Here is a 53,958-nt window from a genome sequence, read left to right as displayed (position 1 = left end):
GGTGTGGGTGCGGGCGGCACAGGCGTAGGGGCCATCACCGGCGGCGGGCCGAACTCCCCGACCGTCGACCGGCCGGACGACTCACCCCCGGCCGTCGCGTCCACGACCCCGACCGAAGGCAGACTGAAGCGCACCGGCCCCGACGAGACGTCCTCCCCCGCCTCCAGGTTCAGCAGCCGCACAGCTCCCCGGCTGACCTGCTCCACCAGCGCCCCCGGCAGCCAGCCGCCCGCGACCAGCCGGGCCGCGCCCTGCGGAGCGAGCCGCCGGGCGACGTCCCCCGGAGTGGGCCGCGCGCCGGGCTCCTTGGCCAGGCAGGCCGCCGCCAGCTCCCGCAACTCACCGTCCAGCGCGTCGAGTTCGGGCTCCTCGTGGACGACCTTGTAGAGCAGCGCCGCCGACGAGTCCCCGGTGAACGGCGGCTCCCCGGTCGCCGCGTACGCCAGCACGGCGCCCAGCGAGAAGACGTCCGCCGCGCCCGTGGCCCCCTTGCCGAGGATCTGCTCGGGCGACATGTAGCCGGGGGAGCCGATCGAGACGCCGGTCGACGTCAGGGACGCCGTGCCGTCCATGGCCCTCGCGATGCCGAAGTCGATCAGCAGCGGGCCGTCCAGCGTCAGCAGGACGTTCGACGGCTTCACGTCCCGGTGCACAAGGCCCAGTTCGTGCACCGCCGCCAGCGCCTCCGCCAGCCCCGCCCCCAGCGCTCGTACCGAATGCGCGGGCAGCGCGCCCGAGTCCGCGACCGCGGACGTCAGGGACGGTCCCGCCGCGTAGGCGGTGGCCACCCAGGGCACCGCTGCCTCCGGGTCGGCGTCGAGGACGGGCGCCGTCCACGCGCCGCCCACCCGGCGTGCCGCGTCCACCTCGCGGCGGAAGCGGGCGCGGAACTCCTCGTCGAGGGCGAAGTGCGGGTGCACGATCTTGACCGCGACCGTACGGCCGCCCGCGCTGCGCCCCAGGTACACCCGCCCCATGCCGCCGGACCCGAGCCGGCCGAGCAGCCGGTACGGCCCGACGACCGTGGGCTCGTCAACTCCGAGCGGCTGCATCGACGTCCACCCTCCCCCGTAGGAACCGTCAGCAGATTAGTGCGGAAACACCCCGTGTCACCCCGCGCTTTGCGGCTGAAGCAGATCCACCTTCACATCCGCCGGAAATCCGGTGGTCGGCCCCACCCTTCGGGCGAACTCGGCGACCGCCGCCAGCTGCGGGCCGCCGAACCGGAAATCGAGCGTGGTGAAGTACCGCTCCAGGACCTGCTCGTCGAAGGCCTCCCAGCGGGCCGCCTGCTCGGCGACCTTGCCGACCTCTTCCAGGGAGAGGTTGCGGGAGTCCAGGAACGCCTCGTGGACCCGGCGGGTGATGACCGGCTCGCGCTCCAGATAGTCCCGGCGCGCCGCCCAGACCGCGAACACGAAGGGCAGACCGGTCCACTCCTTCCAGAGGGCGCCGAGGTCGTGCACGTCGAGGCCGTAGCGCGGCCCGTCCAGCAGGTTCGCCCGCAGCGCCGCGTCTCCGATGAGTACGGCCGCGTCCGCCTCCTGCATCATCAGGCTGAGGTCGGGCGGGCAGGTGTAGTACTCGGGCTGGACGCCGTAGCGCTCGGCGAGCAGCAGCTGGGCCAGGCGGACCGAGGTGCGCGAGGTCGAGCCGAGGGCGACGCGGGCGCCGTCCAGCCGGTCCAGCGGGACCTGCGAGACGATCACGCAGGACATCACCGGACCGTCGCAGCCGACAGCGATGTCAGGGAAGGCGACCAGGTCATCGGCGTTGCGGAGGAACTCGACGAGGGTGATCGGCCCGATGTCGAGGTCACCCCGCACCAGCCGCTCGCTGAGCTTCTCCGGCGTGTCCTTGGTCAACTCGAAGTCGAGCAAGGTGCCTGTTCTCGCGAGCCCCCAGTACAGGGGCAGGCAGTTCAGGAACTGGATGTGGCCTACGCGCGGCCGGGTGCGAGAATTGTCCACATCGCGACAGTAGACCCCATGGGGTAGCGTGCATCCTTCAGGGGCGTGACACCAGCGTCACAACATCTCGTCACCCTGGTGTCGGATCCACTCCGTCGTCCCGACACATATGACTCCCCCGTCAACCCGAAACGGGCCCTTCAAACGTCCGAGTGGCGTGATCTTGACCTCTATTGCTTTCGGCTGCCCACGTGCTAGGCTCGCCGCAAGTTGCAGTTTGGTTTCCCTTGCAGTACAGAGCCTGCGGAGCATGTAACCGCGGGCTCTCGTCGTTTTCAGACGTATGCAGTTGTGCAGCACTTGTTTTCACACTTGCAGGGTTCTGGAGCAGGGCAACCCTTTGGGCCCAAGGAGGGCTTATGGCTACCGGAACCGTGAAGTGGTTCAACGCCGAAAAGGGCTTTGGCTTCATCGCCCAAGAAGGCGGCGGCCCCGACGTCTTCGTTCACTACTCCGCGATCAACGCGAGCGGCTTCCGCTCGCTGGAGGAGAACCAGCAGGTCTCCTTCGACGTGACCCAGGGCCCGAAGGGCCCGCAGGCGGAGAACGTCACCCCTGTCTGATCAGTCCGATCAGTCTGATCATTCGGTCTCGGAGCCTGGTGCTTTGATCCGGAACGAATAGCAGTACCCAAGGAGCCCCGTGCCGCAAGGCAACGGGGCTCCTGCCTTTCCTCCGCTCGCGAGGGCTAGATGTGCTGCATGACGAGCACGAACGTCGTCCCGGGCGCGAGCGCCTCGTACGAGTGCGGCACATCCCCGCGATACGTCATGTAGTCGCCCGGCCCCAGCTCGGCCTCCTCATCCCGGGGCCCCGCCTTCACCCGCCCCGTGCTGACGATCAGATGCTCCACGGATCCCGGAATGTGTGGCTCCGACTCCCTGGCCGGGCCCGGTTCCACGCTCAGGTGATAGAGGTCCCGGCGGGCGCCGGGCGGGCTCGCGGACAACAGAGTGGCCACGAAGTCCGCCCGCTCCGACGCGACCGTGGGCCCTTCGCCGGCCCTGATCACCTGAACCGTCGTGGTCGGCGGCTCCACCAGCGCGCTGAACGGCACACCGAGCGCGACACCCAGCGCCCACAGCGTCTCCACGCTGGGGTTCCCGCTGCCCGCCTCCAGCTGCGACAGCGTGGACTTCGCGATCCCGGCCCGCTTGGCCAGCTCCGACAGCGACAGCCCGGCCCGGGTGCGCTCGCGGCGCAGGGCGGCGGCGATCCACGCGAGCGGCTCGCTCATCCTGGTTCACTCCCGTCGTTCGCTCTACAGGTACGTTCGTCCGCCTTGACGAACGGCTGTCTCTTGTTCATTCTGGAAAACATGCGTTCGCTACTCCGAACACCGATGATGGCACCCCTGATCCGCGACAGCGCACTGGTCTGGCTGGCCAGCGGTGTCGTCGGCATCTCCTTCGGCGCGATCTCGGTGGCCGGCGGGCTGCCCGTCTGGGTGCCGGTGGTGATGTCGCTGATCGTGTACGCGGGCTCGGCGCAGTTCAGCGCGGTCGGCGTGCTGCTGGCCGGGGGCGGGCCGCTCGCCGCGGCGGCAACCGGGCTGCTCCTGAACACCCGGACGGCGGCGTTCAGCCTGGCCGTGGCCGACGTCATCGGTGGCCGGGGCCGATGGGCCCGCTTCCTCGGCGCCCACCTCGTCACCGACGAGACGGTCGCCTTCACCCTCGCCCAGCCGGATCTTCCCCAGCGACGCCGGACGGCGTTCTGGGTGAACGGACTCGGCCTGTTCGCCGCCTGGAACATCGGCGTCCTCGCGGGCGCGCTCGCCGGATCCGCGCTCGGCGACACCGCGACGTACGGGCTGGACGCCGCCTTCCCTGCCGTACTGATGGCACTGGTCCTGCCGACTCTGCGCACGGACGCCCGAGTACGGCGGTGCGCACTGCTCGGCGCCGCACTGGCCCTGGCGATGACACCGGCCGTCCCGGCAGGGGTGCCCGTGCTGCTGGCGCTGGCGGGCCTTGTCCTGTACGGCCGTAAGGAGGTCTCGGCGTGAATGCCACGGTCGCCCTGATTCTGGCGCTGGCGGTGGGGACGTATGCCTTCCGGCTGGTCGGCCCGGCGCTGCACGGGCGGGTCGCACTTCCCGCGCGCGTCCAGGAACTGCTGGCCGCCGCCGCGTTGGTGCTGCTGGTCGCGCTGCTGGCGACGGGCGGGCTCACGGAGGGCGGCGGCTTCGCGGGGTGGGCGCGGCCGGCCGGGGTGCTGGTCGGGGGCGCACTGGCGTGGCGCGGGGCGCCGTTCCCGGTGGTGGTGCTGGGGGCGGCCGGGGCCACCGCGCTGCTGCGGGCGGCAGGGGTGGCGTGAGCCGCCCCATGGGAGAATGCCCAGGTGACAAGCAGTGACGAGAACAGCCACGGGGCGGAGGGCGGGACTCCCGCCGACAACGGTTTGGCGATGGGCCTGTCGGTCGGCCTTTCCGTCGGCACGAGCATCGGGCTCGTCTTCGGGTTGATCATCTTCGACAATCTGGCGCTCGGGCTCGCCCTGGGCATGACGCTGGGCATCGCCGTCGGGACGGCGATCGGGGTCGGCCGGACGCGGACGGGTGAGCCGGAGCAGAGCGGCGAATAGTCGCCGGCTTCGCTAGGGTCCCCGGCCATGACCGAAGCCGACTTCCTCTCCACCACCCGCTCCTTCTACGACGCCATCGCCGAGGACTACGCGACCCTCTTCCAGGACGAGCTGAAGAGCAGGCCCGTGGAGCGGGCGATCCTGGCGGTGTTCGCCGAACTCGTCGACGGGGACGGCCCGGTGGCCGACCTGGGATGCGGTCCGGGTCGCACGACCGCCCGGCTCGCCGCGCTGGGGCTGCCCGTGTTCGGAGTCGATCTGTCGGAGTCGATGCTCGCGATCGCCCGGCGCGAGAACCCGGGGCTGCGTTTCGAGCGGGGCTCGATGCTGGAGCTGGACCTGCCCGACGGCACGCTGGCCGGCGCCCTGTCCTTCTACTCGTCCATCCACACGCCCGTGGACCGGCTCCCGGACCTCTTCGCCGAGTTCCACCGCGTGCTGGCCCCGGGCTCGCCGCTGCTCGTCGCCTTCCAGGCCGGCGACCAGCACCGGCACCACGACCGGCCCTTCGGCCACCCGGTCGCGCTCACCTTCCTGCGTCGCCGGCCGGACCACATCGCCGAGCTGCTGACGGCGGCCGGCTTCGCGCTCGTCTCCCGTACGGTCCGCGAACCGGACCCGGCGCTCGACGAGACGTCTCAGCAGGCCTTCCTGATCGCACGGAAACCGGCGGCCTAAAGGACCCCCGCCAGGTCCTTCGCCGCGATGTACCCGAACGTCATCGCAGGACCGATCGTCGAGCCCGCGCCCGCGTAGCTGTGCCCCATGACGGCCGCGCTCGCATTGCCGGCGGCGTACAGCCCCCGGATCACCGAGCCGTCCTCCCGCAGCACCCGGGCGCGGGCGTCCGTGAGCAGGCCGCCCTTGGTGCCGAGGTCGCCGGGGACGATGCGGAAGGCGTGGTACGGGGGCAGCCAGAGCGGGGCCAGGCAGGAGTTCGGCAGCACGTACGGGTCCGTGTAGTAGTGGTCGTAGGCGCTGTCGCCGCGATGGAAGTCGGGGTCCTTGCCTTTCAGCGCCTGGGAGTTGAAGCGGTCCACCGTGGTCCGCAGCGCTGCCGCCGGGACGCCGATCGAGGCGGCGAGCGCGTCCAGGGTCCAGGCCTTGTGCGCGGCGCCCGAGTCGTACCAGGCACCGGGCAGGGGCAGGGTCGGCAGGACGTCCTTGAAGAGGTAGCGGTTGCGGTAGTGCTGGTCGACGATCAGCCAGGACGGGATGGCCGGGCTGGTGTCGCCCACGTCGTACATCGTGTGGACGACGTCGCTGTAGGGGGCGGCCTCGTTGACGAAGCGGGCGCCGGCGGCGTTGACCAGCAGGCCGCCGGGGAGGGTGCGTTCGGCCAGGCAGAAGTAAGGCTGGCCGGGGAGCGGGATCGCCGGGCCCCACCAGGCGTCGTCCATGAGGCCGAGGGCGGCGCCGAGCCGCTGCCCGGCCCGGATGCCGTCGCCGGTGTTCTCCTTCGCGCCGACCGTCCAGTCCGTGCCGATCGGCGCACGCTGATAGTGCTCGCGCATGGCCGCGTTGTGCTCGAAGCCCCCCGAGCCGACGATCACCCCGCGGCGGGCGCGCACCAGGGCGGGAGCGCCGTCCCGGGTGACGACCGCCCCGCTCACGGCGCCGCCCTCGACGTACAGGTCGGTCAGCGGCGTGTCGAGCCACACGGGCACCCCCGCCGAGCGCAGCCCCAGCCGCAGCCCGGCCGCCAGCGACTGGCCCATGGTCAGGGGTTTCTCCCCGCGCAGGGTGGCCGCCGTACCGCGTGCGAGGCACTGCGCCGCGACGGCGGCCCCCTTGGCGTTCACCGCGGCCAGGGCCAGCCACTTGTAGTCCGCGCTGAAGACGACCATCCCCGCGGGCACGTCCATGTACGGCGGGTTCAGGTTGGCCAGCTCGGCGCCCAGGAGGTTGCCGTCGAGCTGGTCGGGTTCGACGGAACGGCCGTTCGGGAGGCCGCCGGGCAGCTCGGGGTAGTAGTCGCTGTACCCCTCCATCCAGCGCAGGCGCAGCGGGCTGTGGGCCATGACGAAGGAGAGCATCGCCGGGCCGTGGGCGAGGAAGGCCTGCTGCCGGTCCGGGGGCACGTCCGGGCCCACGACGGCGGACAGATAGGCGGCGGCCTTCGCGGGGGTGTCCGGCACGCCCGCCGCGAGGAGCACGGAGTTGTTGGGGATCCAGATCCCGGCACCGGACCGGGCCGCGGATCCGCCGAAGGTGGGCGCCTTCTCCAGCACCACACAGCTCAGGCCCTGCCGGGCGGCGGTGAGTGCGGCGGTCATGCCGGCGGCGCCCGAGCCGATCACCACGACGTCGTACGTGCCGAGCAGGGGCAGGTCGGCCGCCCGGGCGGCCGGTTGGGAGGCCGCGGTGAGCCCGAGGGCCGTGGTGGCCGTGCCCGCGGCGCCGGTGGCGAGGACGTGTCTCCTGGAAGGGTGCGCGCTGGTGGTCATGGAGGCAGCTCCCGCCTGGACGGCTCCACATTTCTGAGGGTGTGTCAGAAATGCGAATGTGACGCGGATGCCCTGTGAAGTCAAGCGCCGGGCAAGGGAGTTGTAGTCCGAGTGGTACGTGTTTGGGTCGGCACCCGCTCCCTCCCCGCCATGGTCCGGACTCCGGCGGGGGCGAGGAGCGGGTTGCCGCCCGGGCCCGTCCAGGATCGTCGTACATCGGGCAAAGCCCAGTCAATCCTTGGGATTTGTCGCTGTACCCAAGTGTTTACTTGGGTCTCATGACCCTGGATGACCTGCGCGTGTTCGTGGCCGTGTGCCGGGCCGGGAGTCTCAGCTCGGTGGCGCGGGAGCTGGGATGCACACAGTCGGCCGTGAGCCAGCACGTGAAGCGGCTGGAGCGGGAGACCGGCGTCGCGCTGCTGGAGCGCCAGCCCCGGGGCGTCGTGCCGACGCAGGCGGGACGGGTGCTGGAGGCCGCGGCCGCGGAGGGCATATCCGGGCTGGACCTGGCGGTACGGCGGCTGCGGGATCTCGTCGACGGCGAGAGCGGGTACGTGCGGGTGGCGACGGGCGCGACGACCGTACGGCACTTCATGTCCGAGGCCGTCGTCGCGTACCGGCGCCGGCATCCCCGGGTCAACCTGGAGTTCCGGACAGTGAGTTCGGGCCGGGGCAGCTTCGACGCGCTGGCCGACGGCACGCTCGACCTGGCCTGGATCACCCTCGGCCCGCCGGTGCGCGGCATCGAGCAGCGGCCGGTGGTGGAGCTGCCGTGGGTGCTGGCGCTGCGGGCCGACGATCCGCTCGCCGAGCGGCCGTACGTCGACGCCGGCGCCGACCTGGACGGCGTACGGCTGATCCGGCTGCCGCCGAACTCCGCCTCCGCTGCTCATCTGGACGCCGCCTGCGCCGAGTTGGGCGTGCGGTTCGCGCACGACACCAGCGTCGCCGACTGGGACACGGCGCTGCTGCTGGCCGAGCTGGGGGTCGGGCGGGCGGTCGTGCCCGCGCTGCCGGGGCTGGCGGTCCCCGGCGACGGCGGCCTGCGCCTGATCCCCCTGCCCGCGCTGCGTCCGCTGCCCGTGGGCTGGGCCGTCCGCCGCTGGGACGCGCTCAGCCCGCCGGCCCGGGCGTTCGCGGATCTGGTGGAGAGTCACCGCGCCCCGGGCCGCCGGGGCTGACTACTTCAGGCCGAGCTGCTCGCAGTCCGCCTTGTACGCGGCGGTGCAGATCTGGTCGGCGGTGTAGACGCCGTCCTTGATCACCGTCTCCTCGATGTTGGCCTTCGTCAGGGCGATCACCGCCACCAGGTGTGCCGGGATGTCGTCCTCGGTGGGGCTGTCGACCGACTCCTGGGTCAGCGAGTCGAACTCCAGGTCGCGGCCCTGCACCTTGTACACGGCCATCTTCGCGGCGTTGGTCGCCTCCTGGAGGAACGGCTTGTACACCGTCATGAACTGCTCGCCCGCGATGATCCGCTGCACCGCGTCCAGGTTCGCGTCCTGCCCGGTCACCGGCGGGATCTCGCTCGCGCCCGCCTCCTTGAGCGCGTCGATGACCGCGCCGGCCATGCCGTCGTTCGCCGAGTAGACGGCGCCGATGTCGCCGACGCCGACGGCGGCTATCGCCTTCGCCATGTTGGCCTTGGCGACGTCGGGCGACCACTTCGTGGTGTCGTACTTCTTGACGATGTTCACCGCGCCGTCGAGCTCCGCGAGGGCGCCCTTCTTGAACCGGTCCGTGTTCGGGTCGGCGGGGTCGCCGTTCATCATGACGACCTTGCTGCTCGCCGCCTTGGTGCCGAGTTCCTCGACGAGCGAGCGGCCCTGGACCTCGCCGACGAGTTCGTTGTCGTGGGAGACGTACGCGTCGATGGGCCCCTCGGCGAGGCGGTCGTAGGCGATGACCGGGATGCCCGCGTCCTTCGCCTTCTGCACGCCCGAGGCGATGGCCTTGGCGTCCACGGCGTCGACCAGGACGACGTCCACCTGGTCGTCGATCATCTGCTGGAACTGCTCGCTCTGCTTCTCGGGGCTCGCCTCGGCGTTGGCGTAGACGACCTTGCCCTTGCCGTCGGTGAGGGTGCCGACTTCCTTCTTGATGAGCGGGTAGTCGAACTTCTCGAAGCGCGCGGTGTCCTTGTCGGGCAGCAGCAGGCCCACCGTGATGTCGTCACCCTTCTCCGGCGACGCCGAGCTGTCACCGCCCCCGATGCCGTCGATGACGCCGCACGCGGTGAGCGACATCGCCGAGGCGGAGGCGAGCAGGGCTGTGCCGACACGGCGTACGGCCGCGATGCGGGGGGTGCGAGCGTTCACTACTGGGCCTTCCGAGCTGAGGAGCGGCGTTGCTACCCGGGTGGCGGTAGCCAACGCGGGGAGGGCATGTCACGTCAAGCGGTTGTCGTAACGAGACTGCAACCGTTTGCTCCGTTCGCGATTCCGGGTCCCGTCGGCGACGCCCGCCGCTACTTGGCGTACAGCTCCTCCACCTCGGTCGCGAAGTCCCGCATGACCGCCTCTCGCCGCAGCTTCATCGACGGCGTCAGATGTCCCGCCATCTCCGTGAAGTCCGTCGGCAGGATCGCGAAACGGCGGATCGACTCCGGCCGGGAAACCAGCTTGTTCGCCTCGTCCACCGCCCGTTGCAGGATCGCCCTCAACTCGGGGTCGTCCACGAGGAGTTCGGCGGGTACGGAGTGCTTTCCGTTCATCCGGCGCCAGTGGGTGACGCCGTCCATGTCCAGGGTGATCAGCGCGCAGACGTAGGGGCGGCGGTCGCCCAGGACCATGCACTGGGAGATCAGGGGGTGCGAGCGCAGCCAGTTCTCCAGGGGTGCCGGGGCCACGCTCTTGCCGCCCGCCGTGATGAGGAGTTCCTTCTTTCGGCCGGTGATCGTCAGATAGCCCTCGTCGTCCAGGGCGCCGATGTCCCCGGTCGGCAGCCAGCCGTCCGCCGCCGCCGGGACGACGCCGCCCGCGGACGGGTCCCAGTAGCCGCGCAGCACCTGGTCGCCGGCGATGAGGATCTCGCCGTCGGCGGCGATGCGGACGCGGGTGCCGGGCAGCGGCCAGCCGACCGTGCCCAGGCGGGGCTTGAGCGGGGGCGTGACGGTGGCCGCGGCGGTCGTCTCCGTGAGGCCGTAGCCCTCGTAGATCTCGATGCCCGCTCCGGCGTAGAACGCGGCGAGGCGCCGGCCGAGCGGGGAGCCGCCGCAGATCGCGTACCTCACGCGGCCGCCCATCGCGTTGCGGATACGGCGGTAGACCAGCGGGTCGTAGAAGGCGCGGGCCGTCTTGAGCGCCGTGTTCGGGCCGCCTCCCGTCCCCGCCACCCGGGCCTCCAGCGCCTCGCCGTAGCGCTCGGCCACCGATGCCGCCCGGTCGAAGGACGAGACACGGCCGCCCGCCTCGGCCTTGGCGCGCGCGGAGTTGAAGATCTTCTCCAGCATGTAGGGGATGGTCAGCAGGCACGTCGGGCGGAAGGCCGCGAGGTCCGGCAGCAGGTCCTGCGCCTGCAGGCTCGGTGCATGGCCCAGACGGAGCCTGGCCCGTACGCAGGCCACGGCCACCATGCGGCCGAAGACGTGCGACATGGGCAGGAAGAGCAGGACCGACGCCTCTTCGCTGGTCCGCGCCTTGAAGATCGGGTAGAGCAGCTCGATCGCGTTGTCCACCTCGGCGAAGAAGTTGGCGTGCGTCAGCGCGCAGCCCTTGGGGCGCCCGGTCGTGCCCGAGGTGTAGATGAGCGTCGCCAGCGTGTCCGGCACCAGCATGCCGCGCCGCACGCCGACCTCCCCGTCCGGCTGCTGCGCGCCGAACTCCTCCAGCCGCTCCACATGGCCCTTGTCCATCACCCACATGTGACGCAGGTCGGGCACCCGGTCCAGCTCGGGGCCGAGGGCGGCGGCCTGGGCGGCGGTCTCGGTGACCAGGGCCACCGCGCCGGAGTCCTGGAGGATCCAGCGGGTCTGGAAGACGGAGGAGGTCGGGTAGACGGGGACGGTCACCAGCCCGGCCGCCCACGCGGCGAAGTCGAGGAGCGTCCACTCGTAGCGCGTGCGCGCCATGACGGCGATCCGGTCCCCGGGCACCAGCCCCTCGGCGATCAGCCCCTTCGCCACCGACTGCACCTGGTCGGCGAACTCCGCCGCCGTGACGTCCGCCCAGTGCCCGTCCGCGCCCTTGCGGCTGAGGACCACGGCGTCGGGGGCCGCGTCCGCGTTGTCGAAGGGCAGGTCCGCGAGGGAGCCGTGGGTGACCGGCGGCGCGAAGGGCGGTACGTACGCCTCTCTGACGACGCCGTCCAGCCGCCGCGTCTCGGGCTGTACCAGGTGCGGTCCGGGAGCGTCGTCGTAGGCCGCCGAGGGGGCGAAGGAGGGAAGCGAGGTGGACACGGGCGGCTCCTGCGACGGGCGTGCAGCGAGGGAACGCTTGCTGCATGGGTACGTACCTCGCGCACCGTGGCGTTCACCTGCGGAGGCCGGCGGAAAGGGGTTACCGCTGGTTAGGCAGGCGATCGTACGGCTCGCGCGTGTGGGGGTTGTGCGGGTTCGGCGGCGGTAACGAGCCGGGTATGTGCAACGTCGAGGGTTATGTGAGGGGCACTCAGCTTCGTCTCACCCCCTCCTTACCTTCGCTCCACGATCGCCGTCACACCCTGCCCGCCGGCCGCGCAGACCGAGATCAGCCCGCGCCCCGAACCGCCGTTCTGAGCGAGCGACTTGGCCAGTGTCGCCACGATTCGCGCGCCGGTCGCCGCGAAGGGGTGACCGGTCGCCAGGGACGAGCCCGTGACGTTCAGCCGGGCGCGGTCCACGGGGCCGAGCCCGCGCTTCTCCCACGCCGCCAGCGTGGCCAGCACCTGGGACGCGAAGGCCTCGTGGATCTCGACGAAGTCGAAGTCGGTGAGGGCGAGTCCGGTCCGCTCCAGCATGCGCGGCACGGCGTACGCCGGTGCCATCAGCAGCCCGTCCTCGCCGTCCGCCACATCGCCCCGTACGAAGTCCACGGCGGCCGTCTCGTAGGCGGTGAGGTAGGCCAGCGGCTCCAGTCCCCTGCTCCGCGCCCACTCCTCGCTCGCCAGCAGCACGAGCGCCGCCCCATCCGTCAGCGGCGTCGAATTGCCCGCCGTCATCGTCGGTTCGGGCCGGTCCAGGCCGAACACCGGCTTCAGCGCGGCGAGTTTCTCCGGTGTCGAGCCGGGGCGCAGGTTCTGGTCCCGGTCCAGCCCCCGGAAGGGCACCACCAGGTCCTGGAAGAAGCCGCGTTCGTACGCCGCCGCCAGCCGCTGGTGACTCGTCGCCGCCAGCTCGTCCTGGGCCGCGCGCGTGACGCCCCACGCCCGTGCCGTGACGGCGGCGTGCTCGCCCATGGAGAGCTCGGTGCGCGGCTCGGCGTTGCGCGGGATGTCCGGGACGAAGTGGGAGGGCCGTACGCGGGTGAGCGCTTTGAGGCGGCCGCCGAGCGACTTGGCCCGCCGCGCCTCCAACAGGACGCGTCGCAGCTCGTCGTTGACGCCGAGAGGCGCGTCGCTCGCCGTGTCCGCGCCACCGGCGATCGCCGACTCGGTCTGACCGAGCGCGATCTTGTTGGCGGCGGCGATGACGGCCTGCAGGCCCGTGCCGCAGGCCTGCTGGATGTCGTACGCGGGCGTGCGCGCGTCCAGCTTCGAGCCGAGGACGGTTTCGCGGGCGAGGTTGAAGTCGCGGCTGTGCTTGAGGACGGCCCCGGCGACGAGCTCCCCGACCGCGCCCGGATCGCCCAGCTCGTACCGCTCGACGAGGCCGTCGACCACGGCCGTGAGCATGTCCTGGTTGGAGGCGGTGGCGTACGGGCCGTCGGAGCGCGCGAAGGGGACGCGGGTACCGCCGATGATCGCGACGCGCCGGACCGCCGGCGCCAACAGGGAGCTCATCTCCACCCACTCCTCACGTCCAGCATGGGATTACCTCCGGTAACCTTACTCCGGAGTCAGTACTGGATCGCACTGGGAGTGGGACATGGCCGACCGCTATCTCAGCTTCACCGGCACGGCGCCCGGCCGCTTCCTCACCCGCCGCCTCGGGCTGCCTCAGCCGGCGGCCCTCAGACGCTGGTCGCCGCAGCGCCCCACCCTGGAGGGCGACCGGCTCCTCCTCACCGCCGCCAAGTCGGACCTCGACCTCGCCGGCACGGGCCTGGACCTGACGTCCGCCGCCGAGCAGCCGGCCGCCGTCCTGCTGGACGCCACCGGGGTCCGGGACGTCGAGTCGCTGGCGGAGGTGCACGCCGCCCTGCACCCGGTCGTGCGGTCGGTCGCGGACAGCGGCCGCGTCGTCGTCCTCGGCGCGCCCCTCGACCCCGCCGACCACCACCAGGCGGCCGTCCAGCAGGCCCTGGAGGGCTTCACGCGCTCGCTCGGCAAGGAGATCGGCCGCGGCCGTACGGTGAATCTGGTCCGGCTGACGGACGCGCGCGCCGCCCGGTCGACGCTGGACTTCCTTCTCTCGCCCAAGTCGGCGTACGTCAGCGGACAGGTCGTCGAGGTGGGTCCGGCACCGGTCACCGACGCCGCGTCCGACGATCCCGACCGGCCCCTGACCGGCCGCACCGCCCTGGTCACCGGCGCCGCGCGCGGCATCGGTGCGGCGGTCGCCGAGACGCTGGCCAGGGACGGTGCCCGGGTCGTCGTCCTGGACGTGCCGCAGGCCGAGCAGGACGCACGGCGCCTGGCCGACCGGCTCGGCGGCGCCGCCCTCGCGCTCGACATCACCGCCCCCGACGCGGGCGAGCGCATCGCGGCCGCGCTGCCCGACGGGCTTGACGTGCTGGTCCACAACGCCGGGATCACCCGCGACCGGCGGCTGGTCAACATGCCCGCCGAGCGCTGGAGTTCGGTACTGGACGTCAACCTCGCGAGCGTGCTGCGCACGACGGACGCGCTGCTGGCGAGCGGGGCCCTGAGGCGGGGCGGCCGGATCGTGGCGACGGCGTCGATCGCGGGGCTTGCGGGGAACGCCGGTCAGACGAACTACGGCGCGAGCAAGGCGGGCGTGGTCGGCCTGATCCGCTCTCTCGCGCCGCGTGCGCTCGCCGAGCACGGGGTGACGGTCAACGCGGTCGCGCCCGGCTTCATCGAGACGAAGATGACCGCCGCGATCCCGCTGTTCATCCGCGAGGCGGGCCGCCGGATGAACTCCCTCGCCCAGGGAGGACTGCCGGCCGACGTCGCCGAGACGACGGCGTGGCTGGCGCATCCCGGGTCCGGCGCGGTCAACGGGCAGGTCGTCCGGGTGTGCGGCCAGAGCCTGCTGGGGGCCTGATGACGACGACCGTCCTGACCGGCACCCCCTCCCTCGCGGCCCCGCTCGCCCGGGGCGCGGTGCTCTCCGCGTTCAAACGGCCGCGTCCCGACGCGGAGTTCCCCCGCACCCGGCTCGTGCTGCCCGGCGCGGGCGTCGACCTGGCGCGGCTGGCGGCGTACGAGCGGGTGTGCGGCTTCGCGACCGGCGACGACGCGCTGCCCGTCACCTATCCGCACGTCCTGGGCTTCCCGCTGGCCATGCGGCTGATGAGCGAGCGGGAGTTCCCGCTGCCGCTGCTCGGACTCGTCCACACGTCCATCGAGATCACCCGGCACACGGCGATGCCCGCGACCGACGCGTACGAGATCGGCGTGCACGTCGACGGGCTGGTGCCGCACCGCCGGGGCACTCAGGCCGTCGTGGTCACCGAGGTGCGGTCGGGCGAGAACGTCGTGTGGGAGTCGACGAGCAGGTATCTCGCCCGGCACCGTACGAACACCCCGGACACCGGTGCGCCGGCGCGGCCGGACGAGGAGCCGAAGCCGCTCCCGCCGGTCGCCGAGTGGCGCATCGCCGGGGACGTCGGACGCCGCTACGGCGCCGCCTCCGGTGACCGCAACCCCATCCACCTGTACGCCCTCACCGCCCGCCTGTTCGGCTTCCCGCGCGCCATCGCGCACGGCATGTGGACCGTGGCCCGCTGCCTCGCCGCCCACGGCACACCGGCCGCGGTGCGGGTACGGGCGGACTTCCGGGCGCCGGTGCTGCTGCCGGGGGCGGTGACGTACGCCGCTGAGGGCGCGCGGTTCGAGCTGCGCGGGCGCGAGGACCGCGTCCACCTGACCGGGGAGGTCTATCCGCTCGCCTCGTGAGCGGCTTCCGGCGGCGTCCAGGCTCTGCCGTCCATCAGGTTGCCCAGACCGGCCCACGCGAAGTTCATGAGGGTGGCCGCCGCCTGCCGCGCGCTCACACCCGGCGTGGTGTTGGCCCAGTCGGCGAGCGACTCGGCGGCACCCACCAGGGCTTCGGCGAGACCGGCGACCTCGCTCTCGGGGAGGTCGGGGTCACGGTGGGCCTGACGTGCGGCCACGAGGATCAGCTGCGTCACGAACGCGACGATCTCCGCACGCATCGCGGCGACTTCGGACGCGAACGGCTCGCCATGAGTGCGGGCCTGGAGGTGCAGGACGGACCAGGCGTCCGGGTAGTGCGAGGTGTGGGTGAAGAACGCCCGCAGCCCGTCCCAGAGCTGGCGGTCGGCGGGCAGCTCGGTCCGCACGCCGGAGCGTACGGCTGCGACGAGCGCGGCGGCCTCGCGCCGGATGCAGGCGGTGAAGAGGTCTTCCTTCGAGTTCAGGTAGAGGTACACCAACGGCTTGGAGACGCCCGCAAGTTCGGCTATCTCGTCCATCGACGCGGCCATGTACCCGCGCCTGCCGAAGGTCCGCACGGCGGCATCCAGCATCTGCTGCTCACGGACGGCCCGCGGCATCCGTTTGGTCTTCACGGCACCCATGGCCGTTAGCGTACGGGCCGGGAGGGAGATCCCACCCGGCCCGCCGTGAACACCTGCCCTACTTGTCGTCGCTCAGCTCGTCGGCGAACCGTGCCATCCGGTCCGTCAGCACCTGCCCGTCCCCGGACGGCAGGGCCGTCAGCCGGGGCAGCAACTGCGCGGCGAGCAGGGTGGACAGGGCCGAGGTGTCGGCGTTCGTGCCGTCGGTCCGTACGACGACCGGCTGCGGGGCCCTGCCGGCGAGCTTCGCGCCCACCTCCAGGCGACGCCGGGCGAGTTCGTACTGCAGGACGGCGCGGTTGTCGCGGTAGGCCTTGGCGAGGGCACGCTGTGCGCGGGCCTCGTTCTCGGCGGCGATCAGGCCGCTGCGGCCCCGCGTCTCGATCTCGAACCGCACGCGCTGGGCGTTGGTCTCCTGCTCCTCCAGCAGCTGCGCGACCTCCTCACGGGCCCGGTTCAGCGCGGCCCTGACCTCGACGATCCGGGCGTCCCGCACCTTCTTGGCCCGCTCGATGTCCATGCCCAGCTGGTCGATCCGGCGCTTGCGGATCAGGCCCCACTCCTGCTCGTACGCCGTGCGCTCCTTGGCGACCCGCTCCCGGGTGGCCAGGTGCTGCTGGTACTGCGCCGGCAGCTGCACGTCCGGGATGTTGCTGCCGGTGATGCGCACGCCGTAGCCGGACAGCTGACGGTTGAGCAGTTCCTGCATGTCGGCCACGTCCGAGCCGCGCAGGTCGTACGCCCGCTCGGTGCGCATCTTCCGCGCCCGCTGCCGGATCGCGTCCTGTACGGCGCTGGAGAGCACCAGGTCGAAGTTGCCCGCGCCGATCGTGCGGACGAACAGCACGGCGTCGGTGATGCGGAACTTCAGGAAGAACTCGATGGAGCGCAGCGGCACGTTCTCCTGCGTCGGGCAGGCCATCACCGGTGCGGAGTACGGGATCTCGGTGGCGGTGTCGACGACGAAGTCGACCCGGGACCACGGGTGCCACAGATAGTGGCGGCCGGCGTCCAGGGTGCGGGTGACGGCGCCGTAGCGGGTCAGCACGCCGTTGGTGCCCTGCTCGATCTCGACGATCGAGGAGCGCCACCACCACAGCGCGCCGATCACCAGCAGGACCACGCCGCCGACGTAGGAGAGGGTGGCCAGGGTGCCGTAGGCGAGGTCCCCGGCGACCGACTCGGAGTCCACCGCGCCCAGCGTCAGCATCAGGCCCATCAGCAGGGCGTAGACGCCGAGCCACAGCGGCAGCATCCACCACAGGCGGCGCCGGTGGCGCGGGATGATGACCGGGATCAGGGTGTCGGCCTCGCCGCCGCGCAGCAGCCGCGCGATGTCGCTCCAGGGGGCGACCTTCTCCGAGATGACCGACCGGCGGTGGGAGGAACGGGCGGTGCTCACTGGTCGGCCCCCTCGGACACGTCAGAGCTGATGGAGCTGTCGGAGCTGTCGGTCGAGTCGGGCTGTTCGGGCACCTGCGGCACCGTCGGCCGATCCGCCGCCAGCAGCACACCGATCTCCGTCTCGCGCGCGGCGATCCGCTCGGACACCTCGGCGAGACGCTCCCGTACGGCGGCCATGTCCGCGTCGGTGAAGAGTTCCGTGCCGCGCTCGCCGACCAACTCGCGGGCCAGCTCCAGGAAGTCGATGCCGGCGCCGCCGGCGTCCGTCGCGCCGCCGATGCGCACCAGCCGCGGCAGGTGGTCGGCGACCTGCTCCAGCGTGTCCAGCACCTGCTGCTGGTAGCGGTATTCGAGGATCTCCGGCGCCTGGGCCGTGGTCACCGCGCGGATGTCGAGGGCCTGCGCCTCCAGCAGGGCCGCGTTGGCCTTCGCCTCCGACTCGGCCTGTACGTAGCGCTGGCGGGCGAGCGCCTCGGCGCGGTTGGTCTCGCGCTCCACGGCCGTGTCCATCTGCGCCTGGTACTGGGCGATGTCGGCCTGGATCGCGGACAGCGTCTCGTGGCTGGAGGCGAGTTCGCGGGTGAGGTCACCCTCGTCCTGCTCCTTGCGGAGCTGGAGCGCGTACTCGTGCGTGTACGCCTCCTTGGCCACGCGCACCATCTCGGGCGCCGCCAGGTCCATGCGGTAGCGCTGGTCGGAGGGCTCGGCGTGGGTGATGTTGGCGTTGGTGAGCTCGACCGCCGGGCGGAACTGCTGGTTGAGCAGGTCCAGCAGGCGGCCGGTGTCCTCGCCGACCATGTCGTAGATGCCGGCGGCTTCCTGCTCGTAGACGAGGGTGCGGATCGTCTCGCTCACCGCGTTGCTCAGCTTCTCCTCGAAGCCGCGCACCGCGCCCAGCGTGTAGACGAACTCGGTCGGGTCGCTGATCCGGAACTGGATGAACAGGTCGATCGACGCCTTCACGCCGCCCTTGGTCGGTGCCTCGCGCACCGGCGCGTTGAACGGGTACTCGATCGTGGTGTTGACGATGTACGACACCCGCTTCCACGGGCTCAGCAGCACGATGCGGCCGGGGCCGACGACCTTCTCCAGCTTGCCGAAGCGGGTGATCATCGCCTGGCAGCCGTCGGGGACCATGACCATGCCCTGGCGCCACCACACGAAGGCGACGGCGCACACCGCGATGACCCAGTAGTGCACGCCGAACAGCGGGTTGGTCAGCACGTCCGCACCGGACGCCGCCACGATCCCCGCGCCGACCGCGCCCAGCAGGAGCAGCGTCAGCACCGGCAGCATGGAGAAGATCGAGCGGCCCTTGGGGATCACCATCGGGCAGATGGCGTGCACCGTCCCGGTGCCCTCGCGCACCTGCTCGCTGCGGCCGAGCGCCTCCCCGGCCTCGTCCAGCGGCACGGTCTTCTGCCGCATGACGGTCGCCGTGGAGCCGCCCTGTTCCCGGGCGGCCGGGAAGTCGGCCGGGTCGATGCCCTGGCCCGGGAGGTCGTACTCCTCGCCGCCGTCTCCCCGTGTCCCCCGTCCGCCGATCTGCCGCCGCAGTTCGTCCTGCGCGGCCGACCGCGGATCGGTTCCGGTCACGACGGCCTCGGCAACGCGTCGTGCGCTCTTATGTGCCTGCGCGCGCGCTCGTGCCACGGTTCCCCCTTACGTCACGAATGCCGGTGCGAACAGCCGTTCCACCGACGTGGATCCGGACAAGCGTAAGGGGCTGGCCTGCGCGGTTACCGACGGGTCTGGTCGCCGGTACGCGCCGGGGCGGCTTGCGGTGCGCTAGGAGGTCTGACCCTGCGCGCGGGCCGTGTCGTCGGCCACGTCCTCCTGGTTGCGGCTGGCGTCCAGGTTGGCCTTCATCCGGTCGACGCGCTGGACGATCCCGGCGGAGGCGCGGTCGCGTTCTCCCCGCAGGACGACGAAGCTGATCGGGGCCGAGAGCACCAGGGAGAGCAGGACGATCCACATGCCGTTGGAGTCACCGAGGCCGCGCGGGGCGACGCCGGAGTAGACAAGGCCCCAGACGACCACGAGGCAGCCCACGAAGATCCCGAGGCGCATCAGTGTGTAGCGGAGCATCTCAATCCACTCTTCCGATTCCAAAAAGGGCCACTGCCCAGTGAAGCACGGGGGGCCGTCGATCCCACAAGGGGGTCAGGACAGGGTCCGGTGGAGCGGCAGCAGCATGATCACGTCGTCGCGGTCGTCGCCCGGCGCGACCCGGATGGCGTCCGGGATCCGGCCGACCTCCTTGTAGCCGCAGGAGCCGTAGAAGCGCTCCAGGCCGAGGCCGGCCCGGCAGGTGAGCCGGATCGCGTCGATGCCGTCGAAGGTGCGGGCCGACTGCTCGGCGGCGGCCAGCAGGTCGCGGCCGTAGCCCTTGCCCTGGTGCCGGGGGTGCACCTGCACCGTGTACAGCCACACCCAGTGCTTCATCAGCCGGTGCGTGTTGAAGGTGAAGAACGCCGTCGCGGCGACCTCGCCGGCCTCGTCGTGCCCGACCAGCAGCCGGCAGCGCCCTTCGGCCATCGCCACGAAGTGCCGCACCAGCTCCGGCCGGATCTCCTCGCGCGCCACCGGCGGCACGAACCCGACGGCTCCGCCCGCGTTGGAGACATCCGTCCACAGATCGAGGATGCCGTCACGAAGGGCCGGGGTGACGGCAGGGTCGAGAGTGAAAGTAAGGGACACGGGGCCATCGTATGCCTTACGAGCCCCGCGTCCTCGGGTCGATCGGATCACAGCCGCATGGGCTGCGGGGACTCGCGGCGCAGCGGGTCCGGGGCGTCGTACTCGCGGATGATCTCGTAGCGCGTGTTGCGCTCGACCGGGCGGAAGCCCGCGTCCCGGATCAGGTCCAGGAGGTCCTCGCGGGTCAGCTTGTTCGGGGTGCCGAAGTTGTCCGCGTCGTGGGTGATCTTGTACTCGACGACCGAGCCGTCCATGTCGTCGGCGCCGTGCTGGAGGGCCAGTTGGGCGGTCTGGACGCCGTGCATGACCCAGAAGACCTTGACGTGCGGGACGTTGTCGAAGAGCAGACGGGAGACCGCGAAGGTCTTCAGGGCCTCGGCGCCGGTCGCCATCTGGGTGCGGGCCTGGAGGCGGTTGCGTACCTTGCCGTCCTTCATGTCGACGAAGTCGTGCTGGTAGCGCAGGGGGATGAAGACCTGGAAGCCGTTCGTCTCGTCCTGGAGCTCACGCAGGCGCAGGACGTGGTCGACGCGGTGACGCGGCTCCTCGATGTGGCCGTACAGCATGGTGCTCGGGGTCTTCAGACCCTTCTCGTGCGCCAGGCGGTGGATGCGGGACCAGTCCTCCCAGTGGGTGCGGTGGTCCACGATGTGCTGACGCACTTCCCAGTCGAAGATCTCCGCGCCGCCGCCGGTGAGGGATTCGAGCCCCGCGTCGATGAGCTCGTCGAGGATCTCGCTCGCGCTCAGCCCGCTGATCGTCTCGAAGTGGTGGATCTCGGTGGCGGTGAAGGCCTTCAACGACACATGCGGCAGGGCCGCCTTCAGCTCCCGCAGCGAGCGCGGGTAGTAGCGCCACGGCAGGTTCGGGTGCAGGCCGTTGACGATGTGGAGTTCCGTGAGGTTCTCCGCCTCCATCGACTTGGCCAGCTTCACGGCCTCCTCGATGCGCATCGTGTACGCGTCCTTCTCGCCCGGCTTGCGCTGGAAGGAGCAGTACGCGCAGGAGGCCGTACAGACGTTGGTCATGTTGAGGTGACGGTTGACGTTGAAGTGGACCACGTCGCCGTTCTTGCGGGTGCGCACCTCGTGGGCGAGACCGCCGAGCCATGCCAGGTCGTCCGACTCGTACAGCGCGATGCCGTCCTCGCGGGTCAGCCGCTCACCGGCGCGGACCTTCTCCTCCAGCTCGCGCTTGAGCCCGACGTCCATGCGTACACCTCTCTCAGACAGCCTTCGTAAACCGTACTTCCCCCACCCTCCGGGCGGGCGGTGCCCCCCGGACGGCGCTGCGCGCCTAGTACTCCTCGGGCAGCTCGCCCACCCGGTTCTCCCACTTCGTGGAGAGCACGATGGTGGTACGGGTCCGGGACACGCCCGTCGTCCCGCTGAGCCGTCGGATGATCTTCTCCAGGCCGTCCACGTCCGCCGCCCGCACCTTGAGCATGTAGGAGTCGTCGCCCGCGATGAACCAGCAGTCCTCGATCTCGCCCAGGTCCCGCAGGCGGTTCGCCACGTCCTCGTGGTCGGTGGCGTCGGACAGCGAGATGCCGATCAGCGCGGTGACGCCGAGACCGAGCGAGGCGGCGTCGACGGTGGCGCGGTAGCCGGTGATGACGCCGGCCGCCTCCAGCCGGTTGATGCGGTCGGTGACGCTGGGACCCGACAGTCCGACAAGGCGTCCCAGCTCCGCGTAGGAGGCCCGGCCGTTCTCCCTCAGGGCCTGGATGAGCTGCCTGTCCACCGCGTCCATGCGATTCGAAGCCTTCCACTGAAGAGGTCTGACGTACTTGCTGAACTGAGCCTTGAAGTGATGGATTCTGCTGGTACCGCGTGATGCGGTGGCGTGCCGGTCAGGTGGAACGGGCGCCGCCGCCCAGTTCGCCCTTCCAGCGGCGGTAGAGCCGGTGCTCGACGCCCGCCGCGTCCAGGACGCGTCCGGCGACGAAGTCCACCAGGTCCTGGATGTGCGTGGCCCCCGCGTAGAAGGCGGGCGAGGCGGGCACGACGGTCGCACCCGCGTCGTCCAGTGTCACCAGGTGGCGCAGCGTCTGCCCGTTCAGGGGCGTCTCCCGGACGGCGACGACGAGCCCGCGCCCCTCCTTCAGGGTCACGCTCGCCGCCCGCTGCAACAGGTCCTTGGACAGCCCGAGCGCGACCCCGGCGACGCAGGCGGTGGAGGCGGGCACGATCAGCATGCCCTTCGTGGCGTACGACCCCGAGGACGGTCCGGCGGCGAGGTCCCCGGCGTTCCAGTACCGGACGCGCTCGATGTCCGCGTCGAAGGTCCCGGGCTTGCCGTCGGCGCCGCGCGCGAGCCACTCCCGCAGGTCGTCCTGCCAATGGGCGTCCCGGAACGAGATCCCCGTCTCGTCGAGCAGGGTGAGCCGCGACGCCCGGCTGACGACCAGATCGACGCTTTCCCCGGCGGCGAGGAGCGCGCGCAGGACGGCCGCGGCGTATGGGGTGCCGGAAGCGCCGGACACCCCTACGATCCAAGGCGTACGCGCCGTCTCTCCTGGCTTGACTGGGTTCACGACACCGAGCCTATCCGGCGTGGCGGGGTGGGAACCGACCAAGGGGGGCCAGGCGTTCCCGTTTGGGGACGAGTTGGTCGGTGGGGGTTGCCATGCCGGGTGTGTGGAGTGCTGAGCGCGAGTGGTCGCGAGGTGAGCGGGCGCTGACCGCGGCCAAGCTGATGCTGGGCTGGGTGGCGCTGCTGTGGCTGCTGGAAGTGGCCGACGTGATCAGCGGACACGCGCTGGACGGCTTCGGCATCGTCCCGCGCACCCCGTCCGAGCTGGTGGACGTGGTCCCGGCCGCCTTCCTCCACTTCGGCTTCGCCCATGTCGCCGCGAACAGCGTGCCGCTGCTGGTCCTGGGGTTCCTCGCGGCGCTCGGGGGCATACGCCGGTTCGCCGCGCTGTGTGCGCTGATCATCGTCGCGGACGGGCTGGGCGTGTGGCTGATATCCCCGTCCGGCACGAACACCGCGGGCGCCTCCGGCCTGATCTTCGGCCTCTTCGGCTTCCTGCTGGTCACCGGCTTCGTCGAGCGGCGCCCGCTCGGCGTGCTGGCCGGCGTGCTGGTGGCCGCGGTCTGGGGCGGCTCGATCCTGGCGGGCCTCGCCCCGACCCAGTCCGGCGTCAGCTGGCAGGGGCATCTGGTGGGGCTGGTCGCGGGGGTGGCGGCGGCGTTCGTCCTCCGCCGCCGCGAGGCCGGCCCGCGTGCGGAGCTGCCCGTCTAGACGGACAGTCCGCGCACCAGCAGATCGAGCAGCGCGCACACGAACAGGGCGATCCCGATGAACCCGTTGACGCTGAAGAACGCCCTGTTGAGGCGGGACAGGTCATGGGGGCGGACGATCGAGTGCTCGTACAGGAACGCGCCGGCGACGATCAGCAGACCCAGCCAGAAGAAGGCACCCGCGTCGGTGGCTACGGCGTACCAGGCGAACAGCGCCGTGGTGACGGCGTGGCAGACCCGGGCACCCCAGATGGCCGCCGGGATGCCGAAGCGTGCCGGGACCGACATGACGCCGATCTCGCGGTCGGTCTCGACGTCCTGGCAGGCGTAGATCAGGTCGAAGCCGCCGATCCAGACGCCGACGGCGAGGCCGAGGATCACCGCGTCCCAGGACCAGGTGCCGGTGACGGCAAGCCAGCCGCCGACCGGGCCCATCGCCTGGGCGAGACCCAGGATGGCCTGCGGGAAGTTCGTGAAGCGTTTGCCGTAGGGGTAGACCACCATCGGGATCACCGCGATGGGGGCGAGGGCCAGGCACAGCGGGTTCAGCAGGGCCGCCGAGCCCAGGAAGATCACCAGGGCGATCAGGGCGCCGGTCCAGGCGTGCCGTACGGACATCGCGCCCGTCACCAGCTCGCGGTGCGCGGTGCGCGGATTGCGGGCGTCGATCTCGCGGTCGATGATCCGGTTCACGGCCATCGCGAAGGTGCGCAGGCCGACCATGCAGATCGTCACCAGGAGCAGCCGCCCCCAGTGGATGTTCCTGTCCCACTGGAACATCGCGGTGAGCGCGGCGATGTACGCGAAGGGGAGCGCGAAGACCGAGTGCTCGATCATGACGAGGCGCAGGAACGCCTTCGTCCGTCCTGGCTGCGGGATCGCGGCGGAGGCGCTGCTCACAGTCCGTACTCCTTCCAGCGGCGGTCGACCTTCGCCGCCGTCTCCGGGTCGGACTCCACCATGTCGGGCCACCCGCCGTCGCGGGTGTAGCCCTCCTCGGGCCACTTCTTCGTCGCGTCGATCCCCGCCTTGCCGCCCCAGAACTGCTGGTAGGAGGCGTGGTCGAGATGGTCGACGGGACCTTCGACCATCGTCAGGTCGCGGGCGTAGTCGGTGTTGCCGAGTGCCCGCCAGGCGACCTCGTGCAGATCGTGCACGTCACAGTCGGAGTCGACGACCACGATCAGCTTGGTCAGGGACATCATGTGCGCGCCCCAGATCGCGTGCATCGTCTTCTGGGCGTGCTTGGGGTACTTCTTGTCGATCGAGACGATCGCGCAGTTGTGGAAGCCGCCCGCTTCCGGCAGGTGGTAGTCCACGATGTCCGGGACGATGATCTTCAGCAGGGGGAGGAAGAAGCGTTCCGTCGCACGACCCAGGGGCCCGTCCTCCGTCGGAGGCCGGCCTACGACGATCGACTGGAGCAGGGGTCGGCGCCGCATGGTCACGCAGTCGATCTTCAGGGCCGGGAACGGCTCCTGCGGCGTGTAGAAGCCGGTGTGGTCGCCGAAGGGGCCCTCCGGCAGCATCTCCCCCGGCTCCAGCCACCCCTCCAGCACGACCTCGGCCTGCGCCGGTACCTGGAGCGGGACAGTCTTGCAGTCGACCATCTCGATCCGCTTGCCGGCGACGAAGCCGGCGAACAGGTACTCGTCGATGTCACCGGGGAGCGGGGCGGTGGACGCGTAGCTCACGGCGGGCGGACATCCGAAGGCGATGGCGACCGGCAGCCGCTCACCCCTCCTCGCCGCGACCTGGTAGTGGTTGCGGCTGTCCTTGTGGATCTGCCAGTGCATGCCGATCGTGCGCTTGTCGTGGCGCTGGAGGCGGTACAGACCGAGATTCCGTACGCCGGACTCCGGGTCCTTGGTGTGGGTGAGGCCCAGGTTGAAGAAGGAGCCGCCGTCCTTGGGCCAGGTGAACAGGGCCGGCAGCCGGTCGAGGTCGACCTCGTCGCCCTGCAGCACGACCTCCTGCACCGGCGCGTCGGACGACTTCACCTTCTTCGGCGGCACGTGCGTCATCGAGCCGAGCTTCCCGAAGGCCTCGCGCACCCCGACGAACCCGTGCGGCAGCTCGGGCTTGAGCAGCCCGCCGATCTTGTCGGAGATGTCGCCGTAGGACTTGAGCCCCAGGGCCTTCAGCAGTCGCCGGTCGGTGCCGAAGACGTTCATCGCGAGGGGCATCGAGGAGCCCTTCACGTTCTCGAAGAGCAGCGCGGGACCGCCGGACTTCTGCACCCGGTCGACGATCTCCCCGACCTCCAGATACGGATCGACCTCAGCCTTGATGCGCTTGAGGTCGCCCTCGCGCTCCAGCGCCCTGAGCAGGGAACGAAGATCGTCGTAAGCCATGGGGTCAAGTATCCCCGAGCGGCTACCCTGGCCATTGACCCGGGGGCCGTGCCCCCGGCCCGACAACCGTTTCGCTGGAGAGGGCCCATGCTCCGGGTGCTGATGTTCCTCGTGCCACTGGCGCTGAGCGTGTACGCGTTCATCGACTGCATCAGCACGAAGGAGGACGACATCCGCCACATGCCCAAGCCGCTGTGGGCGATCCTCGTGCTGGTGTTCCCGCTGGTCGGCTCGATCTCCTGGCTGATCGCGGGCAAGAAGCGCAGCCCCGCCGCGGAGGGCTGGTCCGGCGTGCGGGACCGCCGTCAGCAGCAGTGGGTCGCGCCGGACGACAACCCGGAGTTCCTGAAGTCGCTGGACGAGGACGACGACAGGAAGAAGGACGACAAGAGGGACGACGGGCAGTAGCCCACGCCCGTTCAGCTGTCATCGTCGGCCCACGGGTCGATCTCCTTCAGGCACAGCGAGATCGACTTGTTCCCGTCGTCGTCCGACCAACTGCGCACCGAACCGCCGTAACACTCGGGATCGTCCAGCACCTGGTACGTGTCGTCCCACGGCACGGGCAGGTTGCACGGCTCGACGTACGCGCTGCCTTGTCCGGAGTCCTCGATACGGACGCAGTCACCGGCCTTCGCCTCGAAGATGTCCTGCGAGTAGAGCGTGAGGTAGAGGACGAGCGCGATGGCCCCCAATCCCCCGAGCCATCCGCCGAGATCGCTGTTGTTCTTCTTGGGCTTCGGCTTGGGCTTCGGCGCGGGCTTGGGCTTCGGCTTCGGCTTCGGTGCGGGCTTGGGCGCCGGCTTCGGTTTCGGTTTCGGCTGTACCCGCGGCTTCTCCGGAGCGCTCCCCTCCGCCTTCGGCGCGACCCACTGCTGCTGACGGCGGTCCCGCACGCCGGACCAGCCCTCCGCGGCGGGGCTGCGCTTCTTGCCCGCGATCGGCGGCGTGTGGGTGCTCCTGGATGAAGGCGAGGTAGGCGCGCACGAGGGCGCGGACGCCGTCCTTGGCGGTGTCGGCGCCCTGCAGGGCCGTGATCCCGTCGCCCAGCAGCCGGCTCAGCCAGCGGTGCGAGAGTGCGAGGGTGAGGCCGTCGATGCTGCCGAAGTGGTGGTACAGGCTGCCCATGCTGACGCCGCTGGCCTTGGTGACGGCGCTGACGGTGAGGCCCGCACCGCCATCGCCCGCACCGTCGACGAGGCCCTGCGGACCGCCGGGTTCCTCCTGGTCACCGGCCACGGCGTGGACCCGTCCCTGCGCTCCCGCATCCGCGTGGCCGCGCGCACCTTCTTCACGCTCCCCGCCGAGGCCAAGCAGGCGTACGCGGTGAAGGTCGGCGGACGCGGCTGGCTCGGGCCGGGCGCGGAGGCCAACGGGTACTCGGAGGGCACCGAGACCCCGCCGGATCTGAAGGAGTCGCTGAGCTTCGCGACGCACGAACCCTTCGACGACCCGGCGGTCAACGCCGAGTGGTACGCGCCGAACGTCTGGCCGGCCGAGGTGCCCGGACTGCGGCCACTGTGCGAGGAGTACCTCGCACGGATGGGCGAGCTGGAGAACCGGCTCCTCTCCCTGCTCGGCGAGGCGCTCGGCGTCGAACCCGACTTCTTCACCCGACACATGGACCACCCGACGTACGGCTTCAACATCAACTGGTATCCGGCGCGGGAGGTGCTCGGTGAGCCGGAGCCCGGCCAGTTCCGCATCGGCCCGCACACCGACTTCGGCACGGTCACGATCCTCGACCGACAGGCGGGCAGGGGCGGCCTGCAGGTCTACACCGACGACGGCGGCTGGGAGGACGCTCCGTTCGACCCGGAGGCGTTCACCATCAACATCGGCGACCTGATGGCCCGTTGGACGGGCGACCGGTGGCGGTCGGGCCGGCACCGGGTGCTGCCGCCGCCCGCGGACGCGCCCGCCGAGGAGCTGATGTCGCTCGTGTACTTCGGCGAGTGCACGCCCGGCACGCTCGTGGAGTCCGTGCCGGCTCCGGTGGGCCGGGTGGCGTACGAGCCGTTCGACTCGCATGTGTACCTGCGTCGGCAACTGGACTCGATCACCGTCGACTGAGCCCCCCGCCGATCACCGAACCGTTTCTGAGGAAGGGTTGCCTCGTTGGGCGGGATACCACCCTTTCGGGTGTGTCCCCCGCCGCGAATGGAGCCGCCCGTGCGAATGACTGACATCCAGCGCTGCGAGGTCCGGCCCGGACGACTCGTCGAATGGACGTTCAGTCCGGCGGCTGTCGCGACGGCGTCAGGCCTGCCGGAGGACGCACGGCCACCGGCGTACATCCAGGAGTCGCACATCAGGACCGCCCGGTCCGTGCGCGAGGACGGCCTGTTCGTACCGACCTGGCTCGGTACCGCCTTCGACCTCCCGGGCCGGGCCGACCTCGACGCGCTGGAGGTGGCCCTGCGCGGCTGGACGCTCAGGCACGAGACGCTGCGCAGCGGGTTCCGCTGGTCCGGCGAATCCGGCGACGAGATGCGCCGGTTCACGCTCGACGCCGACGCCGTGTCCCTGCACCGCACGGTGGTCGGCGACTTCACCGACCCGGCCGCCCTCGTCCGCCACCTCCAGGACCGCTTCGACGTCACGGCGGACGCGCTGCGCTGGCCCAACTTCATCTACACGGCCGTCGTCCGGGACGACTCCACCAGCGTGTACATGGCCTTCGACCACAGCAACGTCGACGCCCACTCCATCCACCGCATCGCCGCCGAGATCCACGAGCTCTACGCGGCGCAGCTCGCGGGCGAGGCCCTGGAACCGGCGCCGGCCAGCAGTTACGTCGACTTCTGCGAGATCGAGCGGACGGACGCCGACCGGATCGACGACGGCCACGAGATCGTCGCGCGCTGGCGGGAGTTCATCCGCCGCTGCGACGGCAGGCTGCCGAACTTCCCCGTCGACCTCGGCCTCGACCCCGAGGCCGGCCTGCCCGCCCAGACGCTGCTGCGCGAGGAGCTCACCGACGCGGACACCGCCGCCGCGTTCGAGGCGTACTGCCGTCCCTACGGCGGCAGTTCGGTCGGCATCCTGGCCGCCACCGCCCTGATCGTCCACGACATCGGCGGACAGTCCGTCTACCGCACCGTCGTGCCGTTCCACACCCGGGCGAAGTCGCGCTGGTCCGACTCCGTGGGCTGGTACGTCGGCGGCGCACCCATCGAGATCCCCGTGGAGCAGGCGTACGACCTGCCCAGCGCCCTGCGGACGGTGCGCGCCGCCCTGCACGCCGGCCGGCCGCTGGCCCGCATGCCGCTCGCCCGGGTGCTCCACCTGCTCGGCGCGGACTTCCGCCCCACGTCACCCGACCTGTACTCGATCGTCTCCTACGTCGACACCCGGGGCATCGCCGGATCCGGACAATGGACCGAGCAGAAGGCGTACGGCCTGATCAGGGTGTCGTACGGCGACCAGGTGTGCGCCTGGGTGACCCGGCTGCACGAGGGCCTGTGGCTCGCCAGCCGCTACCCGGACACCGACGTCGCGCAGAAGAACATGCGGCTGTACGTGGAGCGGCTCCGGGACGTCATCGCCTCGACCGTCCGTTAGGCCGAGGGGCCCTTTCCGGAGCCGTCGTCCAGGACCTCGATCAGCCTCTCGAAGCGGGCCCGCCAGCGCTGCTCCGTCTCCGCCTCGCCCTGGAACTCGTGGGTGAAGCGGAGCGCGGCGCCCCGCTCGCCGTCCCGTTCCAGGTGGAACCGGATCCGGCCGCCGTCCACCGTGTACTCGGCGACCCGGTCCACGTCCCAGGCGGTGATCTGCCCGCTGCCGAAGTCGCGCAGGTCGACCTCGCCGCCGAGGCGCGGTTCGAGGGTGTCGACCGGAGTGCACCAGGACGTGAGCCCTTCCGGGGTCGCGAGGCAGGGCCAGACGGCGTCCATGGACCGGGGAAACCGCACCAGGAAGTGCAGGATGTGCGTGTTCCCGTGGGTCTGGCTGATGCCCTGTTCTATGGAACCGGTCATGACACCAGCCTGACCCCGCCGGGGCCCAAACGCACCTGTTACGGGCGCTGACCTGCGCGATCGACGATCGCCCGGTCCAGGATCGCGGTGTTGCCGGTGACCTGGCCCTTCTTGATGTCCGAGTAGTCGTCGGTGGCCACCGAGCGCTCGCCGAGGAACTCATGGGTCTTCGCGTCGAAGATCCACTCGTCCCGGGTCGGGTTGTCGGGGTCGTCCCGGGTGATCGCGACGCCGCGKCGGCCGGCCGCGTCCACGACGTTCTCGACCACCTTCACGCCGGGGATCCGCGCGACCGCACGGAAGAGCGCCGCCGCCTGCTCCGGCGGCACCAGCGCGTCCCGGATCAGGTCGCCGACCAGCACGAACATGGCCTGATGAAGCTCCTGGCCGCTGTTGCCGGGGCCCACCCTCTCCAGCCACTCGTACATCTCGTCCGGGTCGGTGGGGAGCGTGGCGAGGTGGCGGTAGTTGGTCGAGACGTCGTAGCCGGGCTTGCCCGGGGCCGGGTCGGGGTCGGTGGACCACTGCCCGCGTCCGGCCTCCCGGACCAGCCCCTTGCGGGTGCCGTCCACGGACGTCCACTGCTCCGAGCGGTGCAGCGGCTGGATCACCGTCTTCTTCCCCTCCTCGTACCCCGCGTACGACACCTTGCTGTCGACGTACACGAACTGGTCGTCACGGATCTCGCCGTACGCGCCACCCGCGTCCTCGGCCGCCAGCGCGATGTCCTCCAGCACCGACACGGCGGTCTTGCCGGGCCGCTGAGCGCTCGCACCGCCGCCGGAGCCGGACGACGGCAGGACGACGAACGTGACCGCGGCCGCGGTGACGACGGCGGCCGCGGCGAGCGCGGGGCGCAGCCACCTGGCGCCGGGGCGTGCGGGTTCTTCTTCGCGCCGGATCTCGGCCATCAGATGCTCCTTGAGGAGTCGGTGACGGCCCGGCGGAAGGTCGTGTTCAGGAAGCTGGCTCATCGGTTTCCCTCCTTCGTGGGCCCGACCGCGGTGCCGCGGTCACCGTTCATCTGTCCGCCCTGGTGAGGCGGTTCCATATATTTCGCCAGCTTTGTCCGCGCACGAGAAAGCCGTGATCGTACGGTCCCGACGGGCACCCCGAGCGCCTCCGCGGCCGCCCGGTAGTCCAGGCCCGACCACACGCACAGCGCCAGCACCTCGCGCTCGGCCCGCCTCAGCTCGGCCAGCGCGGTGCGTACGAGGGCCAGTTGCGCGGCGTCGTCGATGCGGTCCGCGACCTCGTCGGCGAAGTCCCGTACCGACTCGTCACGCGGCAGGCGGGCGACGGCGGCCACGTGTCTTCGGGTCGCGCGGCGGAGGTTGCGTGTGACGTTGGTGGCGATGCCCAGCAGCCAGGGGCGCGGCGAGCCGCCCTCCTCGTCGAGCCGCTCGCGCAGCCGCCAGGCCTCCAGGAAGGTCAGCGAGACGACGTCCTCGGCCGTCGACCACTCCCCGGTGAGCCGGAAGGCGTGGTTGTAGACGGAGCGTGCGTACGCGTCGAAGAGCTCAGCGAATGCGCCGTGATCCCCCGCGCGGATGCGTTTCCGCAGATTCGTATCCACTCCCCCTACCTGTCCGCACGACAAAGGCCGGTTCCCATGACACAGGTCACAGGAACCGGCCTTCGCGGCAAGGGACTTACACCCCGGCGTACGAGTGCTTGCCGGAGACGAAGATGTTCACGCCGTAGTAGTTGAACAGCCAGCAGCCGAAGGCGATGAGGGCCAGGTAGGCGGCCTTGCGGCCCTTCCAGCCGGCCGTGGCGCGGGCGTGCAGGTAGCAGGCGTAGGCGACCCAGGTGATGAAGGACCAGGTCTCCTTGGGGTCCCAGCCCCAGTACCGGCCCCAGGCGTCGCCCGCCCAGATGGCGCCCGCGATGATCGTGAACGTCCACAGCGGGAAGACGGCGGCGTTGACGCGGTAGGAGAACTTGTCGAGGGACGCCGCGGCGGGCAGCCGGTCGAGGACGGAGTTGGCGAAGCGGCCGGGGGTGCCGCCGCCGGCCAGCTTGTTCTCGTAGCTGTCCTTGAAGAGGTAGAGCAGCGTGGAGACGGCACCGACGTAGAAGACCGCGCCGCAGAAGATCGCCGTGGAGACGTGGATGTACAGCCAGTACGAGTGAAGGGCGGGAACCAACTGGTCGCTGGCGGTGTACAAGACAGTGACGGCGAGGCCGAGATCGAGGAGGACCGTGGTGATCAGGAACAGCCCGAGCCAGCGCACGTTCTTCTTCAGCGCGAGCAGCGCCAGGTACACCCCGACGGCGACCGTGGAGAAGGTGATGTTGAACTCGTACATGTTGCCCCACGGCGCCCGCTGCACCGACAGAGCCCGCGTGAGCACACCGCCGAACTCGATCAGGAAGGCGAGGACGGTGAGGGAGATGGCGATACGCCCGTAGAGGTCGCCCTGAGCGTCCCCGCCATGCGCGCCGGGCCCGTCCGGCACGTCCCGCTGCCCGGCCGTGGCCCGCACGACGACCTTCGGCCGCTCCAGTACGGCGGTGGAGCCGCCCTTCTTCACGGTGACGGCGGGCGCGGCGGCCTTGGCGGCCTTCGCCGGGGTGAGCGCGGCGGCCGTGCGGCCGACCTTGCTGCGGCTGCCGAGGAGCCATTCGGCGATGTAGGCGAAGAAGGCCAGGGTGTAGACGGCCATCGACGAGTAGATCAGCGTGTTGCTGATACTGGCGAGGTTCTCGTTGGTGGCGGCGGCCAGATCGGTTGCGGCGGCGAGAGTCACTTCTCAGCCCCTTCAGCGGGTACGACTTGGGGGTCGGGGGAAGCTTCGGAATCTGCGGGGTCGTCGTCGGGGTCGGGAGCCCCCGGCGCCTGCTCGTACAGGATCCCGGCGAGGTCGCCGAGTTCCTCGGGCACCTTGGCGGACTCGCTGCGACCGAGGCCGGCCATCTCGACGACCGTGATGCCGTCGGTGCCGGCGGTGGCCCGCACCCAGACGCGGCGGCGCTGGATGAAGAGGGAGGCGGCGAGGCCGAAGATCGCGGCGAGGGAGCCCGCGAGCGCCCACCCACTGGCGGGCTGGCGGGCGACCTGGAAGCCGGCCCACTCCTTGATGCCCTTCTCGAAGGTGATCGAGCCGGCGCCGTTCGGGAGCTTCATGGTCTCGCCCGGGTTCAGGTTCTCCCGGAGCTGCGCGCCCTTGGAGTCCTTGAAGCCCTTCAGGTTCTTCTTGTTGAGCTGGTACACGCTCTGTGGCAGCCCCGCGTTGACGCCGAGGTCGCCGTGGTAGGCCTCCAGGTTCAGGACCGGGTTCAGCAGCGCGGGGAACTGTGAGGAGAGTTCGTTGCCCTTGACATAGCTGGGCAGGAAGAAGGCCTGGAAGCCCAGCTGGTCCCACTTGCCCTTGGCGTCGCGGTAGTCGTCCATGACCTTGACCGCACCGGTGGAGGTGACGTTGCCGTCCAGCGGGAGGAGGGGCACGGCGTCGTGGAAGACGACCTTGCCCCTGCCGTCGCGGACCGTGATGACGGGGGCGTAGCCGTGGCTGACGAGGTAGACCTTCGAGTCGCCGATCTCCAGCGGCTCGTTGACCTTGACGGTGGTCTTCTCGTCCTTGCCCTCGGCGCCCACGCTGTAGGTGATGTCGGCCTGGTAGGTGCGCGGGGTGCCGCGGTTGGGGCCGGTCGCCTCGTAGGTGCCCTTGAAGTTCTTCAGGGTGAAGCTGAACGGGTCCAGGTCGTCCTGGGAGAAGAGGCTGCCGGACTTGAAGTCGTCGTACTGGGTGAGCGTGTTGGAGAACCCGTCGCCCTCGACGACCAGCTTGTTGCCCTCGGACTTGAACAGCTGGCCCCAGGCGAAGGCGATCAGCATCACGATCAGCGCGATGTGGAAGGCGAGGTTGCCGACCTCGCGCAGATAGCCCTTCTCGGCGGCGACGGCGTCACCCGTGAGATGGGCGCGGAAGCGGCGCTTCTTCAGCAGGGCGAGCGCGGCCTCGCGGATCTGCTCGGGCTCGGCCTCGGTGCGCCAGGTGGTGTAGGCGGGCAGCCGGGTCAAGCGCCTCGGGGCGCCCGGCGGACGGCCGCGCAGCTGGCCGACGAACTGCCAGGTGCGCGGGACGATGCAGCCGATGAGGGAGACGAACAGCAGGATGTAGATCGCGGAGAACCACACCGAGCTGTAGACGTTGAAGAGGCCGAGCTTGTCGTAGATCGGGGCGAGTGTCTCGTGCGCCTGGCGGAACTCGGCGACCTTCGTGTCGTCGATGCCGCTCTGCGGGATGAGCGAGCCGGGGATCGCACCGAGCGACAGCAGCAGGAGCAGCAGCAGCGCGACCCGCATCGAGGTGAGCTGCCGCCAGAACCAGCGGGCCCAGCCGATGACGCCCAGGGAGGGCAGGTTGGGTGCGTCCTCGGTGGGGGCGGTGGAGAGCTGGGAGCCGGCGGCGCCCAGGTCGTCCTGGCCCTCGGGGGCGGCCGGGGCGGCCTTGTCGGTCGTGTTGCTCATCGATCAGATCCCCACAGTGAAGCCGTTGGACCAGACCTGCATCTCCTGCACGATGCGGTCCCAGGCACCGGTCAGCAGCAGCACACCGGTCACGATCATCATGGTGCCGCCGATCCGCATGACCCAGACATAGTGGCGCTTGATCCAGGCGAAGGCGCCGAGCGCCTTGCGGAAGGCTACGGCAGTGACGACGAACGGAATGCCCAGACCGAGGCAGTAGGCGACGGTCAGTATGGCGCCGCGTCCGGCGCTGGCCTCGTTGATGGCGAGGGTCTGCACGGAGGACAGGGTCGGGCCGATGCACGGCGTCCAGCCGATGCCGAAGAAGGCACCGAGGAGGGGGGCGCCGGCGAGTCCGGTGGCGGGCCTGGTGTGGAAGCGGAACTCCCGCTGGGTCAGCCAGGGCATCATGCCCATGAAGAAGACGCCCATCAGGATCATGAGGACGCCGAGGATCTTGGTCAGGACGTCCCGGTTCTCCTGGAGGGTCGAGCCCCAGTAGCCGAACAGCGCCCCGCCGGAGACGAACACGACGGTGAAGCCGAGCACGAAGAGGGAGGCACCGGCGACCATCCGCCAGCGCCGGGTCTCGGCCAGGTCGGTGCCGCTGACTCCGGTGACGTAGGAGAGATAGCCCGGGACGAGCGGCAGGACGCACGGGGAGAAGAAGGAGACGAGGCCGCCGAGCACGGCGATCGGGAGCGCGAGCAGCAGGGCGCCGTGCATCACGGTGCCGTTGTAGCCCGCGCCCTCGGCGAGCGTGGTCAGTGCGCTCACGTCACTTCTCCGCGAGGACGGGCTTGATCATGCTGCGCAGGGTGTCCTCGCCGAGGGGCATCAGCGCGCGGGCCGCGATCCTGCCCTGCCGGTCGATGACGAGCGTGGAGGGGATCGCCTGCGGGTTCAGCGTGCCCTTGTCGAAGCGGAGCATCTGCTTGCCCGTGGGGTCGTACAGGCTCGGGTAGCTGACCCCGAACTCCTTCTCGAAGGCCTTCGCCGGGGTGGTGCTGGTGTCCCGGGTGTTGATGCCGACGAACTCGACGCCCTGGCCCTTGACGTCCTCGTAGACGGTCTGGAAGTTCTTCGCCTCCGCCCGGCAGGGTGGGCACCAGGATCCCCATACGTTGATGACGAGGACCTTGCCCTTGTAGTCGGCGGTGCTGAGCTGCTTGCCGTCGATGGTCTGGCCGGACAGCTCGGGCGCCGTGGCGCGCTTGCCGTGCGCGGCGGTGTCGATGCCGTTGCTGCCGGTGACGAAGTTGGTGTCGCCGCCGCCACCGGACGTACCGCCCGAACCGCACGCGGAAAGGGTCAGCGCGGCGACTGCGGCGCTGGTGACGGCGAGCAGGGCTGTACGGCTACGGGCGCGACGGGCACTCATGTGAAAAGTTTCGCATGCCCGTTCCGGGGATCTTGCGCACCCCCCTCCCGGGCGTAAACGCGCATTTCAGGCGGCGTTTTGGGTGTTGTCCGCGGAGTTCGTGGAGGAGCCCGTGGAGCCGCCCTTCATGAAGGCGTTCCAGCCGCCGGCCGGCGCCTGCCCGACCTCCAGAGTGCGCAGCTTGTCCAGAACGTCCGGCTTCTGTACGTCCATCCAGTCCACGAACTGCCGGAAGGAGACGAGCCGGACGTCGCCGCCCTTCTCCTTCTCCCGTGCGATGTGCTTGAGGGCCTCCTCGACGGCGTCCATGTAGATGCCGCCGTTCCACTGCTCGAAGTGGTTGCCTATGAAGAAGGGTGCGCGGTTTGTCTCATATGCCCGCTTGAATCCCTGGATGTACGCCTGCGCCGACTGCTCACGCCAGCCCGGGTAGTTGTGGCTGGGTGCGTTCGTGGAGTTGACCGACTGGTTGGCGAGCATGTTGTAGTCCATGGACAGGACCTCGAACGAACGTCCGGGGAAAGGTATCTGCTGCAACGGCAGATCCCACAGCCCCTGCTTCTTCGTCGGCCACACCTGACGGCCGCCGGGCGAGGAGGCGTCGTAGCGCCAGCCGAGCTCGCGGGCGGTGGGCAGCAGGTTGTCCTGGCCGAGGAGGCAGGGCGTGCGGCCGCCGACGAGCTCCTTGTCGTAGTCGAAGGGCAGGGACGGCAGATCGGTCCAGCCGGAGTTCGTCCGCCACTCCTTGACGAAGGACTTGGCCTGGTCGATCTCGCTGCGCCACTGCTTCGGGGTCCAGTTGCCGACGGTCCCGGTGCCGCCGCAGAAGTGGCCGTTGAAGTGGGTGCCTATCTCATGGCCGTCGAGCCAGGCCTGACGCACGCCCTTCAGGGTCGCCTTGATGTGGTCGTCGGTGAGGTAGCCGATGTCGGAGGCGCCGCGCGGGTTGTTCGGCGGGTCGTAGAGCCGCTTCTTGCTCTCGGGCAGCACATACAGCCCCGAGAGGAAGAAGGTCATGTGCGCCTCGTGCTCCTTGGCGAGCTCCAGGAAGCGCGGGAAGAGGCCGTTGCCGACCTCGCCGGCGCCGTCCCAGGAGAAGATCACGAACTGCGGCGGCTCCTGGCCGGGCTCCAACGGCTGCGGCTTGCCGGGCTGGCCCGGCTGCTTGCCGGTGTAGGAGGTGGAGCCGTCGCCTATGGGGCGGGCGCGGTTGGTCTGGGTGCCGGGCTTGTTTCCTGCGCCGTCCGCGGAACCTCCAGACCCGTTCGAGCCATCTGATGCGGTGAGGGTCCCGCACCCCGCGAGTCCGAGGCCGGCGGCCGCTCCGGCACCGAGTCCGATGGCTCCCCTTCGGCTGAAGTTGCGCATTGCTGCCCCGTCCGTCGTGCTTGCTCTGGTGGTCACCCAGTCAGAGGGCACGACGAACGAGGAGGTTCCTCCCGATCACGGAGGATTCGCAACAAATGTCACAAACGTGTCTTAGGCGCCGAAGGCCTTGTCCTTCCCCTTCACCGGCTTGGCGCCGGCGCGGAGGTGGGCGGGCACGAGATCGATGGCGGGCTCGGTGTAGCCGACGGACACGATCTTGTCGCCCTGGTACGTGAAGGTCGTCAGGGACGCCAGCGTGCACTGCCGCTTGCGCGGGTCGTGCCACAGCCGCCGCCGCTCGACGTAGCTGCGCACGATCCAGATCGGCAGCTGATGGCTGACCAGCACGGCCTCGTGCCCGCGCGCGGCGTCCTTGGCGGCGTCCAGCGCGCCCATCATGCGGATGACCTGGTCGACGTACGGCTCGCCCCAGGACGGCCTGAACGGGTTGACGAGATGCTTCCAGTTCGCCGGCTTCTTCAGGGCGCCGTCGCCGACGCCGAAGGTCTTGCCCTGGAAGACGTTGCCGGCCTCGATGAGTCGGCCGTCGGTCGCGAGGTCCAGCCCGTGCGCCTTGGCGATCGGCGTCGCGGTCTCCTGCGCCCGCTCCAGCGGGGAGGCGCAGACGTACGTGACGTCGCGGGGGGCGAGGTGCTCGGCGACCCGGTCGGCCATCTGCCGGCCGAGCTCGGACAGGTGGTAGCCCGCGAGACGGCCGTAGAGGATCCCGTCCGGGTTGGCCACCTCGCCGTGCCGCAGGACGTGGACGACGGTGATGTCGCCGTCGTCGGTCGGGGCGCCGTCGTTCATGGTGGTCTCGGTCATGGGGTTGTCGGTCATGCCGCCGTGGCCTCCGCCGCCGCTCGGGCCGCCGCCGGGAGGGCGTCGGCGATGCGCTGGACCGCCTGCTCGTCGTGTGCCGTGGACACGAACCAGGACTCGAAGGACGAGGGCGGCAGATAGACGCCCTGCGCCAGCATCGAGTGGAAGAAGGCGGTGAAGCGGAAGGATTCCTGCCGCTTGGCGTCCTCGTAGTTGCGGACCTCACGGTCGGTGAAGAAGACCGAGAACATGTTGGAGGCGTTCTGCAGCCGGTGCGCGACGCCTTCCTTGGTGAGAGCCTCGGTGACGAGGGTCTGGACGGTCTGCGACACCGCGTCGACCTTGTCGTAGGCGGCCTGGTCGAGGAGCCGCAGCTGGGCGAGTCCCGCGGCGGTGGCGATCGGGTTCCCGGACAGGGTGCCCGCCTGGTACACGGGGCCGGCCGGCGCGAGGTGGGCCATCACATCGGCGCGACCGCCGAAGGCCGCGGCCGGGAAGCCGCCTCCCATCACCTTGCCGAACGTCATGAGGTCGGGCTCGACCCCGTCGACGCCGTACCAGCCGGCGCGGCTGGTCCTGAAGCCGGTCATGACCTCGTCGGAGATGAACAGGGCGCCGTTCTTGTGGCAGGCGTCCTTCAGGCCCTGGTTGAAGCCGGGCAGCGGCGGGACGACGCCCATGTTGCCGGGCGAGGCCTCCGTGATGACGCAGGCGATCTCACCGGGGTGGCGGTGGAAGGCCTCGTGCACGGACTCCAGGTCGTTGTACGGCAGGACGATGGTGTCGCCGGCCTGGGCGCCGGTGACGCCGGGCGTGTCGGGAAGGGCGAAGGTGGCGACGCCCGACCCGGCGGCGGCGAGCAGCGAGTCGACGTGCCCGTGGTAGCAGCCGGCGAACTTGATCACCTTGGTCCGCCGGGTGAACCCGCGGGCGAGCCGGATGGCGGACATGGTGGCCTCGGTGCCGCTGGAGACGAGCCGCACCTGCTCCAGCGGGGCGATCCGGTCGGTCATCTCCTCGGCGAGCGCGACCTCGCCCTCACCGGGCGTACCGAAGGACGTACCGCGGGACACCGCGTCCTGGACGGCCGCGATCACGTCCGGCTGGGAGTGCCCGAGGATCATGGGTCCCCAGGAGCAGACGAGGTCGACGTACTCACGCCCGTCGGCGTCGGTCAGGTACGGACCGGTGCCGGACACCATGAACCGGGGCGTACCGCCCACGGCGCGGAAGGCGCGCACCGGGGAGTTCACGCCGCCCGGCGTGACGGCGGCCGCACGGTCGAACAGAGCCTGCGAGGCAGGCGCATCGTATGGATAGGGCGTTCCTGAAGAGGGCGCTTCGCTCATGGCCTGCGACTACTCCGACCTTCTCTGACCTACTCCGATGATCTCGGACTCCGGTTGCCAGTGACCTCCTCAGGGTAGGCCAGAGGGCGACGACGACAGCGGGGCGCTACCGCCCGGGGAACCGGTCACCCGGTCCTCCCCCGCCCCTGGCCCGCCGAAACCGTCACCTCTCCGTGAATCTGCGAGACTGGACGTGATACACACAGCTCATGCGGGGCGTGGTGGTCGGGGACTGAAAAGATCCCGCGGACAGGTGTTTCAGCGCACGTTTCGGCGGGCGGCCGTGGGGGAGGTCACTGACACGATGATCGGGTTGCGCGGCGGGGCCTGCGCGTCCTAGAAAAGCAGTCGGGTGGAGATATGCATCGCGGTGGCGGAGTGGGCGAGGGGACTGATGACCTGGGTCCTCGACGTGCCCGAGGGGGAAAGCACCGGCGCGACGCGGAGGATTCGAACGAAGCACGCCAGGGACACGTTGTACCAGGTATGCCAGATGCAACGGGTGTACCGAGCGAGCACGAGCCGATCGACCGGCGGATCGACAGCCGGGTCGACCGCCTGCGGGCGGGGWGCAGGAATGGTGGTCGGGTGGGGGTGACGTACAAGTACTTCGGCGCGCCGGACGGCGCCACCGCGGCCCGCGTCCCCATCTCGATGCGTCCCGAGGAACTGGGCGGCGACGAGCTCGGCATGAACGGCATGTTCACCAAGATCAAGCCGGAGACCATGGCCGCGATGGTGCTGACCGGCATCGAGGGCGTGCCCCTGCACAAGGTGCCCCCGCTGGAGCTTGTCGTCCTGCACCCCGACTACGCGGTCGTCAAGCTGCCGATGACGGTCGTCGACCCGCTGCGGGGCATAGGAGAAGAAGCGGTCGGCGCGGCCGCGTTCATCTGGTCGACGGTGCCGGATCGGGGTGGACCCCGGGACGCGTTCAATGTGTACCAACTGCTGCATGAGTGGCAGGACTTCAGCCATCGGTTGCATGAGGCGGGGCATCAGCCTTATTGCCTTGTCTGGCCCTGAGCTGGGGTTTCGTTTGGTGCGGGCGGGGCTTTCGGGTCCCGCCCTTTGTCATGTGTGCCGGGAGCGGCGGCCAGGAGGCAATGAGGGCAAGTAAGCATTGATCCCGCGCAACCACCGCCTCGGCGAAGGACATGCAGGGCGGCGCCCCCGGCACCGGCCCTGGAGACGCCGCCTCGCTGGCCTCCGGGTACGGGATGGCTTTGGCCTCGGCCAGGCTGGCGGCGAACCCGACAGCTCCCAGGTGTGCCCGTTCCAGCGCTCAATGGCGCGGAGCACATCCGGATTCAGATGCGATGCCCTGGGCCCGTCGCCGGGCACGGCTCGCAGGCGGCCAACCCTCGCGTCACGGCGTTCCGCCCAGTCCGTCAGCGGTTCGTCGTCCACCCTGGCGTTCCTCGCGTCGGTGGCGGCCGTCTCAGGAGGGTAGCGGCCACTGTGGGCCCTTCGGGTTCCCGAGCCAGACGACCTGCCGGTCGCGGGAGACGGTCACGCCGAAGCCATGGCACACCGCGCTCTGGCCAGGATCCCGACCACCTTCCGGCGCAACAGGGCCCTTGCGACCGCCCAACTCGCCCTCGCACAGCTCCACCAGAGAGAGGCCGAACAGGCCACGGCCTCAGCCACCGAAGTCTTCACGATCATGGATGGCGCCCCACTGCCCGGCCGTATGCGCACGCTCATGGGCGACTACCACCGGGGCCTGTTCGTCATGGCCCCCTCCGCCTCCTACGCACGAGACTGGGCAGACCGTATGCGAACCGAATGGAGCCGAGCGTGACCGACCTGCGTCACCTCCAGCACGGAAACCTCCCCGAAGGCTTCCAGCAGATACTCATCGACGTACACGCCGACGCCTACGCCGACCAGATGGACGACCCCTTCCACCAGCGATTCCCCTGGTTCGTCGACCACTGGACCGGCATGGACGGCTTCTCCTGCGTGGTGGCGTACGACGAAGACGAACCGGTCGGCTTCGCCTACGGCGCCCCACTCGCACCGGGCCGGGAATGGTGGCGCTCCACCACGTACGAGCCGAACAACGGCTACTCCTCCACCTACGCGGTCTCCGAGGTGATGGTGCGCCCAAGCTGGCGCAAGCAGGGAATCGCCGACCGCCTGCACGAGGCGTTACTCAAGGAACGTACGGAAGACCTCGCCGTGCTACTGGTCGACGTCACACACCCCAAGGTCAAGGCGCTCTACGAGACATGGGGATATGCCAGAGTCGGCGAGCAGCAGCCGTTCGCCGACTCACCGGTGTACGCGGTCATGGTCAAAAACCTTCGAGACTGAGTCCCCGTCAGCCAGTGACGAGACGGCTGTCGAACCCGGCCCGCACAAGTCGCTCGTAAGCGTCATACACATCCGCTGGCACTTCCTGCTCGACGGCGAAGCCGAGCTTCGGATACTCGATCACCCGTTGCAGATCGCCCACCAGCATGTCCACGACGAGCTTCTCGTCGCCGATGGACTTGATGTAATCGTCCAACTCCAGCGGCTCGGAGGCACACACGACGTCCACCTCGGGCCACAGCTTGCGGCAGGTCGCGTACGAGCGGCGCTCCATGTACGGCTTGGAGATCAGCAGCAGCGACTCGACCGCGATGCCGGCCTCGGCCAGCAGCTCGCGGGAGAAGGTGATGTTCTGGCCGGTGTTGGCCGCCTTCGGCTCGACCAGGATCGCCTCTTCCGGTACACCCAGGCCGAGGGCGTGCTCGCGGTAGTGGACGGCCTCGCCGCGCGGGAAGCGGGCCCGGGTGGTGGGGCTGTTGCCGCCGCTGAAGACCACAACCGGGAAGAGGCCGGTGCGGAAGAGGTCTACGGCCGTGGTGGCGACGCCGAGGTCGTGGCTGCCCAAGCCGATCGCCGCCGAGCAGGGCCGCTGCTCGTGGCCCATCTGGTGGTAGTTCCAGATCAGCGTCGCGTCGTGGAACTGCTCGTCGGTGATCTGGCGCTGCTCGTGCTCCGGCACTGGCACTCCCCGGCTCATCCCTGCTGGTCGTTTCGGATGCCCTCGATACTGCGCAGCTCGTGGCTCAGTCCCTACTGGCGGGCCATCTGTGCCGCCTGATCGAGGACGGACAGCCCATCCTTCCGGGTCGCCTCATACGACAGAAGGATGCGTACTCGTTGTTGCCCTCTTTGCTCAGCGCCGTACCCACCCAGAGTCGCGCCCTGGCACGGTCACGAGGGCTCAAGCGCTCGTCCAAGGCGAGGAGTTCGTACTGGCGGGCGGAGGATTCCAGCTGGCCCGACATCTCCCCGACGACGGCGAGTCGCCCCTGCCGGCGCAGGTGTTCCGCCGTGGCCGGCTGCGGCGCTACCGCAGGTAGTCACTGGTCTCGGCGCCAAGTACGTTCAGAAGTGCCAGCGCATCGGCGCCGGACGATCCCGGCGGCGCGGTGAAGAGCACGAGGTACTGGGTCGCGGTCGGTGAGGGTGAGCGTGTCGCAGTCGACGGTGACCTCGCCGACGGCCGGGTGGTGGAAGGTCTTCGTGAGCATCGGGGCGGCCTGTACATCGTGCCGTTCCCAGAGCCGGGCGAAGTCGGGGCTGGCGTCGTGGAGTTCGTCGACGAGGCCGGTCACTGCGGGATCGGTGGGGTAGCGGGCGAGGGTGGCGTGGAGCTGCATCACGACGCTCAGCCGGAACTCGGCGGCGTCGGAGATCCCGTAGAGCGTCGTATCGGCACGCTGCGGCCCGGGGAAGGCCCGGCGTGCGAGGTTGCGGTCCTTGGGGGCGAGCGGGGCGAAGTCCTCCATGAGCGCGGCGGCGAGGTCGTTCCAGGCGAGGACCTCGAACGCGGCGGACATCACGAAGCCGGCCGTCTGCGGCAGCCTCTCCAGGAGCGCGAGGATGCTGGGGCGGACGTCGCGCCGGTGCAGTCCGGTACGGTTCGGCGCGGTGCCGGCGAGGACGTGGAGGTGGTCGGACTCGATGTCTGTGAGCCGCAGCGCGCCCGTGATCGCGGCCAGGACGTCGCCCGAGGGGCGTGGGGCCCTGCCCTGTTCGAGGCGGATGTAGTACTCGGTGGAGATGTGCGCGAGGACCGCCACTTCCTCGCGGCGAAGACCTGGTGTGCGGCGGCGCGGTCCGGAGGGGAGGCCGACGTCCTGCGGGCGGAGCCGCTCGCGGCGGCTGCGGAGGAACGCCCCGAGTTCCTGCTTGTCCATACGCCCAGTGTGCGCGCGGCGCGGCGACGGATCCTGGTACAGCCTGTGCCTGTATCCGGCCCGGGGCCGGTCGGACGCTGGGTGTCATGACGAACCACACGCACACCACCGACAGCGCACCCATCGGCCTGCTCACCGGCAAGGTCCTGTTCATCACCGGCGCCAGCCGCGGCATCGGCGCGGCCGCCGCCCGGCTCTTCGCTGCCGAGGGCGCCGCCGTCGTGCTCGCCGCCCGCGGCACCGACGCCCTCGAGCGCATCGTGAAGGAGATCCGCGCCGAGGGCGGCGTCGCCGACGCCGTCACCCTGGACCTCGCCGACCCCGCGAGCATCCGGGCAGCGGTCGACCGCGTCGAGGAACTGCACGGACGCCTCGACGGCGCCTTCAACAACGGCGCGGTGATCCAGCAGCCCGGGCCGCTCGACACCACCAGCGACGAGGACATCGACGCGCAGTTCGGCGTCAACTTCCGCTCGCACTGGACCGCCATGACCGCCGAGGCCGCACTCATGCGCCGCACCGGCGGCGGGGCGATCGTCAACACCTCCAGCATCGGCAGCCGCCGCGCGAACCCCGTCCTGCCCGCCTACGCCGCCATGAAGCGCGCGCTCAACAGCATCACCGAGACCGCCGCCGTGACCTGGGGCCGTGAGGGCATCCGGGTCAACGGCATCACCCCCGGCGGCACCGCCACCGAGATGATCGACGAGTGGGAGGCGGCGACCCCGGGCATCGTCGAGGCCAACAACGCGGCGACCCCGCTCGGCCGCATGGCCCAGCCCCGCGAGGTCGCCGAGGTGGCCGCGTGGCTGCTCAGCGACCGCGCCTCGTACGTGACCGGCGCGATCGTCCCGGTCGACGGCGGCGCAGGCGCCTGAGAGAGCGGCCCGGGTTCCGGACCGCTTCTTCACGACCCTGTACATGCACGGCGACAGCACTCCGATCACCGGCGAGGCGACCAGTATTCGGTCCCGGACCCGCACGAAAGCTGCGGGACGCCGAAACCCAGGAAATCGGCGAACGAGAGGTCACCGTCAACGCAGTCATTCCGACCGCGACAGACGGCGCAGGCTACTTCACCGAAAGCAACGCCGACGACCCGCTCCGCCGGCTCGTGCAGAACGCCAGCCCCCTCGGCTCACGCATGGGAACGGTCGATGACGTCGCGGACGCGGTCGAGTTCTTCACCGGCGAGCTGGCCCGTTGGATCAGCGGACAGCAGTTGCTCGTCAGTGGCGGCGCGTTGAGCTGATCATGCGCCGGCCCATTCCTGGGAGTCATCTGACTGACGCCATTTCATGGTGTGCGGACAGGGCTTTCGGGCTCCGCCCTTGTCATCTGGGGATGCCGTCGGGTGCCGTCGTCGTCGTGGGGACTTTCACTGCGGCCTCGCCGGTCCGGGCCATACGGCGGAGGCGTCGTCGCGGTCGGGATCCGGTAGGCGGACGGGGCGGACGGGGATGGTGCGGGTGCGTCCTTCCGTCACCGCCGTCCAGCGGGCGAGGTGGCCCGAGTAGCACAGGGTGGTCAGGACGAAGACGCCGTCGGCGTAGACCTCGACGTACTCGCCGACGGTGAGAATCCGCAAGGTGGATGCCGGCTCGGTCAGGACGGTCTCGCCCAGCGGTACGCCGGCGGGGCCGGTGATCCAGAGGTTCTTGCCGTCGCAGCCGACGACGAGGGCGGGGCCGTCGTCCCCGGTTCGCAGGGTGATCTCGACGCGCCCGCAGACGCCGATGTCGCCGACCGCGTGCAGGACCGGCTCCTGCGTCTCCTCACCGAGCCAGGCGTTCAGGCCGGGCCACCATTGCAGACGGGGCGCCGAATCCTCCGGCACGACAAGGGACTTGGGCTGGGCGAGCATGCCGCGGCAGCGTTCACCGGAGTCAGTGAGATCGACGCGGCGCGGGGTGGTGTGCAGGACGACACGGGAGCCGTCGGGAGCGGCGATGACGCGCGGGGCGTAGGAGCCGGTCGGGCCCAGCGGACCACGGCGGGTCCACGGCCCCCTCAGCCTCGGCGCGGTCCATGCCTCGAAGCCACGTGTCGCACCGATCGATCCGATCAGCAGCCAGCTGCCGTCGTCGAGGCGTTCCAGGACCGGGCACTCCAACTCGTCCACGTCGCCCGGTGAGATGAGCGGCGGGTGCACGGTCCAGTGCTCCAGATCGTCCGAAGTCGCCCAGGCGACACAGCCGCTGTCCTCGACGGGCAGGGAGGCGTCGGCGGCGCAGACGACCATGACCCAGCCGTCCGACTCGTCGTCGCGCACGACGAACGGGTCCCGCCAGCCCATGCGTTCGCCCGTGCGGTACCAGCGGGCGTCCGCCTCGACGACGGGCCCGGTGCCGTGCCGGCGCCAGCCGGTGCCGTCGGTGCGGTCGGAATAGGCCAGTCCGACGGACTGGAGCGGCCAGCCGCCTGCCGTCAGTGCGCTCACTCCCGTGTAGAACATCGCCGTTCCGGCGTCGTGGCGTATGGGGTGCATGGTCCACACGGCCTGCTGGTCGAAGCGACCGGGCAGGCCGTTTCCGAAGGCAGTGCCTTCCGGCTTCCAGCGGACCAGGTCGGTGGAGGTGGCCCTGCCGTACGAGGTCTCCATCCTCAGGTGGTCGAACTCAGCCGTCCACGGGCCCTGCAGGTGCAGCACCGTGTAGGTGCCGTCGTCATCGCGGAGCAGGGCGAAGTCGTTCACGCAGAGGCCGGGCGGGGCGTATCGCATGCGCAGTTCCTGTCGGCTCGCAGCGCTCAAACGCGTGCGCTGACCATTGACCTCGAAGGTCTCGCTTAAGAATCGGCCCAAGTAAAACCGAACGCAAACGCTTGCGCAACAACGAAGCCGGGTTTACGGTCACGTCACCTCCAGCTCACACCGACGTGAAACCGACGGGAGAAGAACGCTGTGACCGTCAGCATCACCGATGTCGCGCGCGCCGCAGGAGTCTCGGCGTCCACCGTGTCCCGCGCCCTGCGCGGCCGGGCGGGCGTCTCCGACGAGGTGCGCGCTCAGATCACGGCCGTCGCCGCACAGCTCGGCTATACGGCATCCCGCTCGGCGTCCAGCCTGGCCAGCGGGCGCACCTTCACCATCGGGGTCGTGGTCCCGTACGTGGGCCGCTGGTTCTTCGGCACCGTGCTGGACGCCGCCGAGCACGTGTTCAGCGCCGCCGGGTACGACGTCCTGCTGTACAACCTGGGCTCGCCGGAGACACGCAAGCGCTTCTTCACCAACATGCCGGTCCGCAAGCGGGTGGACGCCGTGCTGTCGCTGCTCATCCCCGACGAGGAGGAGTCGGCCGCGCTGCGTTCGCTCGGCGTGCCCCTGGCCAGTACGGTCGGCGGCGCCCGGCCAGGCTTCACCGTGGTCGGCATCGACGACCGGGCCGGCGCGGAGAGCGCCGTACGGCATCTGGTGAACCTCGGCCACCGCCGGATCGGCATGATCAGCGGGTCCAGCGGGCCGCAGCACTGGACCACACCCGTCGCGCGCCGCCAGGCGTACCTGGACGTGCTGGCCGACGCCGGGATAGAGCACGACCCGGCCCTGGAGGCGGACGGCGACTACACGGTCGAGGGCGGCGAGCGGGCCATGACCGCACTGCTCGCCGCCTCCCGGCCTCCGACGGCCGTGTTCGCCCAGTCCGACGAGATGGCGATGGGCGCGCTGCGTGCCCTGCGGCGGCACCGGCTGAAGGTGCCGGACGACGTATCCGTGGTCGGCTTCGACGATCACGAACTCGCCGACGTGATCGGGCTGACCACCGTCGCCCAGCCGGTCGCAGGGCAGGGCGCCGAGGCCGCCCGGCTGCTGCTGCGGCAGCTCGACGAGCCGGGCACCGAGCGATCCGGGCACGTGCAGATGCCCATCCGTCTCGTCCTGCGCGAGACGACCGCCCCGCCACGCCCGCGCGGACCCCAGTAGCTCCTCTACGGCCGTCCAGGCCCCACGGCTCCACTCCCCACGCCGGAAAGCCCCAGCGCACCACGAACCCTCGCACCGCACGGAGGCATCAACCATGAGCTCGACCAAGAGAAGGCACCGCCGCACGGCCTGTACCGGACTGGCCCTCGTCCTGCCCCTCGCGGCCCTGGCCGCCTGTGGCGGCGGCAGCGGCGGCGACACCTCCGCCGCGGCGGGCAGCGGCAAGGGCACGATCAAGGTCTGGGCCCACCAGGGACAGAAGAGCGAGGACACCGCGCTGCAGAACGCGGTGAAGTCCTTCAACTCCTCCCAGGACAAGATCAAGGTCGAGCTGAAGCTCATACCGGGCAACGACTACACCAAGACCATCACCGCCACCGACGCCTCCCAGCTGCCGGACGTGATGGAGTTCGACGGCCCGACCATGGCGAGTTTCGTCTACAACAAGAAGCTCGCCGCGATCGACGGATACGTCTCGTCGAAGACGCTGGCCAACGCCACCGCCGCCGGCAAGGCGCAGGGCGAGATCAACGGCAAGCACTACGGCCTGGGCATGTACGACTCGGGCCTCGGCATCTACGGCAACAGGAAGCTGCTGGACGCGGCCGGCGTGAAGTACCCGACGGGCCTGTCCGACGACTGGACGGCGGAGCGGTTCACTGCCGCGCTCAAGGCGCTGGGGGCCAAGGACTCCGACGGCAGGACGCTCGACCTCCAGGAGAACAACGGCCTCGCCACCGAGTGGGGCACCTACGGCTTCTCCCCGGTCGTCTGGTCGGCCGGCGGCGCCCTGCTGAAGGACGGCAAGGCCGAGGGCGCCCTCGACTCCCCGGCCGTGGTGAAGGCGATGAAGACCGTCCAGTCCTGGAAGACGTACGTCGACCCCAACACCGACGGCAACGCCTTCGCCAAGGGCCGCGTCGCACTGAGCTGGGTCGGCCACTGGATGTACCCCGCCTACAGCAAGGCCCTCGGCAAGGACCTCGTGGTGCTGCCGCTGCCCGACTTCGGCAACGGGCCCAAGACCGGCCAGGGTTCATGGGCCTGGGGCATCGGCGCGGGCTCCGAGAACGGCAAGGCCGCCGGCGCGTTCCTCGACTACCTCCTCGACGACACCAACGTCACCGCGATGACGACGGCGAACGGCGCACCCCCGGCGACGAAGTCCGCGCTCGCCGCGAGCCCCCTGTACCAGCAGGGCGGCCCGCTGCAGCTCTACGCCGACCAGCTCGCCAAGCCGTGCGGCGACAGCGACATCACCAAGTCGTGCGTCGCCGTGACCCGCCCGGTCACCGCCGGATACCCCACGGTCACCGCCAAGTTCGGCGAGGCCCTGAACTCGATCTACGGCGGCGGCGACCCGAAGAGCGCCCTGGCGAAGGCCGCCCGCGCCATCGACCAGGACTTCTCCGACAACGCCGGTTACAAGATCCCGTAGGACCGTGTCGGCCGCGGCGGGCACGCGCAGACGCTGCCCGCCGCGCCGGGAACAGGACTCCCCCGTGAACATCGTGGAACCCGCGCACACCGCGGCCCCTGACCGGGAGCGGACCCCGTCCATGACCGCCGAGAAGACCGCTCGGCCGACGCGCCGCCGGCCCAGGAACCGCGACCGGCTGCACGGACTGCTGATGTCGGTGCCCGCCGTCGCCGGGCTCATCGCCTTCGTCGGCATTCCGTTCGGTTACGCCGTCGTCCTCTCCTTCTACAACGTGCGCCTCGGCTCCCCGCTCGCACCGACCTTCTTCGGCCTGGAGCAGTACCGGCGGCTGTTCACCGACCCGGACCTGTCCGGCCCGTTCCTGCGGGCGCTGCTCAACAACCTGACCTTCGCCGTGGTCGTCGTGCCGCTCCAGACGGGCCTGGCGCTGGCCCTGGCCATCCTGCTCAACCGCAAGCTGAAGGCCATCGGCCTGTTCCGCTCGCTCTTCTTCATGCCGGTCGTCTTCCCGATGACGCTCGTCGCCGTGATCTGGCGGCTCATCCTGGCCCGCAGCGACCAGGGTCTGCTCAACTCCGCGCTGCACGCGGTGAGTTTCGGCAACTGGGGGGCCTTCGACTGGCTCGGCGACGGCGCCACCGCGATGGCCTCGATCATCGTGCTGTCGGTGTGGCAGGGGGTGGGCTTCCAGATGGTCATCCTGCTGGCCGGCCTCCAGCAGATACCCGGCGAGCTCTACGAGGCCGCCGAGCTCGACCGGGCCACGCGTTGGCAGCAGTTCCGCCACGTCACCCTGCCCGGCATCCGCGGCACCCTCGTCTTCGTCGCGCTGCTCACCTCGGTGCTGTCCTTCCGGGTCTTCGACCAGGTCTACGTCCTCATCCACGGCGGCGGCCTCGACGAGGACGCCACCCGCACGGTCATGTACCAGGCCGTCACCACCGCCTTCGACCAGAACAACATCGGCCAGGCGTCCGCGATCACCGTCGTCTTCTTCCTGATCGTCGTCGCCCTGACCCTCATCCAGCGCCGCGTCGTCCGGCCCGACAACGAGGACTGACACCGACCATGGCCACGACCCGCGCCCCCCTGCGCCGCGCCGCCGACTACGCAGTCCTCAGCGTCCTGGCGTTCATCTTCGTGCTGCCCGTCCTGTATCTGCTCCTGGGCAGCCTCAAGCCCTCCGACGAGGTACTGAACGGCCTGACCGGCTTCCTCCCCGACCACCTGTCCTTCGACAACTACGCGCATGTCCTGGACGCCCTCAACTCCGACAGCACCGGCTACTTCTGGCGCTTCATGGGCATCTCGCTGCTCGTCGCGTTCGTCGTGGTGACCGGCGGCCTGTTCGTCAACTCGATGGCTGCGTACGGCATGTCACGGCTGAAGTGGCGCGGCCGGGAAGCCGTCTTCACCCTTGTCCTGCTCCTGATGCTGGTGCCGTTCGAGTCGGTGGCTGTGCCGCTCTTCTACATGTTCAACGACCAGCGCAACACCCTCTACATCCAGGCGGTCCCGTTCATCGCCAACGCCTTCTCGATATACCAGTTCCACACGTTCTTCCGCTCGATCCCGCCGAGCATCGAGGAGGCTGCCCGGCTGGACGGCGCGGGCCCCTGGCGCACCTTCTTCGCGATCATCGTCCCGATGTCCAAGCCGGCGTTCGCCTCGGTCGCGATCCTCACCTTCCTCACCCAGTGGGGCTCCTTCCTGTGGCCGGTCCTGATGGTCTCCGACCCCTCCGTGCGCCCCCTCCCCCTGGAGATGAGCGTCTTCCAGGGCCAACAGCCCCCGGACTGGGGCCAGATCCTCGCCTTCGGCGTCCTCCTCGTCCTGCCCGTCCTGATCGTCTTCGCGTTCTTCCAGAGGTGGTTCGTGCAGGGAGTGGCCAGCTCTGCGGTCAAGGGGTGAACGTGGCGGGCGGGGTTTCTCGAACCCCGCCCTTCGTGTTGCGCCGGCGTCCTGGACAGGCCGCATTTGAACGTGTTCAAATTGCGGGGTGCGGAGACGAGAGCCGTACCGGAGCCGGGGAGGACGCTTTGGGGTCGGGTGCGGGTTTCATCGTCTTCGCGGTGTTCTTCTTCTACCTGCTCCTCATGGGGCCGTTCTGCGTCCTCATCGGCTCGCGAACGTCCTCGCGCATGGGCTGGCTGATGTCGGCGCCCTTGATCTTTCTGCCCCTCGCCCTGCTGGTCGGCTTTCTGATTCCCTGAGCGGCCGGGAGCGCGTGCGGTCAGACCTCGGACCGTACGAACACCGGCTTCAGGTGCTTCTCCGGGAGTGCAGTCGGCAGGTCCTCCCAGTCGATGACGTGGGAGACCACCTTCTCCGGGGCGACCTTGCCGGACGCGGCCAGGGTCAGGGCGGAGGGGATGTGGGCTCGGACGTTGTCGCGGGCGATGCGCAGGGTGATGCCGGTGAGGTACATGTCGAGGAGGGGGAGTTCGCCGGGGCGGAAGTGGTTGCCGGCGCTCTCGCAGATGCCCTCCGGGGTCAGGCACTTGACGGTCAGGGCGAGTTGGTCGACGCGGCCGGTGGCCTCCACGGCGATGTCGAAGCCCTGGGGCAGCGGGTCGAGAGACTCGGTCGTGTCGGCGCCGTACCCGCGCGCGATCGTGCGGTGGTCGGGGTCGGGGTCGACGTAGAGGACGTCCGAGGCGCCCAGCGCGCGGGCGATGTCGCAGACGTACAGGCCGATGCTGCCCCGGGCGACGACCAGGACCCGGGCGCCGGGGCGGGACTCGAGGTGTGGGGCGACCAGACGCCAGGCCAGGGACCAGTTGTCGCTGGCCGAGGCCATGGCGACCGGGTCGAGACCGGCGGGCAGGGGGACGAGCATGGCGTCGGCGTAGGGGACCCGGACCAGGTCGGAGAAGAGTCCGCCCCAGGTGCCGCCGATCGGGGCGCCGTACATCGCCATGTAGGGCACGGTGGCGCAGTGCGCGGTCAGTCCGGCGCGGCAGCGGTCGCAGGTGCCGCAGTTGATGGACCAGGGGACGACGACCAGGTCGCCGGGGGCGACTGTGGTGACCGTGTCGCCGACGTCCACGACCCTTGCCACGCATTCGTGGCCCAGGGCGAACGGCGGGTCGACGAAGCCGTGTCCCGCCAGGATCGCCGAGTCCACGTCGCACGGGGTCGCGGCGACCGGCGCGACGATCGCCTCGGCGTCGGAGTCGAGCTTCGGGTCCGGTGCCTCGCGCCACTCGACGGTGCGCCGGGCCACGTAGGTGAGTTCACGCATCAGTCCGCTGCCCCTTCGCCAGGGCGACCAGGTCGGCGTGGCGGATGACGGAGCCGCCCGCGCCCCAGGTGCCGTCGGGCTGTTCATGCACCAGCACCCACACCCGCAGGGCCTCCTCGGCGGCAAGGCCGGCGGCCGACAGAACGGTCTTCGTCACCTCCTCGACCAGGCCCGCCCTGCGGCGCTCGGAGAGGGCACCCTGCGGCACGGTGACCTCCACCAGGAAGCGCGGCCTGTCGTCCTCGGCGGTGATCTGGGCACCGGGTGGCAGTTCGACGAGGTAGCTCCATGCCTGGGCGCGGAAGAACGCCGTGTCGGGCGCTCCCTCCCAGCGCAGCAGTACGGCGGCCAGGTCGCGCTGGACGCTTTCCAGGCCCTGGTCGGTCAGGGCACCGGCCGGAGCCGTGAGCCGGATCATCGGCATGGGCACACCTCTTCCTTCTTCGTCCCGTGCGCGGACGGCAACGGTCTATGACAGTCGTTATAGACGGCGGCCACGCTAGACTATGACGGTCGTTATAGCCAGTGGGTCAGAAGGGACCGCGTACGTGAGCAAGCCCAGCCCGACGGCCCGGGAGCGGATCGTGGCCGGCGCGGCCGACATGATCAGCCGGCGCGGTCTGAACGCGACGAGCATCCGCGAGATGGCCAAGCACGCGGGCGCGCCACTCGGCTCGACGTATCACTACTTCCCGGACGGCAAGCAGCAGTTGGCGACCGAGGCCGTGCGCCACACCGGCACCTGGGTCGCCCGGAGCCTGCGCAAGGAACTCGATGCCGGGCCGGTCGCCGGGTTGCGCGCGTTCCTCGGACTGTGGCGCAAGATCGTCGTCGACACGGACTTCCGGGCCGGCTGTCCCGTGCTCGCCGTATCCATCGAGGAACCGCCCTCCGACGAGACGCCCGCCGCCCTGCTGGCAGCCGCCGAGGTCTTCGACGAGTGGGAGGGACTGCTCGCCGGATCGCTGCGCGAGCACGGCGCCGAGCCCGAGCAGGCGGCGCAGCTGGCGACCCTCGTCGTCGCGGCCGTCGAGGGGACTGTGGCGATGTGCCGTGCCAAACGCAGCACCGAGCCCCTCGACCGGACCGCCGCGCAGTTGCAGGCGCTGATCCTGGCCGCGACCAGGGACGGATGAGGCTCGCTCGGGCGGGCGTTGCGGCAGACGGGTACCCGAGTGCCGTCCGCCCCCTGACCACGGGCCCGACATCCGACGGCTGCCACATCCACGGTCACGTCGATGTCCGGTGGACGACCGTGATGTGGCGCTCCGTGCCGGGGGTCTCGACTTCGTCGACCAGCGCCACCGCCAGGTCCTCCGCGCTGATCCACGACCGGCCGTCCGAGTCCGTGAGCAAGGTGTCGGTGCCCCGCCGGTAGCGGCCGGTCCGCTCGCCGGGTTCGAGCAGGGCGGGCGGGCTCAGGTAGACCCAGGCGGCGTCGGCGTGGGCCCGGCAGGTCCTCAGCTGGGCGATTCCGGCGAGCGCCACCGCCCGGTACTCGGCGGGCACATACGCCCGGTTGTCGGCCACCGGCAGGTCGGGGTCCTCGGGGCTGCGCAGGGCGCCGGCACCGCCGACCACCAGCACCCGCGTGCCGAGACGGGCGGCGGCGTCCAGCAGCGTGCGGGTGGCGTCGACCAGGAACTCGCTGTCGGGCGGGAAGGTCCGCACGGACAGGACGACGGCGTCCGGGGCGCCCGTCGGGGCGGAGGTGGAGAGTGCCTCGCGTACGGCGTCCGGGTCGCTCGCGTCGACCGCGAGCGGGGTCACGTTCGGGTCGCCGTCCCGGGGCTTTTCGGCATCCCCGGGTTTCCGGGACAGGGCGAGCACCCGGTGTCCCCGCGCGGCCGCCTCGGCGATCACCCGGCTGCCGACCATGCCGGTGGCGCCGAGCACGGCGATCGTCATGCGCGGCATCGTCGAAACCGCCGTCGTCGAAACCGGCGTGGCTGAAACTGCCGTCACCGAAACCGCCGTCACCGACGCCGTGACCGCCGCCTCCGTGGTCGCCGCCTCCGTGGCCGTCAAACCCGTGGCCACCTCCAACGCCATCGTCGAAACCGCCGTCGCCGAAGCCGTGGCCGTCGAACCCGTGGCCACCTCCAACGCCATCGTCGAATCGCCCAGCTGAGGACCTGCCGGGCCCACGCCGACGCCGCCTGGGTCTACCTGAGCCCGCCCGCCCTGCTCGAACCCGGCGAGCGGACCGGCCGCTACCGGCGGGGCACCGACACCTTGCTCACGGACTCGGACGGCCGGTCGTGGATC

At 70.4% G+C, this 53,958-nt stretch carries 58 protein-coding genes and 2 pseudogenes; 24 read left to right on the top strand and 36 right to left on the bottom strand.

The genetic code is table 11. From position 1 onward, the window contains the following. The coding region (locus EAO75_RS12250) for a serine/threonine-protein kinase (protein ID WP_147995266.1) at positions 1–1,052 on the bottom strand (1,052 nt) is incomplete at its 3' end. Between the two features lie 57 nt (positions 1,053–1,109). Beyond that, on the bottom strand, positions 1,110–1,970 hold the full coding sequence (locus EAO75_RS12245) for a menaquinone biosynthetic enzyme MqnA/MqnD family protein (protein ID WP_147995064.1): 861 nt from the start codon (positions 1,968–1,970) through the stop codon (positions 1,110–1,112). 359 nt (positions 1,971–2,329) lie between these two features. Between EAO75_RS12245 and EAO75_RS12240 the strand changes: the two genes are divergently transcribed. Next, positions 2,330–2,533 (top strand): cold-shock protein, encoded by a 204-nt coding sequence (locus EAO75_RS12240; protein ID WP_003992177.1) that lies wholly within the window; start codon positions 2,330–2,332, stop codon positions 2,531–2,533. A gap of 125 nt (positions 2,534–2,658) precedes the next feature. Here EAO75_RS12240 and EAO75_RS12235 read toward each other — a convergent pair whose 3' ends face one another. Then, positions 2,659–3,207 carry a helix-turn-helix domain-containing protein gene (locus EAO75_RS12235; protein ID WP_147995063.1) on the bottom strand — a complete coding sequence of 183 codons (549 nt, stop codon included), beginning with the start codon at positions 3,205–3,207 and terminating at the stop codon, positions 2,659–2,661. 81 nt (positions 3,208–3,288) lie between these two features. Here EAO75_RS12235 and EAO75_RS12230 point away from each other — a divergent pair, with 81 nt between their 5' ends. Genes EAO75_RS12230 through EAO75_RS12215 form a run of 4 tightly spaced genes read left to right on the top strand, consistent with a single transcriptional unit; the run spans position 3,289 to position 5,234 of the window. Further along, on the top strand, positions 3,289–3,978 hold the full coding sequence (locus tag EAO75_RS12230; RefSeq protein WP_147995062.1) for an AzlC family ABC transporter permease: 690 nt from the start codon (positions 3,289–3,291) through the stop codon (positions 3,976–3,978). After that, complete coding sequence (locus tag EAO75_RS12225; protein WP_147995061.1) at positions 3,975–4,289, top strand: AzlD domain-containing protein; 315 nt, start codon at positions 3,975–3,977, stop codon at positions 4,287–4,289. The genes EAO75_RS12230 and EAO75_RS12225 overlap by 4 nt, the downstream gene beginning before the upstream one ends. A 24-nt stretch (positions 4,290–4,313) precedes the next feature. Beyond that, on the top strand, positions 4,314–4,556 hold the full coding sequence (locus EAO75_RS12220; RefSeq protein WP_222723939.1) for a hypothetical protein: 243 nt from the start codon (positions 4,314–4,316) through the stop codon (positions 4,554–4,556). Between the two features lie 27 nt (positions 4,557–4,583). After that, on the top strand, positions 4,584–5,234 hold the full coding sequence (locus EAO75_RS12215) for a class I SAM-dependent DNA methyltransferase (RefSeq protein WP_147995060.1): 651 nt from the start codon (positions 4,584–4,586) through the stop codon (positions 5,232–5,234). Here EAO75_RS12215 and kstD read toward each other — a convergent pair. Then, the gene (kstD, locus tag EAO75_RS12210; RefSeq protein ID WP_147995059.1) at positions 5,231–7,003 is read right to left on the bottom strand and encodes a 3-oxosteroid 1-dehydrogenase; all 1,773 of its coding nucleotides are present in this window, start codon (positions 7,001–7,003) and stop codon (positions 5,231–5,233) included. The genes EAO75_RS12215 and kstD overlap by 4 nt on opposite strands. Positions 7,004–7,281: 278 nt before the next feature. Between kstD and EAO75_RS12205 the strand changes: the two genes are divergently transcribed. Further along, complete coding sequence (locus EAO75_RS12205; RefSeq protein ID WP_147995058.1) at positions 7,282–8,184, top strand: LysR family transcriptional regulator; 903 nt, start codon at positions 7,282–7,284, stop codon at positions 8,182–8,184. Here the strand turns inward: EAO75_RS12205 and EAO75_RS12200 are convergent, their stop codons facing one another. From EAO75_RS12200 to EAO75_RS12190, 3 genes are all read right to left on the bottom strand, one after another. Next, on the bottom strand, positions 8,185–9,321 hold the full coding sequence (locus EAO75_RS12200) for a sugar ABC transporter substrate-binding protein (protein ID WP_261989249.1): 1,137 nt from the start codon (positions 9,319–9,321) through the stop codon (positions 8,185–8,187). A 149-nt stretch (positions 9,322–9,470) separates the two neighbouring features. Then, positions 9,471–11,399, bottom strand: coding sequence for an AMP-dependent synthetase/ligase (locus EAO75_RS12195; protein ID WP_147995057.1), 1,929 nt, complete (start codon positions 11,397–11,399; stop codon positions 9,471–9,473). A gap of 233 nt (positions 11,400–11,632) precedes the next feature. Next, entirely contained in the window at positions 11,633–12,919 is a 1,287-nt protein-coding gene (locus tag EAO75_RS12190; protein ID WP_147995056.1) for an acetyl-CoA C-acetyltransferase, read from the bottom strand. 85 nt (positions 12,920–13,004) lie between these two features. Here EAO75_RS12190 and EAO75_RS12185 point away from each other — a divergent pair, with 85 nt between their 5' ends. After that, positions 13,005–14,306 carry a 3-oxoacyl-ACP reductase gene (locus EAO75_RS12185; RefSeq protein WP_147995055.1) on the top strand — a complete coding sequence of 434 codons (1,302 nt, stop codon included), beginning with the start codon at positions 13,005–13,007 and terminating at the stop codon, positions 14,304–14,306. Next, on the top strand, positions 14,306–15,160 hold the full coding sequence (locus tag EAO75_RS12180) for a MaoC/PaaZ C-terminal domain-containing protein (protein ID WP_147995054.1): 855 nt from the start codon (positions 14,306–14,308) through the stop codon (positions 15,158–15,160). The genes EAO75_RS12185 and EAO75_RS12180 overlap by 1 nt, the downstream gene beginning before the upstream one ends. Here EAO75_RS12180 and EAO75_RS12175 read toward each other — a convergent pair. The 8 genes from EAO75_RS12175 to EAO75_RS12140 form a co-directional block, all read right to left on the bottom strand. Next, positions 15,142–15,804, bottom strand: coding sequence for a TetR/AcrR family transcriptional regulator (locus EAO75_RS12175; RefSeq protein ID WP_147995053.1), 663 nt, complete (start codon positions 15,802–15,804; stop codon positions 15,142–15,144). The genes EAO75_RS12180 and EAO75_RS12175 overlap by 19 nt on opposite strands. 58 nt (positions 15,805–15,862) lie before the next feature. Beyond that, positions 15,863–17,206, bottom strand: a complete 1,344-nt coding sequence (locus EAO75_RS12170; RefSeq protein ID WP_147995052.1) for an SPFH domain-containing protein — start codon at positions 17,204–17,206, stop codon at positions 15,863–15,865. Beyond that, a complete protein-coding gene (locus tag EAO75_RS12165) occupies positions 17,203–18,861 on the bottom strand; it encodes an SPFH domain-containing protein (protein WP_147995051.1) in 1,659 nt (552 codons plus the stop codon). The genes EAO75_RS12170 and EAO75_RS12165 overlap by 4 nt, the downstream gene beginning before the upstream one ends. Positions 18,862–18,996: 135 nt before the next feature. Continuing rightward, a complete protein-coding gene (locus tag EAO75_RS12160; protein WP_147995050.1) occupies positions 18,997–19,296 on the bottom strand; it encodes a DUF4229 domain-containing protein in 300 nt (99 codons plus the stop codon). Positions 19,297–19,371: 75 nt separating this feature from the next. Continuing rightward, positions 19,372–19,908: a GNAT family N-acetyltransferase gene (locus tag EAO75_RS12155; protein ID WP_147995049.1), complete on the bottom strand. Its 537-nt coding sequence runs from the start codon at positions 19,906–19,908 to the stop codon at positions 19,372–19,374. Between the two features lie 47 nt (positions 19,909–19,955). After that, positions 19,956–21,119 (bottom strand): aminofutalosine synthase MqnE, encoded by a 1,164-nt coding sequence (gene mqnE, locus EAO75_RS12150; protein WP_147995048.1) that lies wholly within the window; start codon positions 21,117–21,119, stop codon positions 19,956–19,958. 85 nt (positions 21,120–21,204) lie between these two features. Continuing rightward, on the bottom strand, positions 21,205–21,660 hold the full coding sequence (locus tag EAO75_RS12145; RefSeq protein WP_147995047.1) for an Lrp/AsnC family transcriptional regulator: 456 nt from the start codon (positions 21,658–21,660) through the stop codon (positions 21,205–21,207). 100 nt (positions 21,661–21,760) lie between these two features. Further along, positions 21,761–22,393, bottom strand: a complete 633-nt coding sequence (locus tag EAO75_RS12140; RefSeq protein ID WP_410092232.1) for a UbiX family flavin prenyltransferase — start codon at positions 22,391–22,393, stop codon at positions 21,761–21,763. 143 nt (positions 22,394–22,536) lie between these two features. Between EAO75_RS12140 and EAO75_RS12135 the strand changes: the two genes are divergently transcribed. Beyond that, entirely contained in the window at positions 22,537–23,154 is a 618-nt protein-coding gene (locus tag EAO75_RS12135) for a rhomboid family intramembrane serine protease (RefSeq protein WP_187284405.1), read from the top strand. Here the strand turns inward: EAO75_RS12135 and mqnP are convergent. Next, the gene (gene mqnP, locus EAO75_RS12130) at positions 23,151–24,053 is read right to left on the bottom strand and encodes a menaquinone biosynthesis prenyltransferase MqnP (RefSeq protein WP_147995045.1); all 903 of its coding nucleotides are present in this window, start codon (positions 24,051–24,053) and stop codon (positions 23,151–23,153) included. The two genes, EAO75_RS12135 and mqnP, sit on opposite strands and share 4 nt — an antisense overlap. Further along, the gene (locus EAO75_RS12125) at positions 24,050–25,507 is read right to left on the bottom strand and encodes a menaquinone biosynthesis decarboxylase (RefSeq protein ID WP_147995044.1); all 1,458 of its coding nucleotides are present in this window, start codon (positions 25,505–25,507) and stop codon (positions 24,050–24,052) included. Before EAO75_RS12125 ends, mqnP begins: the two co-directional genes overlap by 4 nt. A gap of 87 nt (positions 25,508–25,594) precedes the next feature. Here EAO75_RS12125 and EAO75_RS12120 point away from each other — a divergent pair, with 87 nt between their 5' ends. Next, positions 25,595–25,915, top strand: a complete 321-nt coding sequence (locus EAO75_RS12120) for a PLD nuclease N-terminal domain-containing protein (RefSeq protein WP_147995043.1) — start codon at positions 25,595–25,597, stop codon at positions 25,913–25,915. Between the two features lie 11 nt (positions 25,916–25,926). Here the strand turns inward: EAO75_RS12120 and EAO75_RS48530 are convergent, their stop codons facing one another. Then, positions 25,927–26,202 carry a hypothetical protein gene (locus EAO75_RS48530; protein WP_147995042.1) on the bottom strand — a complete coding sequence of 92 codons (276 nt, stop codon included), beginning with the start codon at positions 26,200–26,202 and terminating at the stop codon, positions 25,927–25,929. Continuing rightward, entirely contained in the window at positions 26,132–26,635 is a 504-nt protein-coding gene (locus tag EAO75_RS48525) for a TetR/AcrR family transcriptional regulator (RefSeq protein ID WP_410092231.1), read from the bottom strand. The genes EAO75_RS48530 and EAO75_RS48525 overlap by 71 nt, the downstream gene beginning before the upstream one ends. Here EAO75_RS48525 and EAO75_RS12100 point away from each other — a divergent pair. Next, positions 26,618–27,580, top strand: a complete 963-nt coding sequence (locus tag EAO75_RS12100; protein WP_410092254.1) for an isopenicillin N synthase family dioxygenase — start codon at positions 26,618–26,620, stop codon at positions 27,578–27,580. The genes EAO75_RS48525 and EAO75_RS12100 overlap by 18 nt on opposite strands. A 99-nt stretch (positions 27,581–27,679) precedes the next feature. Further along, a complete protein-coding gene (locus tag EAO75_RS12095; RefSeq protein WP_147995039.1) occupies positions 27,680–29,071 on the top strand; it encodes a condensation domain-containing protein in 1,392 nt (463 codons plus the stop codon). Here EAO75_RS12095 and EAO75_RS12090 read toward each other — a convergent pair. From EAO75_RS12090 to hemL, 10 genes are all read right to left on the bottom strand, one after another. After that, entirely contained in the window at positions 29,068–29,487 is a 420-nt protein-coding gene (locus tag EAO75_RS12090) for an SRPBCC family protein (RefSeq protein ID WP_147995038.1), read from the bottom strand. The genes EAO75_RS12095 and EAO75_RS12090 overlap by 4 nt on opposite strands. Before the next feature lie 38 nt (positions 29,488–29,525). After that, positions 29,526–30,461: a CU044_5270 family protein gene (locus tag EAO75_RS12085; protein WP_147995037.1), complete on the bottom strand. Its 936-nt coding sequence runs from the start codon at positions 30,459–30,461 to the stop codon at positions 29,526–29,528. Then, positions 30,458–31,063, bottom strand: a complete 606-nt coding sequence (locus tag EAO75_RS12080) for an RNA polymerase sigma factor (RefSeq protein ID WP_147995036.1) — start codon at positions 31,061–31,063, stop codon at positions 30,458–30,460. The genes EAO75_RS12085 and EAO75_RS12080 overlap by 4 nt, the downstream gene beginning before the upstream one ends. Before the next feature lie 76 nt (positions 31,064–31,139). Beyond that, positions 31,140–32,240, bottom strand: a complete 1,101-nt coding sequence (gene ccsB / locus EAO75_RS12075) for a c-type cytochrome biogenesis protein CcsB (protein WP_147995035.1) — start codon at positions 32,238–32,240, stop codon at positions 31,140–31,142. Next, positions 32,237–33,964 (bottom strand): cytochrome c biogenesis protein ResB, encoded by a 1,728-nt coding sequence (locus EAO75_RS12070; protein ID WP_147995034.1) that lies wholly within the window; start codon positions 33,962–33,964, stop codon positions 32,237–32,239. The genes ccsB and EAO75_RS12070 overlap by 4 nt, the downstream gene beginning before the upstream one ends. A 3-nt stretch (positions 33,965–33,967) precedes the next feature. Beyond that, entirely contained in the window at positions 33,968–34,741 is a 774-nt protein-coding gene (locus tag EAO75_RS12065; RefSeq protein ID WP_187284403.1) for a cytochrome c biogenesis CcdA family protein, read from the bottom strand. Between the two features lies 1 nt (position 34,742). After that, positions 34,743–35,345, bottom strand: a complete 603-nt coding sequence (locus EAO75_RS12060; RefSeq protein ID WP_147995033.1) for a TlpA family protein disulfide reductase — start codon at positions 35,343–35,345, stop codon at positions 34,743–34,745. Between the two features lie 66 nt (positions 35,346–35,411). Further along, positions 35,412–36,713, bottom strand: coding sequence for a hypothetical protein (locus EAO75_RS12055; RefSeq protein ID WP_147995032.1), 1,302 nt, complete (start codon positions 36,711–36,713; stop codon positions 35,412–35,414). Between the two features lie 111 nt (positions 36,714–36,824). Beyond that, entirely contained in the window at positions 36,825–37,553 is a 729-nt protein-coding gene (locus EAO75_RS12050; RefSeq protein ID WP_261989248.1) for a histidine phosphatase family protein, read from the bottom strand. Then, complete coding sequence (hemL, locus tag EAO75_RS12045; RefSeq protein ID WP_147995031.1) at positions 37,550–38,884, bottom strand: glutamate-1-semialdehyde 2,1-aminomutase; 1,335 nt, start codon at positions 38,882–38,884, stop codon at positions 37,550–37,552. The genes EAO75_RS12050 and hemL overlap by 4 nt, the downstream gene beginning before the upstream one ends. A 588-nt stretch (positions 38,885–39,472) precedes the next feature. Between hemL and EAO75_RS12035 the strand changes: the two genes are divergently transcribed. Beyond that, positions 39,473–39,910 (top strand): hypothetical protein, encoded by a 438-nt coding sequence (locus EAO75_RS12035; protein WP_003974483.1) that lies wholly within the window; start codon positions 39,473–39,475, stop codon positions 39,908–39,910. 48 nt (positions 39,911–39,958) lie between these two features. Here EAO75_RS12035 and EAO75_RS46540 read toward each other — a convergent pair whose 3' ends face one another. After that, the gene (locus EAO75_RS46540) at positions 39,959–40,294 is read right to left on the bottom strand and encodes a DUF6087 family protein (RefSeq protein WP_261989247.1); all 336 of its coding nucleotides are present in this window, start codon (positions 40,292–40,294) and stop codon (positions 39,959–39,961) included. 106 nt (positions 40,295–40,400) lie between these two features. On the opposite strand from EAO75_RS46540, the pseudogene EAO75_RS12025 reads away from it, so the two are divergent. Next, a pseudogene (locus EAO75_RS12025) lies at positions 40,401–40,688 on the top strand (XRE family transcriptional regulator); the annotation flags it as partial. Then, complete coding sequence (locus tag EAO75_RS12020; RefSeq protein WP_147995029.1) at positions 40,673–41,203, top strand: GNAT family N-acetyltransferase; 531 nt, start codon at positions 40,673–40,675, stop codon at positions 41,201–41,203. The pseudogene EAO75_RS12025 and the gene EAO75_RS12020, both read left to right, overlap by 16 nt. Positions 41,204–41,210: 7 nt before the next feature. Here EAO75_RS12020 and EAO75_RS12015 read toward each other — a convergent pair whose 3' ends face one another. Beyond that, a complete protein-coding gene (locus tag EAO75_RS12015; RefSeq protein WP_147995028.1) occupies positions 41,211–41,900 on the bottom strand; it encodes a YdcF family protein in 690 nt (229 codons plus the stop codon). A gap of 330 nt (positions 41,901–42,230) precedes the next feature. Beyond that, a pseudogene (locus EAO75_RS12010) lies at positions 42,231–43,083 on the bottom strand (helix-turn-helix transcriptional regulator). An 86-nt stretch (positions 43,084–43,169) separates the two neighbouring features. Between EAO75_RS12010 and EAO75_RS12005 the strand changes: the two are divergent. Next, complete coding sequence (locus EAO75_RS12005; RefSeq protein ID WP_147995027.1) at positions 43,170–43,961, top strand: SDR family NAD(P)-dependent oxidoreductase; 792 nt, start codon at positions 43,170–43,172, stop codon at positions 43,959–43,961. Further along, on the top strand, positions 43,889–44,335 hold the full coding sequence (locus EAO75_RS12000; protein ID WP_147995026.1) for an SDR family oxidoreductase: 447 nt from the start codon (positions 43,889–43,891) through the stop codon (positions 44,333–44,335). The genes EAO75_RS12005 and EAO75_RS12000 overlap by 73 nt, the downstream gene beginning before the upstream one ends. A 126-nt stretch (positions 44,336–44,461) precedes the next feature. Here the strand turns inward: EAO75_RS12000 and EAO75_RS11995 are convergent, their stop codons facing one another. Beyond that, a complete protein-coding gene (locus EAO75_RS11995; protein ID WP_147995025.1) occupies positions 44,462–45,805 on the bottom strand; it encodes a mucin-1 in 1,344 nt (447 codons plus the stop codon). A 180-nt stretch (positions 45,806–45,985) separates the two neighbouring features. On the opposite strand from EAO75_RS11995, the gene EAO75_RS11990 reads away from it, so the two are divergent. From EAO75_RS11990 to EAO75_RS45750, 5 genes are all read left to right on the top strand, one after another. Then, positions 45,986–47,005 carry a LacI family DNA-binding transcriptional regulator gene (locus tag EAO75_RS11990; RefSeq protein ID WP_147995024.1) on the top strand — a complete coding sequence of 340 codons (1,020 nt, stop codon included), beginning with the start codon at positions 45,986–45,988 and terminating at the stop codon, positions 47,003–47,005. A 94-nt stretch (positions 47,006–47,099) separates the two neighbouring features. Beyond that, on the top strand, positions 47,100–48,443 hold the full coding sequence (locus tag EAO75_RS11985) for an ABC transporter substrate-binding protein (RefSeq protein WP_147995023.1): 1,344 nt from the start codon (positions 47,100–47,102) through the stop codon (positions 48,441–48,443). Between the two features lie 64 nt (positions 48,444–48,507). Continuing rightward, complete coding sequence (locus EAO75_RS11980; protein ID WP_261989246.1) at positions 48,508–49,506, top strand: carbohydrate ABC transporter permease; 999 nt, start codon at positions 48,508–48,510, stop codon at positions 49,504–49,506. A gap of 8 nt (positions 49,507–49,514) precedes the next feature. Then, positions 49,515–50,357, top strand: coding sequence for a carbohydrate ABC transporter permease (locus EAO75_RS11975; protein WP_147995022.1), 843 nt, complete (start codon positions 49,515–49,517; stop codon positions 50,355–50,357). A gap of 128 nt (positions 50,358–50,485) precedes the next feature. Continuing rightward, positions 50,486–50,659, top strand: a complete 174-nt coding sequence (locus EAO75_RS45750; RefSeq protein WP_187284402.1) for a hypothetical protein — start codon at positions 50,486–50,488, stop codon at positions 50,657–50,659. Between the two features lie 20 nt (positions 50,660–50,679). On the opposite strand, the gene EAO75_RS11970 is transcribed toward EAO75_RS45750, so the two are convergent. Continuing rightward, positions 50,680–51,690: a zinc-dependent alcohol dehydrogenase gene (locus tag EAO75_RS11970; protein WP_147995021.1), complete on the bottom strand. Its 1,011-nt coding sequence runs from the start codon at positions 51,688–51,690 to the stop codon at positions 50,680–50,682. Further along, the gene (locus EAO75_RS11965; protein ID WP_147995020.1) at positions 51,683–52,114 is read right to left on the bottom strand and encodes a tautomerase family protein; all 432 of its coding nucleotides are present in this window, start codon (positions 52,112–52,114) and stop codon (positions 51,683–51,685) included. Before EAO75_RS11965 ends, EAO75_RS11970 begins: the two co-directional genes overlap by 8 nt. A 124-nt stretch (positions 52,115–52,238) precedes the next feature. Between EAO75_RS11965 and EAO75_RS11960 the strand changes: the two genes are divergently transcribed. Next, a complete protein-coding gene (locus EAO75_RS11960; protein WP_147995019.1) occupies positions 52,239–52,826 on the top strand; it encodes a TetR/AcrR family transcriptional regulator in 588 nt (195 codons plus the stop codon). A 94-nt stretch (positions 52,827–52,920) separates the two neighbouring features. Here the strand turns inward: EAO75_RS11960 and EAO75_RS11955 are convergent, their stop codons facing one another. Continuing rightward, on the bottom strand, positions 52,921–53,598 hold the full coding sequence (locus EAO75_RS11955) for an NAD(P)-dependent oxidoreductase (RefSeq protein ID WP_147995018.1): 678 nt from the start codon (positions 53,596–53,598) through the stop codon (positions 52,921–52,923). Between EAO75_RS11955 and EAO75_RS45745 the strand changes: the two genes are divergently transcribed. Continuing rightward, on the top strand, positions 53,597–53,821 hold the full coding sequence (locus tag EAO75_RS45745) for a hypothetical protein (protein WP_187284400.1): 225 nt from the start codon (positions 53,597–53,599) through the stop codon (positions 53,819–53,821). The genes EAO75_RS11955 and EAO75_RS45745 overlap by 2 nt on opposite strands. The last annotated feature ends 137 nt before the right edge of the window (positions 53,822–53,958 follow it).

Source organism: Streptomyces sp. UW30, from assembly GCF_008042075.1.
Lineage (GTDB): Bacteria > Actinomycetota > Actinomycetes > Streptomycetales > Streptomycetaceae > Streptomyces.
The sequence above is the reverse complement of the archived record's forward strand: the minus strand, read 5'-3'. Positions and strand labels throughout refer to the sequence as shown.

Coding starts and splice junctions, on each gene's coding strand:
- EAO75_RS12240 (WP_003992177.1), top strand. CDS start 2,330: ATGGCTACCGGAACCGTGAAGTGGTTCAACGCCGAAAAGGGCTTTGGC.
- EAO75_RS12235 (WP_147995063.1), bottom strand. CDS start 3,207: ATGAGCGAGCCGCTCGCGTGGATCGCCGCCGCCCTGCGCCGCGAGCGC.
- EAO75_RS12230 (WP_147995062.1), top strand. CDS start 3,289: ATGCGTTCGCTACTCCGAACACCGATGATGGCACCCCTGATCCGCGAC.
- EAO75_RS12215 (WP_147995060.1), top strand. CDS start 4,584: ATGACCGAAGCCGACTTCCTCTCCACCACCCGCTCCTTCTACGACGCC.
- kstD (WP_147995059.1), bottom strand. CDS start 7,003: ATGACCACCAGCGCGCACCCTTCCAGGAGACACGTCCTCGCCACCGGC.
- EAO75_RS12205 (WP_147995058.1), top strand. CDS start 7,282: ATGACCCTGGATGACCTGCGCGTGTTCGTGGCCGTGTGCCGGGCCGGG.
- EAO75_RS12190 (WP_147995056.1), bottom strand. CDS start 12,919: ATGAGCTCCCTGTTGGCGCCGGCGGTCCGGCGCGTCGCGATCATCGGC.
- EAO75_RS12185 (WP_147995055.1), top strand. CDS start 13,005: ATGGCCGACCGCTATCTCAGCTTCACCGGCACGGCGCCCGGCCGCTTC.
- EAO75_RS12180 (WP_147995054.1), top strand. CDS start 14,306: ATGACGACGACCGTCCTGACCGGCACCCCCTCCCTCGCGGCCCCGCTC.
- EAO75_RS12175 (WP_147995053.1), bottom strand. CDS start 15,804: ATGGGTGCCGTGAAGACCAAACGGATGCCGCGGGCCGTCCGTGAGCAG.
- EAO75_RS12160 (WP_147995050.1), bottom strand. CDS start 19,296: ATGCTCCGCTACACACTGATGCGCCTCGGGATCTTCGTGGGCTGCCTC.
- mqnE (WP_147995048.1), bottom strand. CDS start 21,119: ATGGACGTCGGGCTCAAGCGCGAGCTGGAGGAGAAGGTCCGCGCCGGT.
- EAO75_RS12145 (WP_147995047.1), bottom strand. CDS start 21,660: ATGGACGCGGTGGACAGGCAGCTCATCCAGGCCCTGAGGGAGAACGGC.
- EAO75_RS12135 (WP_187284405.1), top strand. CDS start 22,537: ATGCCGGGTGTGTGGAGTGCTGAGCGCGAGTGGTCGCGAGGTGAGCGG.
- EAO75_RS12125 (WP_147995044.1), bottom strand. CDS start 25,507: ATGGCTTACGACGATCTTCGTTCCCTGCTCAGGGCGCTGGAGCGCGAG.
- EAO75_RS12120 (WP_147995043.1), top strand. CDS start 25,595: ATGCTCCGGGTGCTGATGTTCCTCGTGCCACTGGCGCTGAGCGTGTAC.
- EAO75_RS48525 (WP_410092231.1), bottom strand. CDS start 26,635: ATGGGCAGCCTGTACCACCACTTCGGCAGCATCGACGGCCTCACCCTC.
- EAO75_RS12090 (WP_147995038.1), bottom strand. CDS start 29,487: ATGACCGGTTCCATAGAACAGGGCATCAGCCAGACCCACGGGAACACG.
- EAO75_RS12070 (WP_147995034.1), bottom strand. CDS start 33,964: ATGAGCAACACGACCGACAAGGCCGCCCCGGCCGCCCCCGAGGGCCAG.
- EAO75_RS12060 (WP_147995033.1), bottom strand. CDS start 35,345: ATGAGTGCCCGTCGCGCCCGTAGCCGTACAGCCCTGCTCGCCGTCACC.
- EAO75_RS12055 (WP_147995032.1), bottom strand. CDS start 36,713: ATGCGCAACTTCAGCCGAAGGGGAGCCATCGGACTCGGTGCCGGAGCG.
- EAO75_RS12050 (WP_261989248.1), bottom strand. CDS start 37,553: ATGACCGACAACCCCATGACCGAGACCACCATGAACGACGGCGCCCCG.
- hemL (WP_147995031.1), bottom strand. CDS start 38,884: ATGAGCGAAGCGCCCTCTTCAGGAACGCCCTATCCATACGATGCGCCT.
- EAO75_RS12020 (WP_147995029.1), top strand. CDS start 40,673: ATGGAGCCGAGCGTGACCGACCTGCGTCACCTCCAGCACGGAAACCTC.
- EAO75_RS12015 (WP_147995028.1), bottom strand. CDS start 41,900: ATGAGCCGGGGAGTGCCAGTGCCGGAGCACGAGCAGCGCCAGATCACC.
- EAO75_RS12005 (WP_147995027.1), top strand. CDS start 43,170: ATGACGAACCACACGCACACCACCGACAGCGCACCCATCGGCCTGCTC.
- EAO75_RS11995 (WP_147995025.1), bottom strand. CDS start 45,805: ATGCGATACGCCCCGCCCGGCCTCTGCGTGAACGACTTCGCCCTGCTC.
- EAO75_RS11985 (WP_147995023.1), top strand. CDS start 47,100: ATGAGCTCGACCAAGAGAAGGCACCGCCGCACGGCCTGTACCGGACTG.
- EAO75_RS11975 (WP_147995022.1), top strand. CDS start 49,515: ATGGCCACGACCCGCGCCCCCCTGCGCCGCGCCGCCGACTACGCAGTC.
- EAO75_RS11970 (WP_147995021.1), bottom strand. CDS start 51,690: ATGCGTGAACTCACCTACGTGGCCCGGCGCACCGTCGAGTGGCGCGAG.
- EAO75_RS11965 (WP_147995020.1), bottom strand. CDS start 52,114: ATGCCGATGATCCGGCTCACGGCTCCGGCCGGTGCCCTGACCGACCAG.
- EAO75_RS45745 (WP_187284400.1), top strand. CDS start 53,597: ATGCGCGGCATCGTCGAAACCGCCGTCGTCGAAACCGGCGTGGCTGAA.
- EAO75_RS11955 (WP_147995018.1), bottom strand. CDS start 53,598: ATGACGATCGCCGTGCTCGGCGCCACCGGCATGGTCGGCAGCCGGGTG.